Here is a 57,671-nt window from a genome sequence, read left to right on the forward strand (position 1 = left end):
AGAACAAAAATCAAAAGCAGCAGAAGAAATGTTAAAATTACAAAAAAGAATAGAAAAGGAATCAGCTACAGAATCTATGATTGAAGCAAAAGGTTTTACAGAAGTATATGTAAGGATTAGTGATGATAGAGTAGATGTAGTAATTAATAAAGAAAAATTAACTGAACAAGAACTTGCTCAAATAGAAAGTATAGTTAGAGGAGCAACAGGATTTGATGTGGATAAAATTCAAATTATTCCTTTAAAATCAAAATAAAAGTAATTTGCAAATCAAAATAAATCTGTTATAATATTTTTAAAGTGTACATATATAGGAGGAATATGAATGGACGAAAGAAATGCTTATACAATGGATAATATAAATCAAATAGGGCAAATTCAGATTGCTGATGAAGTAATCGCTATTATTGCTGGATTATCTGCAACTGAAGTTGAAGGAGTTGCAGGAATGTCTGGGAATTTTGCAGGAGGAATTGCTGAAATTCTCGGTAAAAAAAATTTGACAAAAGGAGTTAAAGTTGAGGTCGGAGAAAGTGAAGTATCTATTGATTTATCTTTAGTAATTAAATTTGGATTTAAAATTCCTGAAGTTGCTGCTGCTGTTCAAAGTAAAGTAAAAAATGCTGTTAAAACGATGACTGGACTTTCGGTTATAGAAATTAACTTGCATATTACAGGAGTTTATTTCGATAAAAACAAATCTAATAATGTAAATGGAGAAAATGAAGTTTTAAATCATAATTAAAAAATTAACCCTTAAATATAGTACACTATATTTAAGGGTTAATTTAAGTATTTAAGTTATTTATATAATATTTATAAACTTTAAATTTAAATATGTTTTACAAAAGAATCCGAGGAGGAATGAAATGAGTCGTAGAAAAATAAGAGAACATATATTTACATTGTTATTTCAAAAAGAATTTGCAAGAAGTAGTGAAGAACAAGAGAGAATAGATTTATATTTTGAACAGCATCCAAATATTAAAGAAGAAGATAAAGAATTTATTATAAACGAATTTAAAAATATTACTCAAAAATTGAGTGAAATTGATGATTTATTATCTCAATATTCTATAGGGTGGAAGATCGAGAGAATGTCGAGAGTAGATTTATCTATTTTTAGAGTTGCTATATATGAAATGTATTATGATGAAGATGTTCCTAAAAGTGTTGCAATAAATGAAGCTGTTGAATTAGCAAAAAAATATAGTAGTGATGAAGCTCCTGCATTTATAAATGGAGTACTTGGGAAAATAGCTTCTTCTGTAAAAGAGGTAGATTATGAAAAATAAAAAAGTTTTTACTGTATCAGATATTAATAAATACATAAAAGCATTAATTAATATGGATTATATTTTAAATAATATTTGTGTTAAGGGAGAAATATCTAATTTTAAAAAACATACATCTGGACATATATATTTTACGTTAAAAGATGAATATAGTGCTATTTCTTGTGTAATGTTTAGAAGTAGTGCTGCCTCTCTTACATTTCAACCTGAAAATGGGATGCAAATAATAGTAAAAGGATCTGTTTCAGTATATGAAAAAACAGGACAATATCAAATATATGTAAATAAAATAGAAAAAGAAGGAAGAGGAGCACTTTATGAGGCTTTTGAAAAGCTTAAACAAAGATTAGAAAAAGAAGGACTATTTTCTAAAGAAAATAAAAAACCTATTCCTTCTTTTCCTAAATGTATAGGTATTATTACTTCTCCAACTGGAGCAGCTGTTAGAGATATAATTCATGTTTCTAAAAGAAGAAATCCAAGTATTTCCTTAGTAATTTATCCTACAATCGTTCAAGGTAAGGAAGCTCCAGATAGCATAGCCAATGCGATATATGATATGAATAAATGGGGGAAAGCAGATGTATTAATTGTAGGAAGAGGAGGAGGTTCTATTGAAGATCTTTGGGCTTTTAATGAAGAAGTTGTAGCAAGGGCTATTTATGATTCTAAAATTCCTATTATTTCTGCAGTAGGACATGAAATCGATTTTACAATAGCAGATTTTGTAGCAGATTTAAGAGCTCCAACGCCTTCAGCAGGAGCTGAAATAGCTGTTCCTTTGAGAGATGAATATATATCGAAAATTTCGAATCTTAAAAAAATTTTAAATCAATCTATAGAGTATAAAATTAATGAAAGTGTAAATACCCTTATGGAGATTCAAAATAGGTTACCTTTTAGAAGACCATTAGATTTTATTTATAAAAGACAGCAAGAATTAGATAATCTTGAAAAATTTTTACATAAAAATATAAATGATAAATTAAAAAATTATAAGAATCAATTCCTTCATAAAATAAAAACTTTAGAAACTTTATCTCCTTTAAATATATTAATGAGAGGTTATTCTATTACAACTAATGAAAAAGGGAATACTATATCCTCTATTAATGATATACAAGTTAATGAAAATATTAATGTTCGTGTGAAAGATGGAATTATTTACGGATATGTTAAAGGAACTCAAAAAGAAGAGGAGAGATAAAATGCCAAGGAAAAAACGTTTAAATTTTGAAGAAAGCTTAAAACGTTTAGAAGAAATAGTAGAATTATTGGAAAAAGAAGATATTACTTTAGAGGATTCCTTAAAATATTACAAAGAAGGAATAGAGTTATCTTCTTTTTGTTCTAAAGAATTAGAAGAAGCAGAAAAGCAAGTAATGATATTACAAAAAAATACAGAAGGGAAATTCGTTAAAAAAACTTTTGATATGCAGGAGGAGAATGATGAATTTTAAAAATGAATTAAAACAAAAAGTTGATATTATTAATAAACATCTTGATAAAATATTAATAGAGGAAAAAAATTCTCCTGCTAAAATTATATATGAATCTATAAAATATAGTACTTTTGCAGGTGGGAAAAGACTTAGACCTATTTTAATGTTATCGGCATTTGAAACTGTAGGGGGAACAGGAGAAATAATTTATCCATTTGCTTGTGCTATAGAAATGATTCATACATATTCTTTAATTCATGATGATCTTCCAGCTATGGATAATGATGATTATAGGAGAGGAAAGTTAACAAATCATAAAGTATATGGAGAGGGTATAGCTATTTTAACAGGAGATGCTCTTTTAAATTTAGCTTTTGAAACGATGATAAAAACCACTAAAGATTATTTTTCAAAGGAAGCTATTGATGCCATGGAAATTATTGCAAAGGCAGCAGGAATAGATGGCATGATAGGAGGACAAGTTGTAGATTTAATTTCTGAAAATAAAAAAGTAGATATGGATACAATAAATTTTATATATAAAAATAAAACAACAGCTATTATTCAGGCATCTTTAAAAGCAGGGGGAATATTAGGAAAGGGAAACGAAAAACAAATAAATGCCTTAGAAAAATTCGGATATTGTATTGGAATGGCTTTTCAAATTCAAGATGATATATTAGATATAATAAGTACTCAAGAAAAATTAGGGAAACCTATTAAAAGTGATGAAAGAAATGGAAAGGCTACTTTTGTTTCTTTAAAGGGATTAGATGTTTCTAAAAAATATGTAGAAGAACTTTCTAAAAAAGCTATAGACAATTTAGGAGAATTTAAAGAAAATGCACAGTTTTTATGTTGGCTATCAGAATATTTAATGTCTCGCACTTATTAAGGAGGATTTATTTTGCAAGAAATTGAAGCAATTTTTCGTAATGATATTCTAAAAGTATCGATTTTAGCTTGGTTTATAGCACAGATGTTGAAAATGATAATAGTATTAATACAAAGTAAAAAAATAGATTTTTCAAGATTAATTGGAGCAGGAGGAATGCCAAGTTCTCATTCAGCTTTTGTTATGTCTATGTGTATAGCAGTTGGAGAAAAGGTAGGATATGAAAGTCCGCTTTTTGGAGTAAGTTTAGTTATTGGATTAATTGTTATGTATGATGCAGCGGGAGTTAGACGAGCTGCAGGAAAACAAGCAGCCGTTTTAAATAAAATCATAAGAGAAATTGAACATTCGGAATTTCATTTTGAAGAAAGATTAAAAGAACTTTTAGGACATACTCCTATAGAAGTATTAGCAGGAGCTTTATTGGGAATTATAATTGCATTGATCTATACATAGTAAGGCGAACGTTGTTCGCCTTTAATATTTAGATTATAAACTTGAAAAAAAGTATAAAAAGAAGTTACAATAATATAGAATAAAATAAATACGGTTTTTTAAGAAAGAAGGTATTATATTGAAAAAACTTCTTGATAGTATTATTTCACCAAAAGATTTAAAGAAATTAAGTATAGATAAATTAAATATTCTTGCAAAAGAAATAAGAACTTTTTTAATAAATAGTCTTTCTAAAACTGGAGGACATTTAGCGTCTAATCTTGGAGTAGTGGAATTAACCATAGCTTTACATTACTGTTTTAATTCTCCTAAAGATAAAATTATTTGGGATGTAGGGCATCAAAGTTATGTTCATAAAATATTAACTGGGAGAAAAGAAAAATTTAATACATTAAGACAAAAAGGAGGATTAAGTGGTTTCCCAAAGAGAGAAGAAAGTATTCACGATATATTTGAAACAGGACATAGTTCTACCTCTATTTCTGCTGCTTTAGGAATAGCAGCGGCTAGAGATTTAAATAATGAAAAATTTTCTGTTGTTTCTATTATAGGAGATGGTTCGTTAACTGGAGGAATGGCTTTTGAAGCCTTAAATGATGCAGGAAGAACTAATACTAATCTTATTGTAATTTTAAATGATAATCAAATGTCTATTTCACCAAATGTTGGAGGATTATCTAAATATTTAAGTACTATTCGCACAGGACCTATATATTTAGAAGTAAAAGAAGATATTGATCATATATTAAAAAAAATTCCAGGGATAGGGAAAAGCGTCGCTAAAACTGTTAGAAAAACAAAAGAAAGTATAAGATATTTATTAGTTCCAGGAACTTTATTTGAAGAATTAGGTTTTACTTATGTAGGTCCAATTAATGGACATAATATAGGAGAATTAATAAAGGTATTAAACAGAGTTAAAAGAATGAAGGGTCCTATTTTGCTTCATGTAAAAACTGTTAAAGGGAAAGGATATAAATATGCAGAAAAATTCCCATGTAATTATCATGGGGTATCACCCTTTAATATAGAGTCAGGTAAATCTATTAAAAAGAAGATTAAAGAAACTTATTCAGAAGTATTTGGGAATACATTAATTAATTTAGCTAATATTAATAAAAAGATTGTTGCAATTACAGCAGCAATGCCTGAAGGGACGGGCTTAAAAAAATTTGAAGAAAAATTTCCTAAAAGATTTTTCGATGTAGGTATTGCAGAACAGCATGCAGTTACCTTTGCTGCAGGATTAGCTGTTAGTGGTTTTCATCCTGTATTTGCAGTATATTCTTCTTTTCTTCAAAGAGCTTATGATCAAATTATTCATGATGTATGTCTTCAAAAATTACCAGTTATTTTTGCAATTGATAGAGCTGGTATTGTAGGTCCAGATGGAGAGACTCATCAAGGAATATTTGATTTATCTTATTTATCTCATATGCCTAATATGACTATTATGGCACCAAAAGATAAATTTGAGTTAGAAGAAATGTTAAAATATGCTTTTACTATTAAAGGACCTGTGGCTATTCGTTATCCAAAGGGAGAAGCACCCGTTTTATCTGAATTTAATACAAATCCAATAAAATATAATAAAAGTGAACTTCTTTATGAAGGTAAGGATGGAGCAATTATTGCAGTGGGTAAAATGGTAGAAATTGCTAAAAAAGCAGTAGAAGAACTAAAAAATAAAAATATAGAAATTTCTTTAATTAATGCTAGATTTATTAAGCCTATAGATGAAGAAATGATTATTAATATTGCTAAAAAATATAAAGTTTTATTTACTATAGAAGATAATATTATTAATGGAGGATATGGAAGCAACGTATTACAAATTTTATCAAAAAATAAAATTAAAAATATTAATGTAAATATACTTGGTTTCCCAGATAAATTTATAAATCACGGAACACCAGATGAAATATATAAAGAATATGGATTAGATAAAAATGGTATAATGCAAAAAGTAGAAGAAGTATTAAAAAAAGGATGATAGATAAATGACTAAAAAAGAACGTCTAGATATATTATTAGTTAAAAAAGGGCTTTTTCCTTCTAGAGAAAAAGCAAAATCCAGTATTATGGCTGGATTAGTATTGGTAAATGGAATAAAAGAAGACAAACCCGGAACTCGAGTTGAAGAAAGTTCTGATATAAAAATAAAAGAACAGATGAAATATGTTAGCAGAGGGGGATATAAATTAGAAAAAGCTATAAAAACTTTTAATATTAATTTAAAGAATAAAATAACTTTAGATGTGGGAGCTTCCACAGGAGGATTTACTGATTGTATGCTTCAAAATGGAGCAAAAAAAGTGTATGCAATTGATGTAGGTTATGGACAATTTGCGTGGAAATTAAGGCAAAATGAGAAAGTCATATGCATGGAAAAAACAAATATTAGATATGTTAAACCAGAGGATTTAGATGAATTAGGAAATTTTGCTTCTATAGATGTTTCTTTTATATCCCTTACAAAAGTTTTAGTTCCTGTTAAAAATTTATTGAGAGAAGAGGGAGAAATTGTAGCTTTAATAAAACCTCAATTTGAAGCAGGAAGAGAAAAAGTAGGTAAAAAAGGAGTAGTCAGAGACCCAAAAGTCCATGAAGAAGTCATCTATAATGTAGTAAATTATGCAAAAGAACAAAATTTATATTTATATGATATTTCTTATTCACCTATTAAAGGGCCAGAGGGGAATATAGAATATTTAGTATATCTTAAAAAAAATAACAAAGATAATTTAGAAATAAAAGACATATCAATATGTATTAAAAATACAGTAAATAAAGCTCACAGCGAATTAAATTAAATGTGGTGATAATATGAAAACTATAGGATTAATCTCTAATACTAAAAAAGATATAAAACTTAAAAATACTTCTATGATTATCGATTGGCTACTTAAAAAAAATTGTAATATTTATATTCCAGAAAATATTTCTAATATTCTTAATGCCCCTAATTTAGAAAAAGAAGAAAATAAAATTTATAAAGAATCTGATTTTATAATTGTTTTAGGAGGAGATGGAACTTTTCTTAGGGCTGCAAGAGAAGCTTCTTTATATAATACTCCTATTTTAGGAATAAATTTAGGAACTTTAGGATTTTTAACAGAAGTTGATAAAAATTCTTCCTTTACAGTTCTTGAAAAAGTATTAAATGGAGAATATTATATTGAAACTAGAATGATGTTAGAAACTAATGTTAATAATAATAAAAATCATTTAATATCTTTAAATGATGTTGTAATATCTAGGAGTTCATTATCTAGAATTATTGATTTTAAAATATATATTAATGATAAATTTGTAGATAATTATACTGCTGATGGAGTAATTATATCTAGCCCAACGGGGTCTACTGCATATAATTTATCAGCAGGGGGCCCTATATTAGAGCCAAGTACTAATATGATGGGAATTACTCCTATTTGTCCTCATAGTTTATACGCAAGGTCTATTGTTGTGTCTAGTGAAGATATAATAACAATTGAAATAGGAGAAAATTTGTATTTCGATATTATTCTTACAATAGATGGACAAATGGGATATCGATTAAAGAATAATGATATTGTTAGTATAAAGAAATCGCATTACAAAACACATTTAATACGTACTAAAGAATACAATTTTTATGATGTACTAAGAAAAAAATTGCTAGGATAGGAAGGAGGAATTTTATGAAAATTAAACGACAATCCAAAATTTTGGAACTTATTAATAATAATTCAATTGAAACTCAAGAAGAATTAGCTGAAAAATTAAGAGAAGCAGGATTTGAAGTGACTCAAGCGACTATTTCAAGAGATATAAGAGAATTAAAATTAACCAAAATACCTACAGAACATGGTACTCAAAAATATGCAACACTTATTCAAAATGAACAACATATATCTGAAAAATTTATTCGTGTGTTTAAAGAAGGATTTGTAAGTATGGATAAAGCACAAAATATTTTAGTTATAAAGACTCTTACAGGAATGGCAATGGCAGTAGCTGCAGCAATGGATGCATTTCATTATGAAGAAATAGTAGGAACTATTGCGGGAGATGATACTATTTTTTGTGCTATAAAATCTGAAGAAGATACTATTAGGTTAATGGAGAAATTAAAAGGCATTTTGAACTCGAAATAGTAGGAGGAGTTTTATGCTGGTAAACATTCATATTAAAAATATGTTTTTAATAGAAGAGATTAATATTGATTTCGGAGAATATTTAAATATCTTAACAGGAGAAACAGGAGCAGGGAAATCTATTTTAATAGATTCTATTAATTTTGCTTTAGGAGAAAGGACTTCTAAAGAAATAATTAGGAGCGGAGAAAAAAGTGGTATTGTAGAATTGCTTTTTTATTTAAAAACCAATGAAATAACTGAATTATTAAAAACAATGGGAATTAATATAGAAGAGGACGGATATCTTCTTATATCTAGATCTATAAACAAATCGGGAAGAAGTCTATGTCGTGTAAATGGACAAACTGTAACTTTAGGAATGTTAAAACAAATATCATCTATGCTTATAGATGTTCATGGACAACATCAGCATCAATCATTATTAGATGTAGGGAAACATATTCAATTATTAGATCAATTTTGTCAAGATGAACTTAGAGAGTATAAAAAACAAATTTTTACATATTATAAGGAGTATAAAAATATTGAAAAACAAATAGATAGTTTATTAGGTGATGATAAAGAAAGAGAAAGAAAAATTGATCTTTTAAAATTTCAAATTGATGAAATTTCAGATGCAAAATTAAAAAAAGATGAAGAAGAGCATCTTAAAGAGCAATTAAAAATATTGTCAAATTCAGAGAGATTAATAAATGGAATAGAAGAGATTAATTCCCTTTTATATGATAATGATTATAAAGGTATAGGGATATATGAGAATATCGGAAGAGTAACAAAACTTTTTATGGATTTATCAAATATAGATAAAGAATTAATTCCTTTATATGAAAGTATAGAGAATATACAAATTCAATTACAAGATATGTCTAGAGATATAAGAAATTATAAAGAAACAATAGAACATGATCCAGATGAATTACAAAGGGTAGAAAATCGTTTAAATCTAATTTATAATTTGAAAAGAAAATATGGTAATACAATAGAGGAAATCCTAAATTATAAAGAAAAAATTGAAAAAGAACTTAATTTTATAATAAATAGTGAGGAGACAAGAAAAAAATTACAAAATGAATATATTGAAATAGAAAAAAAGATTAAAAATATATGCGAAAAAATGTCTGAAATAAGAAAGAAAAAAGCAAAAAAAATAGAAGGGAAAATAGAAAAAGTTTTACATGAATTAGAAATGAAAGAAGCTAAATTTCATATATCATTTTCTAAAAAAGAAAATTTTAATGAAAATGGATGGGATATGGTTGAGTTTTTAATTTCAACAAATAAAGGTGAAAAATTAAAACCACTTTCTAAAATTGCTTCTGGAGGAGAAATGTCTAGAATAATGCTTGCATTAAAAACTGTATTAGCAGATATTGATAAAATAGATACGTTGATTTTTGATGAAATAGATACTGGTATTAGTGGAAGAACTGCACAAAAGGTAGCAGAAAAATTAGGATTCATTTCTAGAAAACATCAAGTTATTTGTATTACTCATTTACCTCAAATAGCTTCTATGGGAGATAATCATTACAAAATTGAAAAAATGATGGAAAAGGATAAAACTACATCTTATGTAAGAGTTTTAGATAAAAAAGATATAATAGATGAAATAGCTAGATTAATAAGTGGAGCAGTTATTACTAATATAACCTTAAAAAATGCAGAAGAAATGAAAAAAATGGCCGAAGATTTTAAAAGCAGTTTATAACTGCTTTTTTTGTTTACACCTTTTTTTGTAGTTTTTAACTGGTATAAGAATAATTTAAAAAGGTTAATTTATGTTTATAAACTTTAGAAAAATATATTTGTTTTTTAAATTTATTTTTATGGGGTGTAAACAATGAAAAATAAAAAATCATTTAAATTAGGAATTTTATTTATATTAATAGTTGCTATTATAAGTCCTTTTATAGCGTCTTATTTATATATTCCAGAAGAAATTAAAATTATTTCTGGTAGAGAAAATAATTTTAATTTCTATCTTCCGATAAAAGCTAATATATCTTTAAAAAATCAAAAAGTTATAAAAATTAATAATAAACAAATAGATGAAGACAATATTGATATTAATTTAAATAAAAGTTTTTCTATCGAGCCTTTAGGTAGTGAAACTTTAGATGTAAAATTAAAGTTATTGGGTATATTACCTCTTAAAACAGTTAAAATGGATATAATTCCTCCTATGGAAGTTGTTCCTTGCGGTATGACAGTAGGGGTAAATGTAGAGACTGATGGAATTATGGTTTTAGGAACAGGAGATGTAAATGGTATAGATGGAAAGACATACCAACCGAGTAAAGGAATTTTACAGTCTGGAGATTTGATATTATCAATAAATGGAAAAGATTTGAATAATAAAGAAGAATTAATTGAATGTATAAGAAATAGTAATGAAAAAGAATTAAAATTAAAAATAAAAAGACAGAATGAAATAATTGAAACAAGTATAAAACCAGTAAAAAGTAAAGAAGATAAGGAATATAAAATAGGAGCTTGGGTAAGAGATCAAACTCAAGGGATAGGAACATTAACTTATTACAACCCTGATACTAAAATATTTGGAGCTTTGGGACATGGGATAACAGATATTGATACCAAAAAACTTATGCCTATAAAAGAAGGAAAGGTTATGAAAGCAGAAGTAACATCTATAAAAAAAGGACAAAAAGGAGTTCCTGGAGAATTAACAGGAGCTATTTTTGACACTGAAGAATCAAAGATAGGAACTGTAAAAATTAACACTTCGCATGGGATTTTTGGAAAAATAGATGCTAATAAAGAAAGTATATTTTCAAATAAAACATATCCTATAGCTCTGCATCATGAAGTACATGAGGGTGAAGCAGTAATTCTTTGCAATATATCAAAGGACAAAGTAGAAGAATTTGAAATTTATATAGAAAAAGTATCTAAGTTTAATCAAGATGATTCAAAGGGTATGGTAATAAAAATTACAGACCCTAGATTATTAGAAAAAACAAATGGAATTGTACAGGGAATGAGTGGTAGTCCTATTTTACAAGATGGGAAATTAATAGGTGCCGTTACTCATGTATTTGTACAAAATCCAACTAAAGGGTACGGGATATTTATTGAAAATATGATAAAAAAAGAAGAAAATATAAAATAAATTGATAAATAAACTATTTTTTGTTAATAAAGAATCTTGATTTTATTCTATTTATTCATTATAATGAGAATAGATTGTATATTTATTTAAAAAAAGGATAAATAGACTGATGAACTAAGGGGGAATTTTATTTGATAAGTACTAGAAATAATAAGATAGAAATTGTTTTAGCAGATGACAATAAGGATTTTTGTAAAATTTTAGAAGAATTTCTAAACAAACAAAATGATATGGAAGTTATTGGAATAGCTCATAATGGTCTGGAAGCATGTGAAATAATTATAGATAAATTACCAGATGTAGTTATATTAGATGTAATTATGCCTCATTTAGATGGTATTGGGGTTCTTGAAAGACTTAATTCTATTCCTATGAAAAAAACACCTGTATATATTATGTTATCAGCAGTAGGGCAAGATAAAATTACAGAGAAAGCATTAAATTTAGGAGCAGAATATTATATTATAAAACCCTTTGATATGGAAACACTTATTGCACGTATAAGGCAATTAAAAGGGACTCATGAAATTATTAAAAAGAATAGGTCTACTTTATCTAAGAGTAATTATAATAATTTTTCATTTTGTGATTTAGAAACAGAAGTTACTAATATTATTCATGAAATAGGAATTCCAGCTCATATAAAAGGATATCAATATCTTAGGGATGCTATTATTATGTCTGTTAATAATATGGATATTTTAAATTCAATAACGAAACAACTATATCCTTCTATAGCTAAAAATCATAATACAACTCCAAGTAGAGTAGAGAGGGCTATTCGTCATGCTATAGAAGTAGCTTGGAGTAGAGGAAAAACAGATACTATTGATAAATTATTTGGATATACTATAAATAATGGTAAAGGTAAACCTACTAATAGTGAATTTATAGCTTTAATTGCAGATAGATTGAGATTAGAATTACAAGTAGGATAAGCTTATTAAATTTAATAATACTTATTTTTAAGTCCTTATCTTAAATTAAGATGAGGACTTATTTTATATTTATTTGCTAAAAAATTTGACCTAAATAATAAGATAATGTAACATCAAATTGATTAGATTATGACAAATAGATTTAATAATTTAATATTTATTATTAATATTAGGAGTGATTTTATATGGTTTATTTTTTAACAGCTCTATATTATGAAGCTAAGGAAATAATTAAACATTATAAAATGAAAAAAGTTATAGAAGCAAAGAAATTTCAAATTTTCAAAAATGATAAATATTATCTTATTATTACTGGGACAGGAGGAATAAAAGCTGCAGTTGGAGCTACTTATTTGCTAAGTAATTTTGGTTATAATGAAAATGATATATTTATAAATATAGGTATTTGTGGAGCTAATAAAGAAAAAGCTCATATTGGAGAAATATTTTTATGTAATAAATTAATTAATAAATATACTAAAAAATCCTATTATCCAGATATGTTATTTTCTCATTCTTTTAGAGAAGGGTCATTAGAATCTTTTTTAGAAATAGTAGATAAAGATATGATTAAAAATGTAAAAGCTGATATAGTGGATCAAGAAGGAGCTTTTTTATACGAAGCAGTATCGATATTCTTAAAACCAGAAAATATTTATATAATTAAAATAGTATCAGATTTTTTAGAAGCAGATAGTGTTACGCCTGTATTAATAGAAAATTTGATGGCGTCCAATTTGCCAAAGGTATATGAATGGATAGATAAAAGATTGAATATAGAAGATTACAAAAATGATATAATGAATAAAGAAGAAAATGATATGATAAATATTTTATGTAAAAATATGAAATTAAGCTCAGCTATGGAATATGAATTTAAAAAATTATCTAAACAATATAAAATAAGAAATGGACAAATCCTTGATTTATTAATAAAATATAAAGATGTTAAATGTAATATAAAAGCTGAAGGGAAAAAAGTTTATGGAGAGCTTAAGCAAAAACTTATGGAATTATAAATTTTCGCATATTTATGTAGAAAAAGATGCATTAAATTATGATATTTCCCATGATATAATATCTCGGTTTAAAAAAAGTATACTTATTGAGATAGAACATTATAAAGATGTATTTTGCAGGAAAAATCAAAATTTTATTTTACAGAAAAAAATACCTAAACTTATATTAGCAGTAAAGAAAGATAATTTTATATATCCTGGATCTAAGATGTGTGATGATTTTGGTAATGATAATTTTTATTATACATCTTTAGTTATGAATTGTATTTATGATTGTGAATATTGTTATCTTCAAGGAATGTATCCATCAGGAAATATTGTTATATTTGTAAACATTGAAGACACGATAGAAAAAGTAAAACAAATTTTAAAAAATAAATCAATATATCTTTGTGTTTCCTATGACACAGATTTAATGGCAATTGAAAACATTACAGGATTTTTACATAAGTGGATTGAAACTGCAAATAAATATAAAAATTTAAAGATAGAAATAAGAACAAAGAGTGCTGATTTTGAGTATATTAAAGATATTCAGAGTTTGGATAATGTAATTTTAGCATGGACCTTATCTCCAGATAAAATTATAAAAGAATTTGAAAAAAATACGCCATCTTTAAATAAAAGACTAAAAAGTATATGTGATGCTATAGATAAGGGATGGAAAGTTAGAATATGTTTTGACCCTATTCTTTATGTTAAAGATTGGGAAGTTTTATACAAACAATGTATAGAAAAAACTTTTGAGATTATTGGAAAAAGAAAAGTATATCAAGTAAGTAGTGGAGTTTTTAGAATATCAAAAGATTATCTAAAGATAATGAATAAATTAAGAGAAGATTCAAAGATATTGGCCTATCCTTTTCAATGTAATAATGGAGTTTGTAGTTATAATACGAAACATATTAATAAAATGATGAATTTTATTAAGAATGAAGTAAAAAAATATGTGCCTTTAAAAGATATATATTTACAATAAGGAGTTGAACAAATGAAATCAGCAATAGTAACAGGAGCTTCTTCTGGAATAGGTCTTGAAATAACAAAAATGCTTATAAGGAATAATTATAAAGTTTATGGTTTTGCGAGAGATTTTTCTAAAACAAATTTTGAACATATAAATTTTATAAAAGAAAATTGTGATATAACTAAAACTAATTCGTTGGAAGAAAAAATTAAAAATATAAAGAAGATGGACAAAAAAATATATATATTAGTTAATAATGCAGGAGTGGGATATTATGGTCCTCATGAAGAAATAAATATAAAAAATCTTAAAAATATGATAGCAACTAATTTAGAAGCTCCCATTATTTTAAGCCATTTACTTTTAAGAGATTTAAAGAAAAATAAAGGATATATAATAAATATATCTTCTGTCACAGCTAAAAAAGCAAGTCCTATAGGATGTGCATATTCTGCTACTAAGGCAGGACTTACTCATTTTAGTGAAAGTTTATTTGAGGAAACTAGAAAATCAGGAGTTAAAGTTGTTACAATACATCCAGATATGACAAAAACTAATTTTTATAATAATGCTTATTTTAGAGAAGGAGATTTACCAGAGTCATATATTACAGGAGAATGTGTGGCACAAGCTGTAAAGATGATATTAAATCAAAGAGAAGGAACTATATTAACAGATATCACTATAAAACCACAAAAACACATGATTACTAAGAAGAATACGATTAAAAATAAATATAAAGAAACTAAAAAAATAAAGGATAACCGTGTTTAATGTTATCCTTTATTTTAAAATATAGCTTCTTAGGTCGTGACTAGAAGGTTTTTGGAATATTTTTAATTCAAATATATCAGCAATGGCAAATATATGCTCAAATATATCAGATTGTATGTTTTCATAATTAATCCAATTAGTATCATTTACAAAAAAGTAAAGTTCTAAAGGTAATCCACATTCTCCAGAAGGAAGTTGTCTTACCATATGAATCATTTTTTTGTGAACCTTAGGATGATTTTTTAAATAATTTTCTATATATATCCTGAATATTCCTAAATTAGTGATATTAGTATTATTAATTAATAATTCATTATCAACTTTATTACTTTCATCATAGAGTTGTATTTCTTTTTCTTTTTCCATAATATAATTTGTTAAATAATTTATTTTTTTAAATTTTTCAAGCATTTGAGGTGAACATAATTTAATACTATTTATATCTATATATATAGAACGTTTAATACGACGGCCTCCAGCTTCTTGCATTCCTCTCCAGTTTTTAAAAGAATCTGAAATAAGAGCATATGAAGGGATTGTAACTATAGTTTTATCAAAATTTTGCACTTTGACAGTATTTAAAGATATATCTATTACATCTCCATCCGCTCCATATTTAGGCATTTCAATCCAATCTCCAATTCTAAGCATATCATTAGCAGATAATTGTATTCCTGCTACCAATCCAAGAATAGAATCTTTAAATACTAAAGAGAATACTGCGGTAAGAGCCCCTATACTACTTAAAAGCACTATAGGATCTTTATCAATTAGATATGCGATAATTATAATTCCCATAATTATGTAGAAAATAATTTTAAATACTTGTATAATCCCTTTTATAGGTCGTTGTTTTGATACAGGATAAGTCTGATAAATATCGTGAAGAGCATCTATACCAGAGTTTACAACAAGAATACTAATTGATAAAATATATATTATAGCAATTTTTTCAATTAGAGTTTGAAAAGGCCCAAATAATGGAGAAATTAAATAAGTAATTATACCGGGAATAATTTTGGCTAATCTCCTAAAAAATTTTCTTTTTAATAAATAATCGTCCCATTTAATTTTAGTTTGTTTTACAAATTTTGATAATAGAGACAATAATACTCTTGTTGTTATAAAATTTGCAATTATATAAATTAAGATTATTGCTAAAATTAATATGATCATAGAAGAAATTTTAAAATTGTCATTATTTAAATTATATGTTGATAATAGTTCTTCTATACTTTTCATTAAATTTAATACCTCCTTACTTTGTAAATTTTAATTTAAAAATATTTTCAGATGTAAATTATAACATTAATATATATTTGGTACAAGAAAGGGTGCTATAACTTATATAAAAACATAATATTGGAATTATAAAGTATTAAAATAATTTTAGGAGGAAAGAAATGAGTTATATAATATCGAAAGAAACAAAGAAAACTATTTTAAAACTTCAACAAAGCGAAGTAACAGAACAAGCTATTTATTTTAACTTAGCAAGGAGAGTAAAAAATAAGTCAGAAAGAGAGATATTACAAAGAATAGGAAGGGAAGAAGGAGTACATAGTGAAATTTGGAGTAAATATACTAATAAAAAATTAACTCCTAATAGATTTAAAGTATTTTTATTTACTTTACTGAGTATTATCTTTGGATATACTTTTACTATTAAAATTATGGAAAAAGGTGAGCATAATGCTCAAGGAATATATACAAAATTATCATCAGAAATCCCAGAAGCAAAAAAAATACAAGAAGAAGAAGAAAAGCATGAACATGATTTAATTAGTTTATTAGATGAAGAAAGATTGCAGTATGTTGGTTCCATGGTATTAGGTTTAAATGATGCTTTAGTAGAATTAACTGGAACTTTAGCAGGAATAAGCTTTGCATTGCAAAATACTAAACTTGTAGCTCTTTCGGGGTTAATTACAGGAATTTCAGCAACATTATCCATGGCTTCTTCAGAATATTTATCAGCTCGTTCTGAAGGAAATACAAATGCTTTAAAAGCATCTATATATATAGGACTTATGTATATATTTGCTGTAATTTTATTAGTTCTTCCATATTTAATATTACCCAATGATCAATTCATTTCTGCTCTTATTATTATGTTGTTTACAGTTATAATTATTATATTTGCTTTTACATATTATATTTCTGTGGCTAAAGATCTTACTTTTAAAAAGAGATTTATAGAGATGGCTACTATTAGTTTATCAGTAGCAGCTCTTTCGTTTATAGTTGGAATTTTAGTAAAACAATTTTTAGGGATAGATGTATAGAATCTTAATATAAAAAATTAAACAACTAAGAGGGATTAGCTTATGAAAAAAACTATAGGAATTCTTGCCCATGTTGATGCAGGGAAAACAACTTTTTCAGAACAATTATTATATTATACAGGAAGTATTAGAACTCTTGGGAGAGTGGACCATAAGACGTCTCATATGGACACTAATGAAATAGAACAAACAAAAGGTATAACTATATTTGCTGATCAATGTAGTTTTACTTATAAAGAAGATACATATTATCTTATAGACACTCCTGGTCATGTGGATTTTTCTACGGAGACAGAGCGTATTATTAAAGTTTTAGATTATGCTATTTTACTTATAAGTGGTACTTCGGGAGTTCAGGCTCATACTAACACTTTATTTAAGTTATTAAAATCTTATAAAATTCCTACTTTTATATTTATTAATAAATCGGATGTACAAAGTTTTAGTTTAGAAGGTATATTAAAAGATATAAAAAATAAATTAACAAAGGATATTTTATATATTAATTCTTATAAAGATATTATTGAGTTAAATGTAGAACTTGTAGAATTTGCAGCAGAAAGAGATGAAGAATTTCTAGAGATTTACTTAAATGATAATTATTCTGTGGATAATTTAAAAAAAGTTTTAAAAGATTTAATTAAAAGACAATCATGTTTTCCAGTTATGAAAGGTTCTGCTTTAAAAGGAAAAGGAATAGAGAATTTTTGGAAATTTTTTCAATGCTTTCAGAAACTTATTATAAAGAATCAGAGAAAGATTCTTTTATAGGAAAGGTTTATAAAATAAGGTACGATGATAAAGGCAATAGATTGACATTTATAAAGGCATTATCTGGGAAAATACAGATTAAAGATGAATTTAACTTTAAACAAAATAATAAAAGTTTTATAGAAAAAGTCAATGAAATTAGAGTATATGATGGTAAGAAATACAAAAGTAAGCAGATTGCTTTTGCTGGAGAAATATTTGCTGTAACAGGATTAAAAACTCCTAAATGTGGATATACTTTAAAAAAAGAAGAAATTGTTAATGTACAAGAAAAATATCATTTAATTCCTGCACTTCAGTCTAAGATTAATATTTTAGATGGAACAGATATAAATATATGCATGGAAAAATTAAAAATATTAGAAGAAGAAGACCCTATGTTATCTGTATCTTATTTAAAAGATACAAAAGAAATAATAATTAGTGTAATGGGTAAAATCCAGTTAGAAGTTTTAGAACAAATAATGTTATCAAGATTTAATATAGCAATTTCTTTTGAAAAACCTAAAGTACAATATAGAGAAACTATTGCCTCGCCGGTAGTTGGATATGGACATTTCGAACCCCTTAGACACTATGCAGAAGTACAGTTAAGATTAGAGCCTAATTTTCGTGGGAGTGGTATTACTTTTGAAAATGAGTGTTCAGTAGATGATTTACCACTAAATTATCAAAGAGCAGTAGAGACTCATGTTTTTGAAAAAATACATAAAGGGGTATTAACCGGTTCTCCTATAACAGATATAAAAGTTATTTTACAAAATGGACGGGCTCACATAAAACATACAGATGGAGGAGATTTTAGAGAAGCTACTTATAGAGCAATAAGACAAGGACTTGAAAAGGCAGAGTCTGTATTATTAGAACCATTTTACGTTTTTGAAATTTATATAGAAGAAAAATTTTTAGGAAGAGTACTTTCTGATATACAAAGATTAAGAGGAACTTGTAATCCTCCTGTACAAACTGGCGAAAATGTATATATTAAAGGGAGAGGGCCAGTTGAAACTTTTATGGAATATGCATCTGAATTTGCTTCTTTTACAAAAGGAAAAGGAAGTATTAGTTTATTATTTGATGGATATGATATATGTGAAATTGCAGAAGAAGTTATTAAAAAAATTGGGTATGATAAAGATAAAGATTTAGAAAATACATCTTCATCAATTTTTTGTTCTAAAGGAACTTCATTTATAGTTCCTTGGTATGAAGCAGAAAAATATATGCATACTATTTAAAAAATAAAAAATCTTAATTACGGATTATAAATTTATATTACTTTAATCCGTAATTAAGATTTTTATTATATATCATGATTAAATAAATTTTGTTTTTCATATATAATTCCAGATATTATTAAATCTTTTTTTGATATATTAGGGCTATTTAATTTAATTTCTTCTAATGCAGAAGATATGTCAATTGCTAAATCCATTATAGCTCCAGAACATGCAAGATAAATTCCAGCTTGAAAAATATTGGTTAAGTTAAGATTTATAAATCCAGCATATAATAAAGCCTCTGACCATTGCATAACAGCTCCATGAATATTAAATATTTTGCCAAAGACAATAGCAAGTAAACAAGTGATTAAAGAACAAGCCATTGAGCTAATAATAGCAGCAAAAGCTTTTTTAGTAAATCCTGCAACTATTAATAGAGTACATAATTATTTAAAATATGAGTTAATGTAACAGATAGGGGATTATAATTTCCATATAAATTTTAAAATTTTTAATATTATATTAAAGTATTTTATTGACATAATATTTAAGAATTCATACAATATACTTAATAATATTATTTAGAAAATTATAAATATATTTTAATAATAATTGTAAATAAATACTATATAAAAAATAAATAATTTGGGGGAATTATGCGTAAATGTAGTTTTTTTACTATAGGTTTGTTTATAATTTTATTTCATTTTTTTTTATTTAATAATATTCAAGCCGTAGTTTGGGATTCTAATATCGAATTAACAGATAATGAAATAAAATTTATTAATGAAAATCCTGTAATACGTGTAGGTATTGACCCAAAGTTTGTACCTTTTGAATTTATTGATAAAGATGGAAGGTATAAAGGAATAGCATCAGATTATTTAAATATGATTAGTAAAAAAACTGGATTAAAATTTAAAGTTATGGAAGGATTAACTTGGGTAGAAGCTTATGAAGAAGCTCTTGAGGGTAATATTGATGTTCTTGCTGCTATTTCAAAAACGGAAGAAAGAGAAAACCATTTTCTTTTTTCGAAACCTTATTATAATTTTAAAAGGGTAATTGTGGTAAGAGATACAAAAAGAATTAGTGGAATTCAAGATTTACAGGGGAAAACAGTTGCAGTACAAAAAAATAGTTCCCATCATAGTTATCTTTTATCATATCCCAAAATTAATCTTAGTTTATATAATTCTGTAGAAGAAGCATTAACTGCAGTAGCTAGTGGAACGGAAGATTTTTTTGTAGGAAATTTAGCTACAACTAATTATATTATACGTTCAAATGCTTTAACAAATTTAAAATTTGTTGCTTTTGAACAAGAAGAAGAACAGGGTATTCATATTGCAGTACGTAAGGATTGGCCAGAATTAATTAGTATTATAAATAAGGCAATAGATGCTATAACAGAAGAAGAAAAAATATCTATTATTAATAAATGGATAGATTTAAATACAGAAAATAATTATAAAGAAATAATAAAGGCAATACTTATTATAGGAGGAATTGTAGTAATAGCATTAATAATCTCCTCTTATTGGATAATTCGTTTAAAAAAAGAAATAGAAAAGAGAAAAAAAATACAAGAAGATTTAGAAATAGCGAAAAAAGAAGCAGAAAAGGCAAATCAATTTAAATCTAGTTTTCTAGCAAGGATGTCTCATGAAATAAGAACTCCGCTTAATGCCATTATTGGTATGACATATTTGTTAAAGAAGACAAAGATAAATCTTACTCAAAAAATGTATATAGATAGAATTATTCAATCTTCATCTAATATGTTATCTATAGTTAATGATATTCTTGATTTTTCTAAGATTGAAGCTGGAAAAGTCGAATTAGAATATATATCTTTTGATTTAGATAAATTAATTTATGATGTAATTAATATTGTTTCTTATAAGATTGATGAAAAAAAAATAGGGTTAAATTTATCAAAAGATCCTTTAATTCCTAATTGGTTTATAGGAGATGAAAAAAGAATAGAACAAATTCTTTTAAACTTATTAAATAATGCGATTAAATTTACAGAAAAAGGAGAAGTTTCATTAGAGATAAGATTAATTGCTAAAGAAGGTAGTAAATATCATCTTTCATTTATTATAAAAGATACGGGAATAGGAATGACACAGGAACAAATAAATAAACTATTTACCCCATTTACTCAAGCAGATGTTAGTATTAGTAGAAAATTTGGAGGAACTGGTTTAGGATTGTCCATTGTAAAAAATTTTGTTGATATGATGAATGGAGAAATTAAAGTTTATAGTACAGAAGGAGAAGGCTCTACTTTTATTGTTAGATTATCTTTAAATTTAGACGAAAAAAAAGAATTAGAATATAAAGCATCCATATCTAAAGAGCATTTTAAAAATATTAAAATACTTATATTAGAAAAAAATACTTCTAATATGAACATAATAGCTAATTATTTAAGAACATTTGGAATAGAATGTGAGCTTACAACATCAGAGACAAGTGCACTTAGTATGCTAGAATCTACTACGGGAAAATTTTCCAAACCTTTTGATTTAGTAATTATTGATTATGAAACTCCTATAGGAGGAGGATTTAGATTTGTTGATTGCATTAAAAAGAATAAAAATATTCCTAAATTGCCTAAAATTATTATGATGCTTCCAATAATGCGAGAAGACCTTTTTGATAGATTGGAAAAGCATGAAATAGATTTTGGGATAGGGAAGCCAGTTATTCCTTCCATATTATTTAATGCAATATTAGAAATATTTAAGTTAAAAGTTGTAGCAGCAAATCAAAGTTATAGAATGATTGAAAAAAATAATAAACCACTAGATGGGTCTTATACAGTTTTATTAGTTGAAGATAATCAGACTAATCAACTAATAGCAAGTTCACTTCTTGAACAAATGGGAATAAATGTAATAATTGCAAATGATGGAGAACAAGGTATTAAGCTTTTTAAAGAATATTATAATACAATAGATTTGATTTTAATGGATTTACATATGCCAGTTATGAATGGATATGAGGCATCAAAAGCAATTAGAAAATTATCAAAGACAGTACCTATTGTGGCTATGACTGCTGATGTGGTTAATGGAGTTAAAGAAGAATGTGAAAAAAATGGGATTTATAATTATATAAGTAAACCTTTTGATCCCGAATATTTTATACAAAAAATCAAAAGTATACTCAATCAAAATCATTTTAATAAACATATTCTTGATGAAATATCAGGAATAAAAAATTTAGGGAATAATATAGAACTTTATAATAAAGTGTTAGATGAATATTATAAAGAAAATATTAATGTTATAGAAAAGTTGGAAAAGACTATAAATAACAATAATTATTTTGAAGCAGAACAAATTATTCATAAAATAAAAAGTAGTTCAGCTAGTATTGGGGCAAAGAAGGTACATGAACTTTGTGTTAAATTTCAAAAAGCATTAAAAGAAAATGACAAAGAAAATATAAATTTATTTTATAGAGAATTTAAAGAAACATTTTCTAAATTACTTGAAGAAATTTTAGAAAGAAGGAGTAAATAAAGCAATGGTTGGAAGTAAAAATATTAAAGGAGGGTAGGTATGAATACTAAGATTTTAATTGTAGATGATTCTAGTACAGATCTTATAATTATTAATGACATATTAAAAGAATATGATACTGTGACAGCTAAAAATGGTAAAGAAGCTTTAAAAATACTAGAAGAACATTCAGATATTGACTTAATTATTCTTGATTTAAATATGCCTGTATTAGATGGATTTAAATTATTAGAAGTATTAAAATCTGACAAAAGATTTAAGAATATAAGAATTATTATTTTAACTAACTATGATGAAACAGATAAAGAAATAAAAGGATTAAAATTAGGGGCAATAGATTATATAAGGAAACCTGTTCATTTAGAAGCTTTAAAAACTAGAATAAGTATTCATGTTAAATTGTTAAAAGCAGAAAAAATTTTAGCAGAAAAATTAAATGAAAGTAATTTAACTTTAGATACTTTATTAGACCAAGTTCCGCTTGGAATAGCTATATTTTCAGAAAATAGATTTAATTTAAATGATGACTCTAATATATTAATGATGAATTCAAAATTTGAACAAATTATGGGAAGAAAAAAAGAAGAGCTAATTAAGTATGGATGGGAAAAAATTATTCATCCTAAAGATTTACAAGAAGATATTAAAAAGTATAATGAATTTTTACAAAAAAAAATAAATGGTTATTCCATGCAACAAAGATATATTAAACCTGATGGAAGTATTACTTGGGTAGATATGACAATTTCTCCAATCAAATTCGGTAAAAATAAAGATTTTAATCATATTTGTATTATTCAAGATATTACTATAAAAAAAGAACAGGAGATAAAACTTAAACATATAAATGAGATAGATTTTCTTACTAATTTGTATAATCGAAGATATCTTGAAAATATAATAAAAAGAGATTTAAAAACAAAAGAGAATAAAGCCATTGTTCTTCTTAATTTAAAAAAAATAAACAATATTAATTTAACTTATGGATATAATTTATGCGAATCAATAATTAAAGAACTTACTATAAAATTGTCTAAGCTAGTTACAGAACATTGTAATTTATATCAGATATCTTTTGAAAGATTAGCTTTCTATATTATTAAATATAATGATAGTAAAGAATTAGTAGATTTTTGTGAAAAAATCATAGAAATAATAAGTTCCGATCAAATTTTAAATATTGTAGGTGTAGGAATTGGAATTATAGAGATTAATAAATTTAATTATGATGCAGAAAATATTATAAAACATGTGTCAACTGTTGCAGAACGAATTGATGAAAATAAAATCTTTGGATATAGATTTTTTGATAAGGACCTAGAATTAGAAATTACTAGAGAAAAAGAAATAAAAGAATCTCTAATGAATTTATTAAAACCAAATTCAAAAGACTATTTTTATTTACAATATCAACCTATTATTAATTTAAAAAATAATAAAATAGAAAGTCTTGAAGCTTTGGTACGTTTAAATAGTCATAAACTAGGATATGTATCTCCAATGGAATTTATTCCCATAGCTGAAGAAACTCAGTTAATTATTCCTCTAGGTAAAAAAATTATTTATAATATATGTATATTTTTAAAAAAAACTTGAATCATTAGGATTTAATGATGTAAAAATTTTTGCTAATGTGTCAGGTCTTCAGTTAATTAGAGATGAATTTATTAATGAAATAATTGATATTTTAGAAGATACCAAAATTAACCCATCTAATTTTGGTATCGAAATAACAGAAACCATTTTTGCTGGTAATTATAATGTTATAAATAAAAAGCTAAAAAAACTTAAAAAATTAGGAATAAAGATTACCATTGATGATTTTGGGACAGGATATTCTTCTTTTGCTTACGAAAGTGAATTACAAGTAAATTGTTTAAAAATTGATAAATATTTTATTAATAAATTATTATATACTGATAATGATAAATCTGTTATAGGCGATATTATTTCTATGGCTCATAGATTAGGACATTATGTTATAGCAGAAGGAGTTGAATATGAAGAACAGAAAAAATATTTAATTGCACATAATTGTGATATGGTACAAGGATATTTATTTAGTAAGCCTCTTGACGAAGATGATGTAATAGATTTATTAAAACAATATAAATGTGGTTAAAATAAAAATATAAAATATTAATTTAGAAAAGGATGATAAATATGTTAAATAAAAATATAGTAAATTTATTAAATGAACAGTTAAATAGGGAGTTATATTCTGCATACTTATATTTAGATATGGCAAATTATTATGCTGAAAATAATTTAAATGGTTTTGAAAATTGGTTTTATATTCAAACTCAAGAGGAAAGAGATCATGCCATGTTATATAGGCAATATTTATTAAATAATGGAGAGTCCATTGTTTTGAAAAAAGTTGATGCGCCTAATATAAAATATAATAATTTTAGAGAACCTTTAGTAAATTCCTTAGAACATGAACAGCAAATAACAAGCTTTATAAATAATATATATGATGAAGCATATAAGATTAAAGATTATCGTACAATGCAATTTCTAGATTGGTTTATAAAAGAACAAGGAGAAGAAGAAAAAAATGCAGATGATAATTTAAAAAAATATGATTTATTTGCAGGAGATTCTAAAGGACTATATATGTTAGATAATGAAATGAAATCGAGAATATATACAGCTCCTTCTTTAGTATTATAAGTAATAATTACAAAAAATCCCGTACTCATATACGGGATTTTTTGTGTTTTTGTAGTAAGAATATTATATTTTTTGTCTAAAAATGTTGAAAAATATCTAAAAAAGAGATAACATATATTAAATATAGGTCTTATGTATCAAAACAATAGTTCTTTTATACTATTTATTAATACTATTTGATATTTATAATAGGAGGACTGGATATGGAGCTTACAAAGGATAAATTATTTAAAGAAACTAAAGAAAAATCATTGAAAGCATTAGAAATTAAAAATGAAAAAGAAGATATAAATAAAAAAAATGATATATATAAAATTCTTATAAAAGAAACAAATGATATTTTAGAAATAATAGATTTAGATGGAAATATAAAATATATAAATGGAATATCTGAAAAAGTTATGGGATATAAGCCAGAAGATTTGATAGGTAAAAATATATATGATTTTCATAGAGGATATCATTTAAGTATATTAAAAAAAATGATAAAAGATGCTATACAATTTCCTAATAAAGTAATTCAAGAACTTATTTCTTTTAATAATAACTTAGGGAAAAAGATTTATTTAGATGTAAGAATCAAAAATTTAATTAATGAGCCTACTATAGAAGGAATTGTAATTAATTTTAGAGATATTACAAATTCAATAAAAAAAGAAGAGCAAAAAAATTATATTTTTACATATGATAGACCAACAGGGCTTCCAGACCATAATTATTTAAATAAGCAATTAGAAATTGAATGTAAATTAAGTAATAAAGAAAATACTACATTTGCTCTTATAGTCGTAGATATTGACAATATAAAAAATATTAGTTATTCCTTAGGAGATATAATAGCTAACAAATTGATTTTAAAAATGTCAAAACAATTAGTAGATTTTTCAAAATTACATGAAGAAATATTTGTTAGTAGAATTGCGTATGATCAATTTGGTCTTATAATAAAGGGATTAAAAAAACATGAAGATTATAGAAAAATTGCTGAAGAGTTAATTTTATTATTTTCAAGCCCTTATAGTATAGAAAAGTATGAATTAGATGTAACAGTAAATATAGGAGCATGTATATATCCGGATGATGTAAAATATGTACATTCTATGAGAAAGAAAATAAACTCAATTTTAATTAGAGCTAAAAAGGAAGGTAAAAATAAAATAAAGTTTTATTCTCCAGACTTAGACATACAAAATTATAAAGAGTATTTAATTAGAACACATTTGCGTCATGCAGTGAGAAAAAAAGAACTAAAACTTTATTATCAACCCATAGTAAATCTTAAAAATCATAAAATATTAGCAGGAGAAGCATTAATTAGATGGGAACATCCAGATTGGGGGATTGTATCACCCAATGATTTTATTCCTTTAGCAGAAGAGACAGGAGTAATTGTAGATATTGGAGAGTGGGTATTAAGAGAAGTATGCTATAATTATAAACAATGGATAAAAAAAGGTCTTCCTGAAATAAAAGTATCTATAAATGTTTCAAGTGTACAATTTTTAGAAAGCAATTTTGTAGAGCATATAAAAACTATTATTAATGAATTTGAATTAGATCCTCATTTTTTAATAATAGAAATTACAGAAAATACAATTATAAAACAAACTAATAAAATAATTTCTGATATTAAAAAGCTTAGAGAGTTGGGAATAGAAATAGCTATTGATGATTTTGGGACAGGATTTTCTTCTCTGTCATATTTGAATTTATTTGATATTGATATTTTAAAAATAGATAAATCTTTTATAAAAAATTGTGTATTAGATAAAACAAGCAATATAATTACTAGTACCATTATTAATATGGTTAAAAAACTTAAAATTAAGTCAGCTGCTAAAGGAATAGAAACATGGGAACAATTAAATTATTTAAGAGAATTAAATTGTATTGTAGGACAAGGATTTTTATATAGTAAACCAGTTGATGTAGAAACATTTGAAAAACTTCTATATAAAGGGAAATGCAACCCTGTAATAGTTAATAATTTAAAAATAACTTCTCGTACAGAAAGAAGAAGATTTTTTAGAGTTAAATTTTTCAAATTATTAGAAGCAAACTTAACTATTAAAGAAATAAAAGGTAAAAAAGTAAAAGTAGGAAATACTAAAGTATTAGTACAAAATATTGGACCAGGAGGATTATGTTTTATATCAAATATAAAATTACCTGTTGAAAAATATTTTATTATACAATTTACAACAGAACTAATAGAAAAAACAATTAAAGTAAATGGACAACTTGCTTGGTTAGAGGAAATAGATGACAATTTATATAAATATGGAGTAGAATTTATTATAGATGAAAAAGAAAGATATGATTTAATAAAAATATTAAATAAAGTCCAAATTAAAATAAAAAAAGATATATTATTTTCTGATGGAAGTTTTACTAATGATTCTCCTAAAAAGTATTTTAATTCAATTATAAAATAATATAAATTAAAGCATTTACTCTCCCAAAGGAAAGCAAATGCTTTAATTAAATTAATAGCAATGAGTTTTTTCATCTGCTTCAGCTTCAGCCTTAGTTTTATGGATTGTTCCCCAAGGATGTTCTGGAGGTGCATAGATGGAATATAATTTCATAGGAATATTGCCAGTATTTATTATATTATGCCATTTGCCGGCAGGAATAACTAATGCATAATCATCAAAAAGTTTTTCTTGAAAATTTAAATTGTATTTCGTATTACCCATTTTAACAATTCCTTCTCCTTGTTCAATTCTTATAAATTGGTCAATATTAGGATGTATTTCTAAACCTATATCTTCTCCAGGGTTGATACTCATTAATGTAATTTGTAGATGTTCTCCTGTCCATAAAGTAGTACGAAAGTTATTATTTTGTTTAGTGGCTTCATTAATATTAATCACAAAAGGTTCTGGACCATAGTCTTTGATTTGAATAGAGTATTTAGGATGATTATAATTATACATTGAAGGATAGTAGGGATAAGGATAGGGCTTATACATGTTATAAGGATAATTATGTTGTGGAATATTAGAATATCCAGGATATTGACCATGAAAATTATACATATTCCTAACTCCTTTCATAATGTTATATCATTATAGTATGTTTTTAATTTATAGGATGTGTAAAATAAAAAAGTTTAAAAATAAAATAAATTTATTTCATAGATTGTGATATAATTTTAAATAAACATAAGGTATTGAACATAATTTTTTATAATTGATTAATAAAAGAAGGAGGAGCTTATGTTTTTTATAGGAATATTTGGAATTGAACAAAAACAAAAAGAAATATCGATTAAAAAAAATACAATTTGTCCTGTTTGTGAAGCTTTAGGTAATTATAGACTTATAAAATCATATAATTATTTTCATATATTTTTTATACCTATATTTAAATGGAATATTCAATATTATATAACAACATCGTGTTGTAAAAAAATGGTTGAAATAAATGAAGAAGTAGCAAGGAAAATTGAAAATGGAGAAAATGTAGAAATTGATAATAAAGATGTTAAAATGTTATATAATAATGTTCAGAAATTCTGCCCTAATTGTGGTTTGGAACTTAACACAGATTTTAAATTCTGTCCTTATTGTGGGCATCCTATATTATAATATATTTATATTGAAATATAAGTTATAGATTGAGTATTTAATAAAAAAAAGTATAAAATATATTATAAGTTTAAAAATTTATTTGTTAAGATATAAACAATAGAATAATTTTTATAGAATAGATAAGTTTATAATAATTGGATATTATATTTATGTAAATTTAAAACGTGACTTTTAAAAATTATAAAAATAATTGTATAATAAAATTATAAGTATGTATTAGAAAGGAGATAATTATGCAAAGGTCAAAATCAGGATTTATTATTTTAGGGGTTGTTGTATTATTTATATTTATAATAGGATTTGGAATTGTTACAAGTTATAATAATTTAGTTGTATTAAATGAAGATATAGATGGAAAATGGAGTCAAGTAGAAAATAATCTTCAAAGAAGAGCAGATTTAATTCCTAATCTAGTAGAAACTGTAAAAGGTTATGCTGCTCAAGAACAAGAAATTTTTACTGCAATTGCCGAAGCAAGGTCTAAACTTATAGGAGCAACTGGAGTAGATGAAGCGGCTAGAGCAAATGATGAATTATCTAGTGCTTTGAGTAGATTATTAGCTTTAAGTGAATCTTATCCTACGTTAAAATCAAATGAAAATTTTATTGCGTTACAAGATGAATTAGCAGGAACAGAAAATCGAATTGCAGTAGCAAGAAAAGATTATAATGATGCAGTACAAGTTTATAATACTAAAATAAAAAGATTTCCGACTAATATTATTGCAAATTTATTTGGATATAATGAAAGAGAATATTTCCAAGCTGATGAAAGTAGTAAAGAGGTCCCAAAAGTTGAATTTTAATAGTTATAGTAAATTTGAAAACAGGACGGGATAATATGAAAAAAATTAATATTTTATTGCTTGGAATTATAATATGGGTATTGGGTGGAATAAATTTAATTAATGCAGATATAACACTTCCTACGCCAACAAAAAATTATGTTAATGACTTTGTGGGAGTTGTAAATACCGATACAGTACAAAAAATACAAAAGCTAGGAGAAGAATTAGAAGAAAAAACAGGAGCACAAATATTAGTAGTTATTATTGATAGTCTTCAGGAAGTATCCATTGAAGAATATTCTCTTAAATTATTTAGAGAATGGGGAATAGGACAAGAAAATCAAAATAATGGAGTTTTATTATTAATATCTACAAATGAAAGAGAATCAAAAATTGAAGTTGGATATGGATTGGAAGGAGCTTTGCCAGATGGTAAAACGGGAAGAATACAAGATAATTATCTTATTCCATATTTATCAGAAGAAGAGTATGATAAAGGAATTTTAGCAACATATCAAGCTTTGGTTATAGAAGTTGCTAAAGAATATGGAGTAGAAATTACATCGAATTTAGAAGATATAGAAAATTTAGAAGACGAAGCATCAGACAGTACAAGAATTGTAATTTTTATAATTATTGTCATAATATTGGATTTAATATTTTTTAAAGGAAGGTTTACTAATTTCTTTTTTGAAATATTTTTGTGGAGTTCTATATTTAATAATCGCCGAGGTGGCCGAGGAGGAGGTTCCTCTGGTGGAGGATTTATGGGTGGAGGAGGTTCCTCTGGTGGAGGAGGAAGCAGTCGAAGTTGGTAAAAGACTGTATTATCTTATTTTATTATAATTACAGTTTTCCATGTAAAATTCCATATTTACTTAAAAATGTTTTGAAAAATTATATAAAAATTTGTTATAAATAAAGAGGGATAAGATGTATAATGTTTTTTATTATGATACATTAGTTGGAAAAATAACAATCGTAGAAAATGGGAATTCTATTACACATCTTAAATTTGGAGAATATATTCCTGATTTACATTTTAAAATAAATGAAACGAGATTATTAAAAATATGTAGAAAGCAGTTGGAAGAATATTTTAAAAGAAAAAGAAAAAATTTTGATTTGCCTTTAAGCTTAGAAGGAACAGAATTTCAACTAAAAGTTTGGAAAGCTTTGCAAGAAATTCCTTATGGTCAAACTTGTAGTTATAAAGATATAGCTAAAAAGATAAATAATCCTAAAGCTTCAAGAGCGGTAGGTATGGCAAATAATAAAAATCCAATATCTATAATTATACCTTGTCATAGAGTTATTGGATCAAAAGGTAATTTAGTAGGATATAGAGGAGGATTAGATATAAAAGAAAAACTTTTATATTTGGAAAAGTCTCGGCGATTATATTAGGGTATAAATTTCCTTATAGATAATATCTATAGGGAATTTTTATTTAAAAGATATTTTGTAATAACTTGAAATTTAAATATAATGTTAACATAATAGTAATTTAAATTTAAATGGAGGAAAATATGTTAAAAAAATATCATATTTACAGAAAATATTCAGATTATTTAAAAGAAAAATATGGTGAAAAAGTTTATAAACTTCCTATTAATTTGCCTGTTTCTTGTCCTAATAGAGATGGAGTCATTGGATATGGAGGATGTACTTTTTGTGGTGAAGAAGGAACAGGATTTGAAAATTTATCTAATTTAATTACTGTTTCTGAACAAATAAAAAGAAATAAAAAATATATAGGTGAAAAATACAAAGCAAAAAAATTTATAGCTTATTTTCAAAATTTTACTAATACTTATATGTCTTTATCCATTTTTAAAACATTTATAAAAGAAGCTATAGAAGAGGATATAGTTCAAATTGCTATTTCAACTAGACCAGATTGTATAAGGAAAGAATATCTTGAATTTTTGAATGAAATAAAATCTAAATATAATATAGATATTTTAATAGAATTAGGACTTCAAACAGTTAATTATCATTCTCTTTTAAAAATTAATAGAGGACATACTTTAGGAGAATTTATTGATGCAGTACTTATGATAAAAAAATATAATTTTGAAATATGTATTCATTTAATTTTGAATCTTCCGTGGGATACTTATGATGATGTAATAGAAAATGCAAAAATATTATCAGCACTTTCTATAGATCAAGTTAAGCTACATTCTCTTTATATTGTTAATAATACAGAAATGGGAAATCAATTTAAAAATAATGAGTTTGATATGATATCAGTAGAAGAATATAAAAATAGAGTAATAGCTTTTTTAGAACATCTTGACCCTAATATTATAGTACAAAGGCTTATAGGAAGGGCTCCTAAGGAAAATACTTTATTTGTTAATTGGAATATGAGTTGGTGGAAAATTAGAGATGAAATAGAAGAAGAGATGAAAAAAAATAATCAATATCAAGGAAGATTATTTAATTATTTAAATGGAAAAGCAGTAAAGCATTTTTTTAACGATTAAAATATAAAATATTAGAACAAAAGAGGCGAAAATTATGACAGAAAAAATTAAAATATCATTATTTGAATTAATGATTACTTTGTCTAATGTAATAGATGTTACAAGTTCTAAAATGCATAATCATCATTTAAGAGTTGCATATATATCCTTTCGTATAGGACAAAATATGGGATTAACAGAAGAACAACTAATTGATATGATTTTAGCATCTATAGTTCATGATATAGGGGCTCTTTCATTACAGGAAAGAATAGATACTTTAAATTTTGAGATTGCAGACGCTAAACAACATACGAAAGTAGGATATAAACTTTTAAAACAATTTCCTCCCTTTAAAAAAATTGCTGAAATTATAAGATATCATCATGAAAATTGGATTTCATGTAATAAAACTGAAGAAAATATACCTATAGAAAGTTATATTGTAAGTTTAGCAGATAGATTAGAGATACTGGTAAGAAAGAATGAAGAAATATTGTCTCAATCAAATAAAATTATTTCTAGAATTTTAAATCAAAAAAATATTATCTTTATGCCTGAAGCATTAGAAAGTTTAAAAGAACTTTCTAATAAAGAGTATTTTTGGTTAGAATTAACATCAGACTTTATTAAAGAAATTTTATCTGAAGAAATAAATTTTCCTACTATTGAACTTAGTACTGATGACCTTAGTAATATGGGGAAATTATTTGGGCATATTATTGATTTCCGTAGTCGTTTTACAGCGACTCATTCTAGTGGAGTGGCTATAACTGCACAAGTTTTAGGAGAATTACTTGGGCTTAAAGAAGAAACATGTAAATTTTTAAATATTGCAGGATATCTTCATGATATAGGTAAGTTAGGAGTTCCTATAGAGATATTAGAAAAAGCAGGAAGTTTATCAAAAGAAGAATTTAATATAATAAAAAGACATTCTTTTTATACATATTATATTTTAGATACTTTTAAAAGTTTAAAAAATGTTAGAGATTGGGCTGCATTTCATCATGAAAGGTTAGATGGGTCAGGATATCCTTTTCATTTAAAAGAAGATAGACTTTCTTTTGAATGTAGAATAATGGCAGTAGCTGATATTTTTACTGCATTAACAGAAGATAGACCTTATAGAAAAGGTATGACTAAAAAAAATGTTATATCTATATTAAAAAATATGGTAGAAGAAAAAAAGTTAGATAAAAAAATAGTTTTATGTCTGATAAATAATTATGATGTAATTAATGAAAAAAGAATTATTGCTCAAAATAAAGCATTAGAAGAATACAAAGAATTTTTGTATAATGATAATAAATTAGAAAAAATTATTAAAGTTAATTGATTTATTTTTGAATTATTATTTAGTAAATGTAAAAAAAGAGGTGCTATATGGCTATTTATGCAATAGGAGATTTACATTTAAGTGGATTCGTTAATAAGCCCATGGACAAATTTGGACCTATTTGGGAAAATCATCAAGAAGAAATTAAAAAGAATTGGTTAGAAATAATTAAGGAAGAAGATACTGTATTAATTCCTGGGGATATTTCTTGGGGAATGACTTTAGAAGAAGCTTATGTAGATTTAGAATATATAAATAATTTACCGGGTAAAAAAATATTGGTTAAAGGTAATCATGATTATTGGTGGAAATCTGTATCCAAATTAAATAGCCTTTATGAAAATATGTATTTTTTACAAAATAATTTTATACCAGTAGAAAGTTATGCTATTTGCGGTTCAAGAGGATGGATTTGTCCTAATGATATTAAATTTAGCCTTCATGATAAAAAAATATATGAAAGAGAAGAAAAACGTTTAAGATTATCTATTGAATTAGCTAATAAAAATAAATATAATAAAATAATTGTTATAATGCATTTCCCTCCTACTAATGATAAATTAGAAGGTTCTTTATTTACAAACTTGTTTGAAGAATATAAAGTAGAAAAAGTTATTTACGGTCATCTTCATGGCGAAGATTCTTTCAAATTAGGATTAAAAGGATATAAAAATGGAATAGAGTATAAATTAGTTTCTTCAGATTATATTAAATTTAAACCGATTTTAATTGTTTAAGGTAATAATATTAGAAAATTATGTAGATTTTAATATAATTTTAATTATAAAAAATATTGTACTTATATGGAAATTATTGTACAATAGTAAATATAAATATTAATTATAGGGGCGTGAAACCATGAGTTTTGTAGAAAAAAGAAGGTTTTTACGTTTTGTTGATGAATCAGAAGTTAAGATTAAATTTAAAGATACTATTAATACATATCAAATGAAAAATTTTTCAGCAGGAGGATTTATGATTGTTTATGCAGAAGGATTTGAAATAGGAGATATTGTAGATGTTATGATTGATTTTGGTTATGGAGAATTTGCTACTAAAGCCAAAGTAAAATGGCAAAAAAAAGATGTAGGTATAGGATTTGAATTTTTAGATACTCAACTATTTTCTTAAATAAAAAGGGCTTAAATAGCTCTTTTTTTATAGTTAATAAAAAGTATAAAAGGAGATATATAATGCAATTACCTATAGAGTTTGAAAAAAAAATGAAAAATATTTTAAAAGATGAATTTAATGAGTATATAAAATCTTTTAAAAAAGAAAGAAGTTATGGACTTAGAACAAATACTTTAAAAATAACTCCAGAAGAATTAAAGAAGAAGGTGAATTTTAAATTAATACCAGTTCCTTGGTGTAAGGAAGGATTTTATTATAAAGAAGAAGATAAGCCAGCAAAACATCCATATTATCATGCAGGATTGTATTATATTCAAGAGCCTAGCGCTATGTCTCCCGGAGCAGTTTTAGATGTTAGACCAGGAGATAAAGTATTAGATTTATGTGCTGCTCCAGGAGGGAAAAGTACCCAATTAGGAGCAAAATTAAAACAAAAAGGAGTTTTATTTGCTAATGATATAAGTGCAACTAGAGTTAAAGCATTGATAAAAAATATAGAATTAGCTGGAATTAGAAACGTAATCATTACAAATGAATCTCCAGAAAAGTTATCTCAACGATTAGAAGGATATTTTGATAAAATATTAATTGATGCTCCGTGTTCTGGAGAAGGAATGTTTAGAAAAACTCCAGAAATAATTAAAAATTGGGAGAGCAAAGGGCCAGAATTTTATTGTTCTATACAAAGAGATATTCTTATTCAAGGAGCAAAAATGTTAAAACCTGGAGGATATATTTTATATTCTACTTGTACTTTTTCACCAGAAGAAAATGAAGGAATTATAGAGGAATTTTTAAGTAAACATACTAATTTTGAAGTAGTTCCAATTTCTCATAAAAATGGTTTTAGTCAAGGACGGCCTGATTTAGTAGAAGCTAGAGAAACATTAAAAGGAGCGGCAAGATTATGGCCTCATAAAATAAAAGGAGAAGGACATTTTTTAGTTCTTTTAAGGAAGAAAGTAGAAGATATAAAATATCAATTTTCTATACCTAAAAGAACATTATCAAGAGATATATTAAATAATTTCAATAATTTTATAAAAGAAAATTTTCATGATGAGATAAAGGGAGAATTCGAAATACATGGAGATGGATTGTATTTATTACCAGAAGGTATCCCAGACCTTAGAGGATTAAGAGTTGTGCGTTCTGGATGGATGTTAGGGAAGTTAAAAAAGAATCGTTTTGAACCTTCCCAAAGTTTTGCTATGGGATTAAATAAAGAGATGGTTAAAAATATAATAAACTTTTCATTAGAGGATTCTAATGTAATTAAATATTTAAAAGGAGAAACTCTTTCTATAGAAGGAAATAAAGGATGGAATCTTATTTGTGTAGACGGATATCCTTTAGGATGGGGGAAAATTCAAAATAATATGTTAAAAAATAAATATTCTCCTGCATGGAGATGGATTTAAGTGTATATCAATATATAAAAAGGGCAAAAGCCCTTTTTACATATTGATAAATTTTTCTATATCTTTTTCAATTAATTTAAGAGAATTTCTCCAGAAATCTAAAGAATGAAGGTCTATATTCATTTTCTTTGCCACATCTACTAAATTATTTTTACCAGTAGAAGCTAGTAAATTATTAAATTCAGGTACAAAATCCTTTCCTTTTTCTAAATAGATTGCATAAAGTCCTTTAGAGAATAAAAGTCCAAAGGCATAAGGGAAATTATAGTAATTATAATCAGCAGAATAATAATGAGGTTTACATATCCACATATAAGGATGAAGATAGTTTTTATCAAGTCCATCTCCATAAGCTTTGATTTGGGAATCTAACATTAATTGATTTAATTCATCAACTGATAAAGAATGATTTTCTCTTCTTTTAAAAACTTCATCTTCAAATAAAAAACGACTATATATATCTACAATAACTTGAGTAGAACTCATTAAATCACTTTCAAGTATGGCAAAGGCTTCTTCTTGACTAGCTTCTTTAAGTGCTGCGTTTATTATAATTGTTTCTGCAAAAATAGAAGCAGTTTCTGCAATAGGCATAGGATAATCGCTATTTAAATATGTTTCATTTTTCAAACATTCTCCGTGGTAGCCATGACCTAATTCATGGGCAAGAGTAGTGACATCATTAAACATACCTGTGAAATTGCTAAGTATTCTACTTTCTTTTATGGAATGAATATTAGAACAAAAGGCTCCACCTCTTTTGCCTTCTCTAGGTTCAGCATCAATCCATTGTTTTTCAAAAGCATTTTTAGCAAAATTACCTAAAGAAGGACTAAATTTACTAAAATTTTTTACTATAAAATTCTGTGCTTCTTCATAAGTGAATTTCATTTCTATTTCTCCTAGAGGAGCAAATAAATCAAAAAATGGCAAACCATTTTTGTGCCCTAAAATTTCTGCTTTTTTTCTAAGATATTTTCTAAAAGAAGGAAGACTTTCTTTTATAGCTGTAAACATGGCATCTAAAGTTTCTTGATCCATTCGAGAATGAATTAAAGTCATTTCTAAAGGAGAAGAATATCCTCTTATTTTTGATTCTGTAATAACTTCTCCTTTGATTCCATTTAAAGCGGCAGCAGAAGATTCTGCTATTTTATCATAAGCTTTTAATTCGGCTTCATAAGCTTTTTTTCTGATAGAAGCATCTTTTTCATAAGCCATATTTCTAACTATAGAAAGGGGTAATTTTTTTTCTTCTCCATCAATATTAATATCCACAAGCAAAGTAGAAGAAAGAAGTTCTTGAAGTTTTTCCCAAGCTTTTGAACCAGTATTTTTCATTTTAGCTATTAAAACTTCTTCTTTTTCATTTAATAAATATTTAGTTTCTGCAATAAATTCATTTAAATAAAATGTGTGTTCTTTTAAAAGGTCTGAACAAGAGATCAATGTATCTAAATTTTCAAATTTACTTAACCATTTTTTGAATTTTACTAAAGGTTCAGCTAAATCGGTTGATTTATTTTCTAATAACTCAATTATTTGAAGAGCCTGTTCATTTTTTGCGTCTACACTTAAGGTAAGAAAAGCAAATTCGTATAAACGGCTATATATATTACCAAATTCAATTTGCATTTTAAGGAAAGTTTCTATTTTATATACAGATCCTTCAACTGTATCTAAATTAAACTTTACCCAATCGTTAATTTTAGTGATTAATTCAAAACATTTTTTCATATCATTTTTAAATAAATCTGAATCAAAAGAAGGATATAGTTCTTTTAAACTCCAACGCATATTCATAGTATATTATTCCTCCTATAAAATATTTCTTTTATAATAATACCCTTATTTTAAACAAAGTACAATGTTTTATAAAATAATTGTTTAAGTATTAAAAATAAATCATTTTTATAAATAATGAATATAATTAATAATTTTTATATTTATGTTATAATAAATATTAATTATAATTAAACAATTAATGGTATTTAAATTTAAAAATAAGAGGTTGAATCAAATATGAAAAAATTAAATAGAGATTTTTATGAAAGAGATACTTTAATTGTTGCAAAAGAATTATTAGGGAAATATATAGTACATAATGTTGAAGGAGAACAGTTAATAGGAAAAATTGTAGAAACAGAAGCTTATAAAGGAGCTATGGATAAAGCTGCACATAGTTATAAAAATAGAAGAACTCCTAGAACAGAAGTTATGTTTGGACCAGCAGGATATGCTTATATTTTTTTAATTTATGGCATGTATTCATGTATGAATATAGTAACTGAAGAAGAAAATAATCCTTGTGCAGTGCTAATTAGAGCAGTGGAGCCAATTAAAGGATTTAACAATATGGCAAAAAGAAGATTTAATAAAAATTATAATGAATTAACTAACACACAGAAATTAAATATAAGTAATGGACCGGGAAAACTTTGTCAAGCGTTAAATATTACCATGCAGGACTATGGTACAGACCTTTGTAAAGACAAACTTTATATATGTGAAGATAATAAAAAAGAAAAAATTATTATAAAACAAGATAAAAGAATTAATATTAGTTATGCAGAAGAGGCAGCAGAATATCCTTGGAGATTTTATATAAAAGATAATCCTTATGTGTCAGTAAAATAAAAGTCAAAATAAGTTAAAAAATTGTTGTTTGTTTAACTTATATATTTTTAGATATAAGCAAATACTATTAATGATTATTTTAAAGGAGGATTATTATGCAAAGTTTAGGAGAATTATTACAAACAGGAGATTGGAAAGGAGAAAAGCATGTTCCTGTAATTCATATTCCTCAAACTATTAAAAAAGGAGAAACTTTTCAACTTAAAGTATCAATAGGAGATGAAATTAAACATCCTAATGAATTAGAGCATCATATTAAATGGATTAAATTATATTATTTCAAAGAAGATGGGAAATTTCCTGTAGAAATTGCCACATTTAATTTTAGTTCTCATGGGGAAGCGGGGGTAATAAGTGAGCCAGTAGGATGTGTGGATGTTAAACTTAATTCTTCAGGCTTTATTTATGCTATGGCTTATTGTAATATTCATGGTTTATGGGAAAATAAAGTAGAAATAAAACTAATATAATAAAAAGCACTTATGAATAAATCAATTTTTTATAGATTTATTCCATAAGTGCTTTTTATTATTAGAAATATTGAAATATATAATTTTAACTATGCATTTTAATATTTATTATGAAATCAAAAAATACTGATATGAATTTAATTATGTATTATAGTATAAAATATTAATTAAAAAATTTTTATTCTATAAGAGTTTTAGTTATATTTATTTCAAAATTATGCATACTAAATAAAGATAGAAAATAAGTGGGTGGAAAATATGAATATAGTTGGAGTTGCTAAAGTAGATTATAAAACAAAAAATTTAATTCCAAGAATTACATCAAAAGATATAGCAATTATAGACCATGAAGACTTAGATTATGCCTGTGCCTATGGTTTAGCATCTAAAAAAGTGAGAGCAGTTATAAATACATCTAGTTTTATATCAGGGAAATATCCTAATAGAGGACCTAAAATACTTCTTAATGCAAATATTCCTATTTATGAAAATGTAGATAAAAATATATTTAAATATATTAAAGAAAATGATACAGTTAAAATTCAAGGAAATATTTTAATTAAAAATAATTTAAAAGTTTTTTTAAAGCCATTTACTAGAAAACAATATTATATATCTCAAAAAATATCTAAAAAAAACATACAAAATCAGATGAATAATTTTATAGATAATACATTATATTATATGAGGAAAGAAAAACAACAATTATTTTTATCTAGAAAAACACCTACTTTAAATATAAAAATTTTTAATAGACCAGTTTTAATTGTCATTAGAGGAGAGCATTATATAGAAGATTTAATTAGGTTAAAAAAGTTTATAAATAAAAATAATCCAGTTTTAATTGGAGTAGATGGAGGAGCCGATGCATTTAATTATATAGAAATTATTCCAGATATTATTTTTGGAGATATGGATAGTGTGTCAGATTATACTTTAAAAAATACTAAAAATATAATCGTGCATGGTTATCCTAATGGGATATGTCCAGGGGAAAAGAGATTAAAAAAGCTTAAATTAAACTATAAAAAATATTTCTGTTTTGGAACTAGTGAAGATGCAGCTATATTAATGTCGTACTTTATGGGAGCATCTATTATTATAACAGTAGGAAGTCATAATAATATGATTGACTTTTTAGAAAAAAATAGAAGAGGAATGTCAAGTACCATTTTAACTCGTATGCTAACAGGATATAAATTAATTGATGCGAAAGGATTTTTTAAGTTATTTTAATAAGTCAGGTGATTATATTGGATGAAAAGGTATCAGTAATAATTCCTGTTTATAATGAAGAAAAAAGAATAGAAAAAACTATTAAAGGACTTATAAATATTAAAGAAATAGGAGAAATTATTATTGTAGATGATGGTTCAAAAGATAATACAAAGGAAGTGGTTTATAAAATTAAAAATAAAAAAATATTATATTACAGATTTAAAAAAAATTTAGGTAAAGGTGCTGCTTTAAGAAAAGGAGTAGAAATTTCTAAATATCCCATAATAGCGTTTTTAGATGGAGATTTAGGAAATACTTCTAAAGAAATAATTAAATTAATAAAACCAATTTTACAAAATAAAGCAGATGTTACTATTGCTTGTTTTCCGAAGCCTAGTATTAAAGGTGGTTTTGGAATTGTAAAAAAAGTTTCTAAAATAGGCGTTAAATTTTTAACAGGAAAAGAAATTAAAAATCCTATTTGCGGTCAAAGAGTTATGAAAAAAGATATTCTTTTGAATATAGAAATACCTAATAGATTTGCAGTTGAAGTAGGGATGATTATTGATATATTAAATCAAAATTTTAAAATAAAAGAAATTCCAGTTATGATGAAACATAGAGAAACAAAAAGAGATCTTAAAGGATTTCTTCATAGAGGAAAAGAATTAAAAGATATAATATATATTTTAATAAAAAAATACTATAAATTAAAAAAATATAAAACTATATTAGATAATGGTGAAGTATGATTTTATATTTATTAGGAGGAATAATATCTTTTGGTATATCATTTTTTTGGAAAACTTTAATTCTTGAATTTCTTTTAAATCATAATATAAAAGCTTTAAATTATAAGAAAAAAGAAATCCCTGTAGGTACTGGAATATTAATATTATTATCTACTATAATTTCAAGTTTTTTTCTTCTTTTTATTACTAATGAGCCTATTATGTATTTTATATATTTATTTGGATTTTCTTTAATAGGATTTGCTGGAATATTAGATGATTTAGTAGGAGAAAATAATATAAAGGGATTAAAAGGACATTTCGGAAAAATGTTTAAAGGAGAGTTAACCTCTGGAGGATTAAAAGCATTAATAGGAGGCATATCCTCATTGTTTGTTGCATTTTCTTTTTCAATGGATGTATTTGATTTATTTATAAATACTTTATTAATTTCACTTTTTATTAATGCAATGAATTTATTTGACGTTAGACCTGGAAGGACAATTAAAGTTTTTATTATGATTAGTATTATTATTTGGATATTATCAAAAAATCCAGATAGATTTCTTACTATTTTATTAATAGGAAGTATTATACCTGTTATAAAAGGAGAATTAAGAGAAGAATATATGCTAGGAGATGTTGGGTCGAATATATTAGGTTATACTCTTGGATTTACTAGTGCAATATCTTTAAATTTATATACAAAAATTTTTTTCGTTATGATTTTGATATTAATTCATATTTTAGGAGAAATTACATCTATAACTTTTTTAATTAATAAAAATCCATTACTTCGATATATAGATAAATTAGGACAAAAAAATAACGGATAACATCATCCGTTATTTTTGATACATTTTTTAGGTATTAATTCTTTTTTTAGATTTGCATATCTAGGAAGTCCATGTTCTATTGGGAGAGCTACTTCTCCTTGGATAAGAGGATATATGTAATCTATGCATTCTTGAGTTACATAATTACCTTCTTTATTAATCCAACTTAATGGAACTTTCTTTTCTAAATTGGCTACTTTTTTAATTTCAACTAGTTTTGTATCGTATTTATAAGGATTATTACTTATTCTTTTTATTCCTACTAAAAATCCTGAGTTTCCTTCTAAAGCATATTGTACTGCTTTTTTTCCTACATAATATGCTTCTTCAATATCAGTTTTAGAAGCAAAATGCATTGCAGAACGCTGTAAAATATTAAGCTGTACTACTTTTACTCTTTTTGTTGATATATTATTTTTTAAGAAGTCACCTAAAATATGTCCTACTCCTCCTAATTGAGAATGTCCAAAAGAATCATATTCAGGAGAATCCATATGTTCTATATAATTGCCATTTTCATCTTTAATACCTTCAGAAACGACAATCATTACTTTTCCTTTTTTATGGTATACATTTAAAACATCTTTTTTAAATTTTTCAAAACTAAAAGGAACTTCAGGTAAATAAATTAAGTCTGGAGTATCAAATTTAGTATTGTTAGCTAAAGCAGAAGCTGCAGCTAACCAACCAGCATTTCTTCCCATAACTTCAATAATTGTAATAGTATTAGCATCATATACAAGAGAATCTAAAGTACATTCTAAGGTGCTAGTTATAATATATTTTGCTGCACTGCCAAATCCGGGACAATGGTCAGTTCCTTCTAAGTCATTATCAATAGTTTTAGGGATTCCTAATATTTTAATATCATAATTTATTTTTTTTGCATAATTATTTAATTTTGCTACAGTGTCCATTGAGTCATTTCCACCAATATAGAAAAAATATCTGATATTATGAGCTTTAAAAACTTCAAATATGCGAATATAATCTGAGTTATCTTCATCAAGATTAGGCAATTTATATCTACAAGACCCTAATCCTGATGAAGGTGTAGTTTTTAAATATTCTAATTCTTTTTTATCTTCTTTTCTTAAATCAAAAAGTTCTTCTCGAATTACTCCTAAAATTCCATGTTTTGCTCCATAGATATTTTCAATATTTTTATTAGAAAGAGCTTCAGAAATAACTCCATAAGCACTAGAGTTAATAACTGAAGTAGGACCACCAGATTGAGCAACAATACAATTACCTTTTAACATTTTTTATTTCCTTTCTTTATTTAAATTTTTAATTGTTGTATTTTTAATTCATCGGGAGTAACATAAATAGTTTTTTGATTATCATATATAACCATTCCTGGTTTAGCTCCATTAGGTTTTCTAACATGCTTTTTAAAAGTATAGTCAACTGGGACATTACTAGAATTTTTTGCTTTACTGTGAAGCGCAGCAAGATTTGCTGCTAAAATAAGAGTGTTTTTAGGTACTTCTTTATTTTTAGTTTTTATTATAACATGAGAACCAGGAATATCTTTAGTATGAAGCCATAAATCTGTAGGATTTGCAAAACGAAGAGTAAGTTCATCATTTTGACGATTATTTTTTCCTACATAAATATCAAAGCCTTCTTTAGAAACAAAATGTAAAGGTTTTGATTTTTCAATTTCTTTAATTTTATTTCGTTTTTTATTTTTTATATAACCCTGTTCTTTTAATTCTTGTCGTATATCATTTATGTCATTTTCATCTGTGCTAGATTGGATAGCACTTAATAAAGATTCTAAGTAAATAATTTCTTCTTCTGTTTGTTTAAGTTGCTTATTAAGAGCAGTATATGTTCTTTTAGCTTTGTTATATTGTTTAAAATATTTTTGAGCATTTTCAGCAGGAGTAAGCAAAGGGTCTAAGGGAATAGTGATTTCTGGTTGATTTTCATCATAAAAATTTATAGTATGAAAAGAATTCATACCTTTTGAAATGGAATAAATATTGGCTGTAATTAATTCTCCGTATATCCGCAATTCCTCCCTATTAGATATATCTTTTAGTTGTTTTAATTGTAAATCCTTTTTTTTGTAACAACGTTCTAAATTATTTTGTATAATTTTATGAATATCACTAGATTTTTGTTTGATTCTCGACATACGGTCTTTTTCACTATAATATGTTTCTATCACATAAGAGATAGAATCAAACTCTTGTTTTTTATACCCTATAAATTGAGTTATGTCAATAGAAGAAAATTCAATAGGGTTATTATTAGCCGGATCAAATATTATTTGAGGGGTAAATAGATTATTTTTAATTATAGAAAAAATATTGTTCATGACTTTAGAAATAGTTTTTTTATTTTCATAAGTTAATTTCTCTAAAGGAAGAGATGGGTCTAAATTAGATCTATGACATATTTCTGATGCAATAATAGGACTAATTCCTGAAAAAGATTGATAAATGGATTTTTGAAGTTTTGTTCCTTTTAAACCTTTTAAATAATCTCCATAATTATCAATTAGCAATGGATTAAGTTTATTTTGGGAAGGAGGTTTTATATATTTTTTCCCGGGTAGCACCTCTCTTACAGAACTTTTATCTTTGGATACATGAACAATACTATCAAGAATTTTATTATTATCATCTACTAATATTATATTACTATGTCGTCCCATTATTTCAACTATAAGTTTTTTAGTACATAAATCTCCCATTTCATTTAAAGTTTCTATGTGAAATTCTATAATACGTTCAAAATCTGGCTGTATTACATTAATTAACCTTCCACCCAATATATGCTTTCTAAGAATCATACAAAACATAGGTGGGGTACTTGGATTTTTCTTTTTTTGATTAGTAATATGAAGTCTAGGATAATTATTATGAGATGTAAGAAGTAATTTATAATTATTTTTTTCACTTCTTATTGATAAAACTATTTCGTCAGTTTCTGGTTGATATATTTTATCTATTCTTCCATACAACATAAATTTTTTAATTTCATAAACAATATTGGAAATGACAATTCCATCTAATGCCATATATATGCCTCCTTTATTAGTCATAAAATAGTATACCATTAAATATTTTACTTTAAAAGACTATTTTATATTATAAATAAACCAATTTATTGACTTAAACAAATTGGTGCGATATAATACAAAAATAAAGCAATAAAAGTATTAAAAAAGTGAGTTGAAAAAAATGATTCGTAGTATGACAGGATATGGTCGTGGAGAATCTATTTTAGATGATAAAAAATTTATAGTTGAGTTACGCTCTTTAAATCATAGATATAGCGATATAAATATTAGAATTCCTAGAAATATAAATTTTTTAGAAGAAAAGGTAAGAAATTTTTTAAAGTGTAAAATTTCTAGAGGGAAAATAGATGTTTTTATATCTTTTGAAAGTAATTTACAAGATAATGTGGAAATATCATTAAATGAAACTTTAGTAGATGCTTATATTAATGAACTTAATAAGATAAAATTAAAAAGTGGTGTGATTGATGATATATCTGTATCTCTTATTGCAAAATTTCCAGATGTAATTATGGTGACTCAAAAGGAAGAAGATGAAGATTTTTTGTGGAATTTGTTAAAGCAAGCTTTAGATAAAGCTTTAGATGCTTTTATTTTTATGCGTGAAAAAGAAGGAGAAAAATTAAAACAAGATTTATTATATAAAATTTCAGAATGTGAAAAATATCTAGAAAATATAAAAAAAAGAAGTCCGTATGTAGTCAAAGAATATAGAGAAAAATTAGAAAAGAGAATAGAAGAAATACTTCCTAATAATTCTTTAGATCAGAATAGAATTATGGAAGAAGTGGTTTTATTTGCAGAAAAATGTAGTATAGATGAAGAGGTTATTCGTTTGGGTAGCCATATAGATCAATTTAGAGAAATTTTAAATACTGAAGATGTTGTAGGGCGAAAATTAGATTTTTTAGTTCAAGAAATGAATCGAGAAGTTAATACAATTGGAACTAAAGCAAATGACCTTAGTATTACTCGTTTTGTTATAGAATTAAAAAGTGAAATAGAAAAAATAAGAGAACAAATTCAAAATATTGAGTAATAGAAAAAGGAGGCAGGGCATGAGTATAAAATTAATTAATATCGGCTTTGGAAATATTGTATCTGCAAATAGATTAGTAGCCATTGTTAGTCCAGAATCAGCTCCAATTAAAAGAATAATACAAGAAGCTAGAGAACGGGGAATGTTAATAGATGCTACATATGGAAGAAGAACAAGAGCAGTTATTATTACGGATAGTGGTCATATTATTTTATCAGCAGTACAACCAGAAACTGTAGCTCATAGATTGTCTTTTAAAGGACAGAATAATGTTAATGATGAATTTGATAGTAATAAAGGGGATTAGAGATGAATAATTCTAAAGGAATTACTATAGTTATTTCTGGACCATCTGGTTCAGGAAAAGGAACTATTATAAAGCAACTTGTTAAAAATGAAAGATATGCTCTTTCAATTTCTGCGACTACTAGAAGTCCTAGAGCAGGAGAAGAAGAAGGAGTTCACTATTTTTTCAAAACTAAAGAAGAGTTTGAAGAAATGATAAAAAATGAAGATTTAATTGAATGGGCAGAATTTTGTGGCAATTATTATGGTACTCCAAAATCTTATGTGGAAGAGAAAAAGAAAGAAGGAAAAGATGTAATTTTAGAAATAGAAGTTCAAGGAGCACTTCAAATAAAAAAGTTATATAAAGATGCAGTTCTTATTTTTATAATTCCTCCTAGTCTATCTGAATTAAAAAATAGATTACTGGGCCGAGGTACGGAAAAAGAAGATATAATTGAAAAACGTTTAAAAAGAGCTATAGAAGAATTAGAACTTATTAAAGAATATGATTATTTAATAATTAATGACTCTATAAATGAAGCAGTAGAAAATATTAATACAGTTATAGAAGCAGAACATATGAAAACTATAAGAAATTTTGATTTAATAAATAAGATTAAAAAGGGGAGATTTTAATGCTTCAACCATCTTATACAGAATTAATGGAAAAATTAAATAATAATAGCACAGATGAGGATACACCTATTATAGTAAGTAGATATTCAATTGTTATTGCAGCAGCAAAAAGAGCTCGCCAAATTGTTGAAGGGGAAAACCCTTTAGTAGATGTTAAGGTAAATAAACCAGTGTCTATTGCAGTGGAAGAACTATATCAAGGTAAAATTATTATTAAAAATAAGAAAGATAAGAATAATAAATAATTATAAAAAAGATTAAGAGATAATTAACAATAGTAAATGATAAATAATAAAATCGCCCTTTCGGGCGATTTTATTATAGAATATTGGGAGGTTGTTATGAATAAAAAAACAGTTATATTAGGAGTTACTGGTGGAATAGCTGCTTATAAATCTTGTGAAATTATAAGTAAGCTTATAAAATTAGGATTTAATGTACAAGTTATAATGACAAAATCGGCTCAAGAATTTGTTAAACCTTTAGTTTTTCAATCTTTAACAAATCAGCCAGTTATAACCGATATGTTTGAAAAACCCTCTGTTTGGGAAATAGAACATATTTCTTTAGCTAAAAAGGCAGATTTGTTTTTAGTAGCTCCAGCTACAGCAAATATTATAGGAAAAGTAGCAAGTGGCATAGCAGATGATATGCTTTCTACTACTATAATGGCTACAAAAGCTCCAGTAATATTTGCTCCAGCCATGAATACAGTTATGTACCAAAATAAAATTGTTCAAAAAAACATATCTAAATTATTAGAATTAGGTTATAATTTTATATCTCCATCTAAAGGGCGATTAGCTTGTGGAGATGTTGGAATAGGAAAATTAGCAGATGTAGATATAATCATTGAAAATGTATTAAAAATAATTAATCCGGTGTCAAAAGATTATGAAGGTAAGAATATAATGGTAACAGCAGGCCCAACTATAGAAGCCATTGACCCTGTTAGATATATAACTAATCATAGTAGTGGAAAAATGGGATATGCAATTGCTGAGGCTGCAATAAAAAGAGGAGCTAATGTAACATTAATTTCTGGACCAACTAATTTAACTCCTCCTAGAGATTGTAAATTTATAAAGGTTACTACAACAGAAGAAATGTATAATACAGTTTTGGATAATTTTGATAATTGTGATATAGTTATAAAAGCAGCAGCTCCTAGTGATTATAAAGTTAAAGAAGTTTTTTCTTCAAAGATAAAAAAGAAAGATAAAAAAATTTCTATTGAATTAGTACCTAATCCCGATATCTTAAAAGAGTTAGGAAGCAGAAAAAATAAACAAATATTAGTAGGTTTTGCAGCTGAAAGTGATGATGAATTAAAAAATGGAAAAGAAAAATTAGAAAAAAAGAATTTGGATATGATTTGTATTAATAATATATTAAAAGAAAATGTTGGATTTGGATATGATACAAATATGATTACAATTATAAAAAGATCAGGTGAAAAAAATAAATTACCTCTTATGTCAAAAATAGAATTAGCTGATAAAATTTTAGACGAGATATTGGATATAATTAAAAGTTCATAAAGGGGTTTTTATTAACAAAGGGTGAAAAAAATGATTGCAGAAGTTATTATAGAAATTTCACACCAAAATATTGATAAAGTTTTTCATTATATTGTCCCTAAAAATCTAGAATCAAAAGTTAAAATAGGATTAAGAGTAAAAGTACCTTTTGGGAAAGGAAATAAAAAAATACGAGGATATATTGTGGGATTTTCTAATAATAGTTCTATAGAATATGAAAAATTAAAGTCTATAAATAATATAGAAGATTTGTATCCAGTATTTGATGAACATATGTTAGAATTGGCAAAATGGATGAAAGATTATTATGGAGCTAGAATGATTGATTGTTTAAAATGTATGATGCCACCTTTTATGAAAATTACATCAGAAAAATATATATCAATTAACAGACAAATACCTCTAGAAAAATTAAAAAATATAATAAAAGAATATAAAAATAAAAAAAAATATAAAGCTCAAGCTAGAATATTATCATTTCTTATGGATAACAATGAAATACCTTTAAGTGAAATAAAAAAGATTTTACAAATTTCAAATTCTTCTATAAAATCATTAATAAATAAAAACCTTATACAAATTAAAGAAGTAGATTTAGATAAAGACCCATATAGTCATATTGATTTTAAAAAAACAAAACCCCTTATTCCTACTCATGAACAAAAAAATGTGATAGAATATATAATTAATAAGTTAAATAATGCAAAGGGAGAGGAAATTCTTCTTCATGGAATAACAGGTAGTGGGAAAACAGAAATATATTTACAGATAATAGATGAAGTTATAAAATTAGGAGGGCAAGCTATTGTATTAGTCCCAGAAATATCTTTAACACCTCAAACTGTTGAAAGATTTAAAAACAGATTTGGAGAAAAGGTGGCTTTTACTCATAGTAAGCTTTCATATGGAGAAAGATTTGTACAGTGGAAAAAGGCTAAAGAAGGGAAAATATCAGTAATGATTGGACCTAGATCTGCAGTATTTACTCCTTTTCCATCCTTAAAGCTTATTATATTAGATGAAGAACATGAAACAACATATAAATCAGAAATATCACCTAAATATCATGCAAAAGAAGTAGCAAAAAAACGTTGTGATATGGTGGGAGGATTGTGTTTAAGGTCATCAGCTACTCCTTCTTTAGATTCCTATTATGAAGCTAAACAAGGACAAATAAGTCTATTAACTATAAATAATAGAGTTAATAATAGTGCACTGCCTAAAGTAGATATTATTGATATGAGAAAAGAATTAGAAGCAGGAAATCGTTCTATTTTTAGTATTAAACTTAAAGAAGAAATCCAAAAAAATCTTGATAAAAAAGAACAAGTTATTTTATTTTTAAATAGAAGAGGATTTTCTAATTTTGTATCATGTAGAAAATGCGGATATGTATTAAAGTGTAAAAACTGTAATATTTCTTATACTTATCATGCTTATAATAATTCTCTTCAATGTCATTATTGTGGGGATAAAGCGACTGTACCATCTGTTTGCCCTCAATGCGGGTCTTCTCATATTAAATATTTTGGAGTAGGGACAGAAAAGGTAGAAGAAAAAGTAAAAGAAGAATTTCCAGAGGCACGGGTTTTAAGAATGGATTTAGATACAGCAAAAGGTAAATATGGGCATGAGAAAATATTAAATAAATTTAAATCTATGGAAGCAGATATTTTAATAGGAACTCAAATGATTGCTAAAGGTCATGATTTTCCAAATGTAACTTTAGTTGGAATATTAGCAGCAGATTTAACTTTGCATATACAAGATTTTCGTTCGGCAGAAAAAACTTTTCAGCTTCTTACACAAGTTAGTGGAAGAGCTGGTAGAGGGAATTTACCTGGGAGAGTACTAATTCAAACTTATACTCCAGATCATTATAGTATACAGACTGCAAAAAATCATGACTATTTATCTTTTTATAATAAAGAAATTAATTTACGACAACGATTAAATTACCCACCATTTACTCATATTTTTAGTATTCTTATTACTGGAGAAAATGAAAAAAATGTAATTTCTAGTACTTATGGATTGATGGAAATAATGAAATTTTTCAATAAAAAGAAAAAATTTGAGTTATATGGGCCAGCGCCTGCAATAATTTCAAAAATAAAAAATAGATATAGATGGAGAATACTTATAAAATGTAAAGATAGAGATCTACTAATGCAATATAGTTTTTATTGTATTAATAAATTTAATCAAATTAATCAGACTAAAGGTAAGTTAGATATAAATATTCAAACAGATATTGATCCATTAATAATGGTATAGTAATAATTAAAAAGGAGGAAGTATTTTGGCATTACGAGAAATTAGAAAAAATGGAGATGAAATATTAAGAAAAAAATGTAAAGAAGTAAAAGAAATTAATAAATCTATATTGATTTTATTAGACGATATGACAGAAACTATGTATGAAGCTGGAGGAGTAGGTCTTGCCGCTCCTCAAGTAGGAGTTTTAAAAAGAGTTGTGGTTATTGATATAGGAGAAGGAATAATTGAATTAATAAATCCAGAAATTATTGAAGAAGATGGAGAACAAATTGGACCTGAAGGCTGTTTAAGTGTTCCAGGGATAACAGGAGAAGTTAAAAGACCCAATAAAGTAAAAGTAAAAGCATTAAATAGAAATGGAGAAGAATTTGTATTAGAAGGTGAAGGACTTCTTGCAAGAGCATTTTGTCATGAGATAGACCATTTAAACGGAATACTGTTTACTGATAATGTGATTAGATATTTAGATGAATAAGAAAAGAGGGGAAAAAATGAAAGTAGTATTTATGGGAACACCAGATTTTGCTGTTCCATCATTACAAAAATTAATAGATGAAAAATATGATATAGCAGCTGTTATAACTCAGCCAGATAGGCCAAAAGGAAGAGGGAAAAAAATGATGCCTCCTCCAGTAAAAGTATTGGCTTTAAAATATAATATTCCTGTATTTCAACCGGAAAAAGTTAAAAATCCTGAATTCATTGAAAAACTTCGTTCTATAGCACCAGATTTAATAATAGTTATTGCATTTGGACAAATTCTTCCTAAAGAAATTTTAGACATGCCTAAATTTGGATGTATAAATGTGCATGGTTCTTTACTACCTAAATATCGTGGAGCAGCTCCTATTCAATGGGCTATTATTAATGGAGAAAAAGTAACAGGAGTTACAACTATGTTTATGGATGAAGGAATGGATACTGGTGATATAATTTTAAAAAGAGAACTTCCCATAGAAGAAGATGACACAGCAGGAGATATTCATGATAAAATGTCCATATTAGGAGCTGAACTTTTAAAAGAAACCTTAGATAACTTAATAAGAGGAAACATAAGAAGAGAAAAACAAAACGATAAAGAAGCAACCTATGCTCCTATGTTAAAGAAAGAAATGGGATTGATAAATTGGGGAGAAACTTCTGAAAAAATTATTAATTTAGTAAGAGGTTTATCTCCATGGCCTAGTGCTTATACATTTTATAAAGATCAAATGATAAAAATATGGAAAGTACAAAATTATAATAAAAATTATAAAGATAATTCCATAGGAGAAATAGTAGAAGTCATAAAAAATAAAGGAATAGTAGTAAAAACAGGAGATGGAAGTGTACTAATAACGGAAATACAAGCTCAAAATGGAAGGAGGATGACAGTTGAAGAATATTTAAGAGGACATGATATGAAAAAAAATACTATTTTAGGATAATATTTTAGGAGGATTTTGTGGATATAAGAATAAAGCAATTTACAAAAATAGTTGTTATAAATACTATAGTTTTTTTAGTTATATTTATAGTATTATGGGTAGCTAATATTTATATTCCGGTATATTTTTATAAAAACGTATTTATTATTTTGGCTATTCTATTTCTTGCTTTAGGATTGCTTTTTATTATATTTTCTACTGTTTTAATTATCATATATAAAAAGAAAAAAGTTTTAATATTTCCTCCTAAAGTATTGGCCAAAATTTTTAAAATAATATATCCTTTAATTTTAAGTATAACAAATTTTTTTCACTATGATAAAAAAATTATTAATCAATTTTTTATATACATAAATAATATTTTTGTTGAATCTATGAATTTAAAAGGAAATTTTAAGGATATACTAATTTTAGCACCTCATTGCATACAAAATTCTAGTTGTAATATAAAAATTACTTCAAATTCTCAAGTGTGCATAGGATGTGGAAAATGTAAAATTTATAATTTAAATAATTTACAAAAAAAATATAAAATAAAATTGGCTATTGCAACAGGAGGAACTTTAGCTAGAAAAGTGATAAAAGAATGTAAACCTAAATATATTATTGCTATTGCTTGTGAAAGAGATTTAATAAGTGGTATTTTAGATGTAGATGGGATTGCAGTTTATGGGGTTTTAAATAAATGCCCCAATGGACCTTGTAAAAATACAACAGTAGATATTAAGAAGGTTGAAGATGCTATTAAAAATTATATTTTAAAATAAGGAGTTGATAATATGCCAGGATTATATTATTTTGATCCATTATATATTATACTTGTTTTTCCTGCTATAATATTAACGATGTATGCACAATCTAAAGTAAATTCTACTTTTAATAAATATCTTAAGGTTAGAAGTATAAGAGGATATACAGGTGCAGAAACTGCAAAAGCACTTCTTCAGTATGCAGGAATTTATGATGTAAAAATAGAAATGATACCAGGGCAGTTAACAGATCATTATGATCCAAGAAGTAAAACTCTTAGATTATCAAGTGCCGTATATAATGGCCAAAGTATTGCTTCCTTAGGAGTAGCAGCTCATGAAGTTGGGCATGCAATTCAACATCATAGAGGCTATGTATTTTTAGTATTAAGAAATTCTATTGTTCCAATAGTAAATATAGGATCGAGAATGGCAATGCCTTTAATTATGCTAGGTTTATTATTTTCATATACATTAATAGAAGTAGGGATATTGCTTTTTGCAGGAGTTGTTCTTTTTCAAATAATAACTTTACCAGTTGAATTAAATGCTTCTGGTAGAGCAATAAAAATATTAGAGGCGCAAGGATTTTTAGCAGATAATGAGATTGGTTCAGCTAAAAAAGTTCTTAATGCAGCTGCCTTAACTTATGTAGCCTCAGCTGCTGTTGCAGTAGCCAATTTATTGCATTTGTTATTAAGGTTTGGAGGTAGAGATGACTAAGGCGTTACTAAGTAACGCTTTTTTTCATTAAATAATTTAAAATATTTTACAAAGTGAATATTTTATAAAAGGAAGGATTTTATGACTCAATTAACTCCAAGAGAAATTGCCATAAATATTATATTAGAAATAGATAAAGAAAAAGCTTATAGTAATATTTCGTTTCAAGAATATTTTCGAGTGTATGATTATTTAACTTCTTTAGATAAAGCTTTTATTACTGAAATAGTTAATGGTACTCTTAGATATATAAAAAATATTGATTATGTTATAAATCAATTTTCTAAAATTAAAACTAATAAAATGAAACCTTTTATTTTAAATGTTTTAAGAATTGGAGTTTATCAAATTTTATTTATGGATAAAGTTCCGATTTCAGCAGCTTGTAATGAGTGTGTAAAAATAACAAAGAAAAGAGGTTTAAAAGGCTTATCTGGTTTTGTTAATGGAATTTTAAGAAATATAGCAAGAAATATAGATAAAATTTCTTATCCAGATAAAAATAAAAATATAGTAGAATATCTATCCATAAAATATTCCTATCCTCAATGGATGATTAAGTACTGGTTAACGAGTTATTCAAAAGAATTTGTAGAAGAACTATGTGAAGCTTCTAATAAAGCTCCTCAAATAACTATTCGTTGTAATAGATTGAAAATAGATAGAAGTTCTTTAATAAATATTTTAGTAAAAGAAAATATACAAGTACATTCTGGATTATATACAAAAGAAGCCATTAATATAAAAAAGACATCTGCAATAAATCAATTAGATTCCTTTAAAAAAGGATTATTTCAAGTACAAGATGAAAGTTCTATATTAGTTGGATATGTTCTTAATCCTAATTCAGGAGAAAATATTCTTGACGTATGTGCAGCACCTGGTGGGAAAGCGACTCACTGTGCAGAATTAATGAATAATGATGGAGAAATTATTGCTAGAGATATTCATGAACATAAACTTAATTTAATAAGATCTTCTGCTAAAAGATTAGGGATTGACATTATAAAGACAGAACAATACGATGCGACTATATTAGATGAAAGTAAATTAGAAACAATGGATAAAGTTATTATAGATGCTCCTTGTTCGGGGTTAGGGATAATTCGTAAAAAACCAGATATAAAGTGGAAAAAATCTATTGAAGATTTAGATAAATTAGTAGAAGTTCAAAGAAAAATATTATCAGTATGTTCTCAATATGTTAAAAAAGGAGGAGTGCTAGTATATAGTACTTGTACCATTTCAGAAAAAGAAAATATAGAAAATATAAAATGGTTTATAAATAATTTTGATTTTGTTTTAGAAAATATTAATCCATATATTCCTAAAAAACTTCAATGTAATACAACAAAAAAAGGATATATTCAATTATATCCTCATATTCATAAAACTGATGGTTTTTTTATTGCTAGGCTAAAACGAAAGAGGTAAAAATAAATGAGAAAAATAGATATTGCTTCGTTAACTATTGAAGAATTAAAAGATTTAATGAAAAGTTTAGGAGAAAAAGGTTTTAGAGGAGAACAAATTTTTCAATGGATACATGAAAAAAAGATTAGAAATATTGATGACATGACAAATATTCCAAAAAAATTAAGGGAAAAATTAAAAAATATATGTGAAATAAATACTTTAACGATTGAACAAAAGTATGTATCTAAAATTGATAAAACTACAAAATACTTGTTTGCATTAAAAGATAATAATATAATAGAAAGTGTTTTGATGTACTATGATTATGGAAATACTGTATGTATTTCGTCACAAGTAGGATGTAAAATGGGATGTGCTTTTTGTGCTTCTACTTTAGGAGGATTAGTTAGAAATTTAACTGTTTCAGAAATGACAGGACAAATTTATAAAATCAAAGAAGATTCTAAAGAAAAAATATCCAATATTGTAATAATGGGAAGTGGAGAACCCCTAGATAATTTAGACAATATACTTTCGTTTATCGATATAATTAATAGCCCTAAAGGAGAAAATATAGGACAAAGACATATAACTATTTCTACTTGTGGTTTAATAGATAAGATTTATTTTTTAGCTAATAAAAAATTACAAATTACATTAGCAGTATCTCTTCATGCTTCAAATGATGAAATAAGAAAAAAAATTATGCCTATTGCAAATAAATATTCTATGGAAGAACTTTTTAAAGCTTGTCATTATTATATTGAAAAAACTAATAGAAGAATTACATTTGAATATGCTTTAATAAATAATGTTAATGATAAAAAAGAATATGCCCATGAATTAGGGAAAAAATTAAAAGGAATGTTGTGTCATGTTAATTTAATTCCAATAAATCAAATCAAAGAGTCAAATCTTAAAGAAAGTGAATCTAAAACAATAAAAGATTTTTTTAATATATTGAAGTCATATGGTATTTCTACTACTATAAGAAGAAAATTAGGAAGTGATATTGATGCTGCTTGTGGTCAACTTAGAAGAAGATATTTAGAAAAGAAATGAGGTGAAATAATGATTTCGGCTGGGAAATGTCATGTAGGAAAACATAGAGAAAACAATGAGGATGCTATTTTTATTTCTGATAGTAGTTTTGGATGTCTTCCTAATATTTATATAGTTGCAGATGGAATGGGAGGACATAAAGCAGGAGAATATGCCAGTTTTTTAGCCATACAAAGTTTTTGTAATTATGTTAAAGACCATAGCTCTAATGAAATTTCTCATGAGAATATTAAGACATTTTTGTTAGAAGCTATAGCTTATACTAACAATGTAATTTATCAAAAAGCAATGGAAAATGAGCTTTTAAAAGGAATGGGAACAACTTTTTTAGTGTCCGTTTTTATAGATGAAGATATATATATTGCACATGTAGGAGATAGTAGATTATATATTATTCAAAATGATATTATAAAACAGTTAACCATAGACCATTCTTTTGTAGAAGAAATGGTTAGACAAGGGACTATTTCTGAAAAAGAGGCAAGGAATCATCCAAATCGTAATGCCATTACTAGAGCAGTAGGAACTAATCCGAAGGTAGAAGTAGATATTTATAATTCAAAAATTGAAGAGAATTCTTTTGTTCTTATGTGCTCTGATGGATTATCTAATATGTTAAAGGAAGAAGAAATTATACATATTTTTAAAAATAATGGTGATTTAGAAAATATTGCTCAATCTTTAGTAGATAGAGCTAATGAAAACGGAGGATTGGATAATATTTCAGTAATTATTATTAGGGGGCTAAAAGGAAGGTGAAAAAATGTTACAGCGTGGAACTATATTAAATAACCGTTATGAAATTGTTGAAAAAATTGGTGCGGGCGGAATGTCTATTGTTTATAAAGCTAAATGTCATAAATTGCAAAGATATGTAGCAATCAAAGTATTAAGAGAAGAATTTGCCTCGGATGAAGAATTTTTATCTAGATTTAAAGTTGAAGCTCAATCAGCAGCTAGTTTATCACATCCTAATATAGTTAGTATATATGACGTAGGCAATGAAAATAATATACATTATATTGTAATGGAATATATACATGGTAAAACTTTAAAGAAGATTATTGAAGAAGAAGCACCTTTTACTTCTCTTAAAATTCTTGAAGTAGCTAAAGATATTGCCTTTGCTCTTCAACATGCTCATAGGAAAAATATTATTCATAGGGATATAAAACCTCAGAATATATTAATAACTGATGAAGGAGTATTAAAGGTTGCAGATTTTGGTATTGCAAGAGCAGTAGATTCTTCTACGGTTGTTACAACAGGAAATGCTATTGGTT

The 57,671-nt window shown here is 25.7% G+C and carries 58 protein-coding genes and 1 pseudogene (2 of these 59 only partly in view); 53 read left to right on the top strand and 6 right to left on the bottom strand.

Annotated features, from left to right (window positions below):
* The 17 genes from OM90_RS02310 to OM90_RS02390 form a co-directional block, all read left to right on the top strand.
* Positions 1–256, top strand: partial view of a SpoIIIAH-like family protein gene (locus OM90_RS02310; RefSeq protein ID WP_058485264.1) — the end only. It extends 482 nt beyond the left edge of the window; only the last 256 of its 738 coding nucleotides appear in the window; its start codon lies beyond the left edge, outside the window; it ends in the stop codon at positions 254–256.
* Between the two features lie 69 nt (positions 257–325).
* A complete protein-coding gene (locus OM90_RS02315; protein WP_058485265.1) occupies positions 326–745 on the top strand; it encodes an Asp23/Gls24 family envelope stress response protein in 420 nt (139 codons plus the stop codon).
* A 124-nt stretch (positions 746–869) separates the two neighbouring features.
* Entirely contained in the window at positions 870–1,295 is a 426-nt protein-coding gene (nusB, locus tag OM90_RS02320) for a transcription antitermination factor NusB (RefSeq protein ID WP_058485266.1), read from the top strand.
* Positions 1,285–2,502 (top strand): exodeoxyribonuclease VII large subunit, encoded by a 1,218-nt coding sequence (gene xseA / locus OM90_RS02325; protein ID WP_058485267.1) that lies wholly within the window; start codon positions 1,285–1,287, stop codon positions 2,500–2,502. The genes nusB and xseA overlap by 11 nt, the downstream gene beginning before the upstream one ends.
* Before the next feature lies 1 nt (position 2,503).
* Positions 2,504–2,755 (top strand): exodeoxyribonuclease VII small subunit, encoded by a 252-nt coding sequence (locus OM90_RS02330; protein ID WP_058485268.1) that lies wholly within the window; start codon positions 2,504–2,506, stop codon positions 2,753–2,755.
* On the top strand, positions 2,745–3,632 hold the full coding sequence (locus OM90_RS02335) for a polyprenyl synthetase family protein (protein ID WP_058485269.1): 888 nt from the start codon (positions 2,745–2,747) through the stop codon (positions 3,630–3,632). Before OM90_RS02330 ends, OM90_RS02335 begins: the two co-directional genes overlap by 11 nt.
* Before the next feature lie 12 nt (positions 3,633–3,644).
* The gene (locus tag OM90_RS02340) at positions 3,645–4,088 is read left to right on the top strand and encodes a divergent PAP2 family protein (RefSeq protein WP_058485270.1); all 444 of its coding nucleotides are present in this window, start codon (positions 3,645–3,647) and stop codon (positions 4,086–4,088) included.
* Between the two features lie 118 nt (positions 4,089–4,206).
* Positions 4,207–6,081, top strand: coding sequence for a 1-deoxy-D-xylulose-5-phosphate synthase (dxs, locus tag OM90_RS02345; protein ID WP_058485271.1), 1,875 nt, complete (start codon positions 4,207–4,209; stop codon positions 6,079–6,081).
* Positions 6,082–6,088: 7 nt separating this feature from the next.
* Positions 6,089–6,901: a TlyA family RNA methyltransferase gene (locus OM90_RS02350; protein ID WP_058485272.1), complete on the top strand. Its 813-nt coding sequence runs from the start codon at positions 6,089–6,091 to the stop codon at positions 6,899–6,901.
* A gap of 13 nt (positions 6,902–6,914) precedes the next feature.
* The gene (locus tag OM90_RS02355) at positions 6,915–7,757 is read left to right on the top strand and encodes an NAD(+)/NADH kinase (protein ID WP_058485273.1); all 843 of its coding nucleotides are present in this window, start codon (positions 6,915–6,917) and stop codon (positions 7,755–7,757) included.
* 14 nt (positions 7,758–7,771) lie between these two features.
* Positions 7,772–8,227 (top strand): arginine repressor, encoded by a 456-nt coding sequence (locus OM90_RS02360; protein ID WP_058485274.1) that lies wholly within the window; start codon positions 7,772–7,774, stop codon positions 8,225–8,227.
* A 13-nt stretch (positions 8,228–8,240) separates the two neighbouring features.
* Positions 8,241–9,938, top strand: a complete 1,698-nt coding sequence (gene recN, locus OM90_RS02365) for a DNA repair protein RecN (RefSeq protein ID WP_058485275.1) — start codon at positions 8,241–8,243, stop codon at positions 9,936–9,938.
* Between the two features lie 132 nt (positions 9,939–10,070).
* The gene (gene spoIVB / locus OM90_RS02370; protein WP_058485276.1) at positions 10,071–11,360 is read left to right on the top strand and encodes a SpoIVB peptidase; all 1,290 of its coding nucleotides are present in this window, start codon (positions 10,071–10,073) and stop codon (positions 11,358–11,360) included.
* A 131-nt stretch (positions 11,361–11,491) separates the two neighbouring features.
* Positions 11,492–12,298, top strand: coding sequence for a sporulation transcription factor Spo0A (spo0A, locus tag OM90_RS02375; protein WP_242860845.1), 807 nt, complete (start codon positions 11,492–11,494; stop codon positions 12,296–12,298).
* Between the two features lie 185 nt (positions 12,299–12,483).
* Positions 12,484–13,317, top strand: a complete 834-nt coding sequence (locus tag OM90_RS02380; RefSeq protein ID WP_058485277.1) for a nucleoside phosphorylase-I family protein — start codon at positions 12,484–12,486, stop codon at positions 13,315–13,317.
* Entirely contained in the window at positions 13,283–14,296 is a 1,014-nt protein-coding gene (locus tag OM90_RS02385) for an SPL family radical SAM protein (protein WP_058485278.1), read from the top strand. The genes OM90_RS02380 and OM90_RS02385 overlap by 35 nt, the downstream gene beginning before the upstream one ends.
* A gap of 12 nt (positions 14,297–14,308) precedes the next feature.
* Positions 14,309–15,058, top strand: coding sequence for an SDR family NAD(P)-dependent oxidoreductase (locus tag OM90_RS02390; protein WP_058485279.1), 750 nt, complete (start codon positions 14,309–14,311; stop codon positions 15,056–15,058).
* Between the two features lie 9 nt (positions 15,059–15,067).
* Here the strand turns inward: OM90_RS02390 and OM90_RS02395 are convergent, their stop codons facing one another.
* Positions 15,068–16,300, bottom strand: a complete 1,233-nt coding sequence (locus tag OM90_RS02395; protein ID WP_058485280.1) for a mechanosensitive ion channel family protein — start codon at positions 16,298–16,300, stop codon at positions 15,068–15,070.
* 161 nt (positions 16,301–16,461) lie between these two features.
* On the opposite strand from OM90_RS02395, the gene OM90_RS02400 reads away from it, so the two are divergent.
* From OM90_RS02400 to OM90_RS02405, 3 genes are read left to right on the top strand one after another with little or no spacing between them, the layout of a single operon-like run.
* Entirely contained in the window at positions 16,462–17,343 is an 882-nt protein-coding gene (locus tag OM90_RS02400) for a VIT1/CCC1 transporter family protein (protein WP_058485281.1), read from the top strand.
* A 42-nt stretch (positions 17,344–17,385) separates the two neighbouring features.
* Complete coding sequence (locus OM90_RS13345) at positions 17,386–18,114, top strand: GTP-binding protein (RefSeq protein WP_330381810.1); 729 nt, start codon at positions 17,386–17,388, stop codon at positions 18,112–18,114.
* On the top strand, positions 18,066–19,352 hold the full coding sequence (locus tag OM90_RS02405; protein ID WP_330381811.1) for a translation factor GTPase family protein: 1,287 nt from the start codon (positions 18,066–18,068) through the stop codon (positions 19,350–19,352). Before OM90_RS13345 ends, OM90_RS02405 begins: the two co-directional genes overlap by 49 nt.
* Positions 19,353–19,417: 65 nt before the next feature.
* Here the strand turns inward: OM90_RS02405 and OM90_RS02410 are convergent, their stop codons facing one another.
* On the bottom strand, positions 19,418–19,720 hold the full coding sequence (locus tag OM90_RS02410) for a YibE/F family protein (RefSeq protein WP_058485282.1): 303 nt from the start codon (positions 19,718–19,720) through the stop codon (positions 19,418–19,420).
* A 273-nt stretch (positions 19,721–19,993) separates the two neighbouring features.
* On the opposite strand from OM90_RS02410, the gene OM90_RS02415 reads away from it, so the two are divergent.
* The 5 genes and pseudogenes from OM90_RS02415 to OM90_RS02435 all read left to right on the top strand — a co-directional run bounded on the left by OM90_RS02415 (position 19,994) and on the right by OM90_RS02435 (position 27,984).
* The gene (locus tag OM90_RS02415; protein ID WP_058485283.1) at positions 19,994–22,873 is read left to right on the top strand and encodes a response regulator; all 2,880 of its coding nucleotides are present in this window, start codon (positions 19,994–19,996) and stop codon (positions 22,871–22,873) included.
* Positions 22,874–22,912: 39 nt separating this feature from the next.
* Positions 22,913–24,469, top strand: a complete 1,557-nt coding sequence (locus tag OM90_RS02420) for a response regulator (RefSeq protein ID WP_058485284.1) — start codon at positions 22,913–22,915, stop codon at positions 24,467–24,469.
* 19 nt (positions 24,470–24,488) lie between these two features.
* Positions 24,489–24,995 (top strand): annotated as a pseudogene (locus tag OM90_RS13310) (EAL domain-containing protein); the annotation flags it as partial.
* A gap of 41 nt (positions 24,996–25,036) precedes the next feature.
* Positions 25,037–25,549 carry a ferritin gene (locus OM90_RS02430; protein WP_058485286.1) on the top strand — a complete coding sequence of 171 codons (513 nt, stop codon included), beginning with the start codon at positions 25,037–25,039 and terminating at the stop codon, positions 25,547–25,549.
* A 203-nt stretch (positions 25,550–25,752) separates the two neighbouring features.
* Positions 25,753–27,984, top strand: coding sequence for a GGDEF domain-containing phosphodiesterase (locus OM90_RS02435; protein WP_058485287.1), 2,232 nt, complete (start codon positions 25,753–25,755; stop codon positions 27,982–27,984).
* 51 nt (positions 27,985–28,035) lie between these two features.
* Here OM90_RS02435 and OM90_RS02440 read toward each other — a convergent pair whose 3' ends face one another.
* Positions 28,036–28,590 (bottom strand): cupin domain-containing protein, encoded by a 555-nt coding sequence (locus OM90_RS02440; RefSeq protein WP_058485288.1) that lies wholly within the window; start codon positions 28,588–28,590, stop codon positions 28,036–28,038.
* A gap of 180 nt (positions 28,591–28,770) precedes the next feature.
* Between OM90_RS02440 and OM90_RS02445 the strand changes: the two genes are divergently transcribed.
* The 9 genes from OM90_RS02445 to OM90_RS02485 all read left to right on the top strand — a co-directional run bounded on the left by OM90_RS02445 (position 28,771) and on the right by OM90_RS02485 (position 36,298).
* Positions 28,771–29,142, top strand: coding sequence for a zinc ribbon domain-containing protein (locus OM90_RS02445; RefSeq protein ID WP_058485289.1), 372 nt, complete (start codon positions 28,771–28,773; stop codon positions 29,140–29,142).
* Positions 29,143–29,378: 236 nt separating this feature from the next.
* Positions 29,379–29,951 (top strand): LemA family protein, encoded by a 573-nt coding sequence (locus OM90_RS02450; RefSeq protein ID WP_058485290.1) that lies wholly within the window; start codon positions 29,379–29,381, stop codon positions 29,949–29,951.
* A 35-nt stretch (positions 29,952–29,986) separates the two neighbouring features.
* Positions 29,987–30,751: a TPM domain-containing protein gene (locus OM90_RS02455; RefSeq protein WP_058485291.1), complete on the top strand. Its 765-nt coding sequence runs from the start codon at positions 29,987–29,989 to the stop codon at positions 30,749–30,751.
* 115 nt (positions 30,752–30,866) lie between these two features.
* Positions 30,867–31,340 carry a methylated-DNA--[protein]-cysteine S-methyltransferase gene (locus tag OM90_RS02460; RefSeq protein ID WP_058485292.1) on the top strand — a complete coding sequence of 158 codons (474 nt, stop codon included), beginning with the start codon at positions 30,867–30,869 and terminating at the stop codon, positions 31,338–31,340.
* 122 nt (positions 31,341–31,462) lie between these two features.
* Positions 31,463–32,425: a TIGR01212 family radical SAM protein gene (locus tag OM90_RS02465; RefSeq protein ID WP_058485293.1), complete on the top strand. Its 963-nt coding sequence runs from the start codon at positions 31,463–31,465 to the stop codon at positions 32,423–32,425.
* Positions 32,426–32,459: 34 nt separating this feature from the next.
* The gene (locus OM90_RS02470) at positions 32,460–33,743 is read left to right on the top strand and encodes an HD-GYP domain-containing protein (RefSeq protein WP_058485294.1); all 1,284 of its coding nucleotides are present in this window, start codon (positions 32,460–32,462) and stop codon (positions 33,741–33,743) included.
* A gap of 47 nt (positions 33,744–33,790) precedes the next feature.
* Positions 33,791–34,480: a metallophosphoesterase gene (locus OM90_RS02475; RefSeq protein ID WP_058485295.1), complete on the top strand. Its 690-nt coding sequence runs from the start codon at positions 33,791–33,793 to the stop codon at positions 34,478–34,480.
* 121 nt (positions 34,481–34,601) lie between these two features.
* A complete protein-coding gene (locus tag OM90_RS02480) occupies positions 34,602–34,874 on the top strand; it encodes a PilZ domain-containing protein (protein ID WP_058485296.1) in 273 nt (90 codons plus the stop codon).
* Positions 34,875–34,936: 62 nt separating this feature from the next.
* Positions 34,937–36,298 (top strand): RsmF rRNA methyltransferase first C-terminal domain-containing protein, encoded by a 1,362-nt coding sequence (locus tag OM90_RS02485; protein ID WP_058485297.1) that lies wholly within the window; start codon positions 34,937–34,939, stop codon positions 36,296–36,298.
* Positions 36,299–36,334: 36 nt separating this feature from the next.
* On the opposite strand, the gene OM90_RS02490 is transcribed toward OM90_RS02485, so the two are convergent.
* Positions 36,335–38,101: a M3 family oligoendopeptidase gene (locus OM90_RS02490; RefSeq protein WP_202813779.1), complete on the bottom strand. Its 1,767-nt coding sequence runs from the start codon at positions 38,099–38,101 to the stop codon at positions 36,335–36,337.
* A gap of 219 nt (positions 38,102–38,320) precedes the next feature.
* Between OM90_RS02490 and OM90_RS02495 the strand changes: the two genes are divergently transcribed.
* The 5 genes from OM90_RS02495 (at position 38,321) to OM90_RS02515 (ending at position 42,190) form a co-directional block, all read left to right on the top strand.
* Positions 38,321–38,935, top strand: coding sequence for a DNA-3-methyladenine glycosylase (locus OM90_RS02495; protein ID WP_058485298.1), 615 nt, complete (start codon positions 38,321–38,323; stop codon positions 38,933–38,935).
* Between the two features lie 95 nt (positions 38,936–39,030).
* Positions 39,031–39,405 (top strand): class II SORL domain-containing protein, encoded by a 375-nt coding sequence (locus OM90_RS02500; protein WP_058485299.1) that lies wholly within the window; start codon positions 39,031–39,033, stop codon positions 39,403–39,405.
* A gap of 258 nt (positions 39,406–39,663) precedes the next feature.
* Positions 39,664–40,641: a putative cytokinetic ring protein SteA gene (steA, locus tag OM90_RS02505; RefSeq protein ID WP_058485300.1), complete on the top strand. Its 978-nt coding sequence runs from the start codon at positions 39,664–39,666 to the stop codon at positions 40,639–40,641.
* 17 nt (positions 40,642–40,658) lie between these two features.
* The gene (locus tag OM90_RS02510; protein ID WP_058485301.1) at positions 40,659–41,375 is read left to right on the top strand and encodes a glycosyltransferase family 2 protein; all 717 of its coding nucleotides are present in this window, start codon (positions 40,659–40,661) and stop codon (positions 41,373–41,375) included.
* Positions 41,372–42,190: an MraY family glycosyltransferase gene (locus OM90_RS02515; protein WP_058485302.1), complete on the top strand. Its 819-nt coding sequence runs from the start codon at positions 41,372–41,374 to the stop codon at positions 42,188–42,190. The genes OM90_RS02510 and OM90_RS02515 overlap by 4 nt, the downstream gene beginning before the upstream one ends.
* Positions 42,191–42,192: 2 nt before the next feature.
* On the opposite strand, the gene OM90_RS02520 is transcribed toward OM90_RS02515, so the two are convergent.
* The gene (locus OM90_RS02520; RefSeq protein WP_058485303.1) at positions 42,193–43,452 is read right to left on the bottom strand and encodes a 6-phosphofructokinase; all 1,260 of its coding nucleotides are present in this window, start codon (positions 43,450–43,452) and stop codon (positions 42,193–42,195) included.
* Between the two features lie 20 nt (positions 43,453–43,472).
* Positions 43,473–45,224, bottom strand: coding sequence for an Rqc2 family fibronectin-binding protein (locus OM90_RS02525; protein WP_058485304.1), 1,752 nt, complete (start codon positions 45,222–45,224; stop codon positions 43,473–43,475).
* A gap of 163 nt (positions 45,225–45,387) precedes the next feature.
* Between OM90_RS02525 and OM90_RS02530 the strand changes: the two genes are divergently transcribed.
* The 14 genes from OM90_RS02530 to pknB all read left to right on the top strand — a co-directional run.
* Complete coding sequence (locus OM90_RS02530; protein ID WP_058485305.1) at positions 45,388–46,266, top strand: YicC/YloC family endoribonuclease; 879 nt, start codon at positions 45,388–45,390, stop codon at positions 46,264–46,266.
* 19 nt (positions 46,267–46,285) lie between these two features.
* A complete protein-coding gene (gene remA, locus OM90_RS02535) occupies positions 46,286–46,573 on the top strand; it encodes an extracellular matrix/biofilm regulator RemA (protein WP_058485306.1) in 288 nt (95 codons plus the stop codon).
* Between the two features lie 2 nt (positions 46,574–46,575).
* A complete protein-coding gene (gene gmk, locus OM90_RS02540) occupies positions 46,576–47,190 on the top strand; it encodes a guanylate kinase (RefSeq protein WP_058485307.1) in 615 nt (204 codons plus the stop codon).
* The gene (gene rpoZ, locus OM90_RS02545) at positions 47,190–47,435 is read left to right on the top strand and encodes a DNA-directed RNA polymerase subunit omega (RefSeq protein ID WP_058485308.1); all 246 of its coding nucleotides are present in this window, start codon (positions 47,190–47,192) and stop codon (positions 47,433–47,435) included. Before gmk ends, rpoZ begins: the two co-directional genes overlap by 1 nt.
* 96 nt (positions 47,436–47,531) lie before the next feature.
* Entirely contained in the window at positions 47,532–48,731 is a 1,200-nt protein-coding gene (coaBC, locus tag OM90_RS02550) for a bifunctional phosphopantothenoylcysteine decarboxylase/phosphopantothenate--cysteine ligase CoaBC (RefSeq protein ID WP_058485309.1), read from the top strand.
* 30 nt (positions 48,732–48,761) lie between these two features.
* Positions 48,762–51,008 carry a primosomal protein N' gene (priA, locus tag OM90_RS02555; protein ID WP_058485310.1) on the top strand — a complete coding sequence of 749 codons (2,247 nt, stop codon included), beginning with the start codon at positions 48,762–48,764 and terminating at the stop codon, positions 51,006–51,008.
* A 25-nt stretch (positions 51,009–51,033) separates the two neighbouring features.
* Positions 51,034–51,486 (top strand): peptide deformylase, encoded by a 453-nt coding sequence (gene def / locus OM90_RS02560; RefSeq protein WP_058485311.1) that lies wholly within the window; start codon positions 51,034–51,036, stop codon positions 51,484–51,486.
* 16 nt (positions 51,487–51,502) lie between these two features.
* On the top strand, positions 51,503–52,438 hold the full coding sequence (fmt, locus tag OM90_RS02565; protein WP_058485312.1) for a methionyl-tRNA formyltransferase: 936 nt from the start codon (positions 51,503–51,505) through the stop codon (positions 52,436–52,438).
* Between the two features lie 17 nt (positions 52,439–52,455).
* Positions 52,456–53,205 (top strand): DUF116 domain-containing protein, encoded by a 750-nt coding sequence (locus tag OM90_RS02570; RefSeq protein ID WP_058485313.1) that lies wholly within the window; start codon positions 52,456–52,458, stop codon positions 53,203–53,205.
* A gap of 12 nt (positions 53,206–53,217) precedes the next feature.
* The gene (locus OM90_RS02575; RefSeq protein ID WP_058485314.1) at positions 53,218–53,910 is read left to right on the top strand and encodes a zinc metallopeptidase; all 693 of its coding nucleotides are present in this window, start codon (positions 53,218–53,220) and stop codon (positions 53,908–53,910) included.
* 81 nt (positions 53,911–53,991) lie between these two features.
* A complete protein-coding gene (rsmB, locus tag OM90_RS02580; protein ID WP_058485315.1) occupies positions 53,992–55,344 on the top strand; it encodes a 16S rRNA (cytosine(967)-C(5))-methyltransferase RsmB in 1,353 nt (450 codons plus the stop codon).
* A 6-nt stretch (positions 55,345–55,350) separates the two neighbouring features.
* Positions 55,351–56,388: a 23S rRNA (adenine(2503)-C(2))-methyltransferase RlmN gene (gene rlmN, locus OM90_RS02585; RefSeq protein ID WP_058485316.1), complete on the top strand. Its 1,038-nt coding sequence runs from the start codon at positions 55,351–55,353 to the stop codon at positions 56,386–56,388.
* 9 nt (positions 56,389–56,397) lie between these two features.
* Entirely contained in the window at positions 56,398–57,147 is a 750-nt protein-coding gene (locus OM90_RS02590; protein WP_058485317.1) for a Stp1/IreP family PP2C-type Ser/Thr phosphatase, read from the top strand.
* Positions 57,148–57,151: 4 nt separating this feature from the next.
* Positions 57,152–57,671 carry the start of a Stk1 family PASTA domain-containing Ser/Thr kinase gene (pknB, locus tag OM90_RS02595; RefSeq protein WP_058485318.1) on the top strand. 1,445 nt of this gene lie beyond the right edge of the window, so the window shows 520 of its 1,965 coding nt (coding positions 1–520); the start codon lies at positions 57,152–57,154; its stop codon lies beyond the right edge, outside the window.

This window comes from Defluviitalea phaphyphila, assembly GCF_001466305.1.
Classification (GTDB): Bacteria; Bacillota; Clostridia; order Lachnospirales; family Defluviitaleaceae; genus Defluviitalea_A; species Defluviitalea_A phaphyphila.

Coding starts and splice junctions, on each gene's coding strand:
- OM90_RS02315 (WP_058485265.1), top strand. CDS start 326: ATGGACGAAAGAAATGCTTATACAATGGATAATATAAATCAAATAGGG.
- nusB (WP_058485266.1), top strand. CDS start 870: ATGAGTCGTAGAAAAATAAGAGAACATATATTTACATTGTTATTTCAA.
- xseA (WP_058485267.1), top strand. CDS start 1,285: ATGAAAAATAAAAAAGTTTTTACTGTATCAGATATTAATAAATACATA.
- OM90_RS02330 (WP_058485268.1), top strand. CDS start 2,504: ATGCCAAGGAAAAAACGTTTAAATTTTGAAGAAAGCTTAAAACGTTTA.
- OM90_RS02335 (WP_058485269.1), top strand. CDS start 2,745: ATGAATTTTAAAAATGAATTAAAACAAAAAGTTGATATTATTAATAAA.
- OM90_RS02350 (WP_058485272.1), top strand. CDS start 6,089: ATGACTAAAAAAGAACGTCTAGATATATTATTAGTTAAAAAAGGGCTT.
- OM90_RS02355 (WP_058485273.1), top strand. CDS start 6,915: ATGAAAACTATAGGATTAATCTCTAATACTAAAAAAGATATAAAACTT.
- OM90_RS02360 (WP_058485274.1), top strand. CDS start 7,772: ATGAAAATTAAACGACAATCCAAAATTTTGGAACTTATTAATAATAAT.
- recN (WP_058485275.1), top strand. CDS start 8,241: ATGCTGGTAAACATTCATATTAAAAATATGTTTTTAATAGAAGAGATT.
- spoIVB (WP_058485276.1), top strand. CDS start 10,071: ATGAAAAATAAAAAATCATTTAAATTAGGAATTTTATTTATATTAATA.
- OM90_RS02380 (WP_058485277.1), top strand. CDS start 12,484: ATGGTTTATTTTTTAACAGCTCTATATTATGAAGCTAAGGAAATAATT.
- OM90_RS02385 (WP_058485278.1), top strand. CDS start 13,283: ATGGAGAGCTTAAGCAAAAACTTATGGAATTATAAATTTTCGCATATT.
- OM90_RS02390 (WP_058485279.1), top strand. CDS start 14,309: ATGAAATCAGCAATAGTAACAGGAGCTTCTTCTGGAATAGGTCTTGAA.
- OM90_RS02395 (WP_058485280.1), bottom strand. CDS start 16,300: ATGAAAAGTATAGAAGAACTATTATCAACATATAATTTAAATAATGAC.
- OM90_RS02400 (WP_058485281.1), top strand. CDS start 16,462: ATGAGTTATATAATATCGAAAGAAACAAAGAAAACTATTTTAAAACTT.
- OM90_RS13345 (WP_330381810.1), top strand. CDS start 17,386: ATGAAAAAAACTATAGGAATTCTTGCCCATGTTGATGCAGGGAAAACA.
- OM90_RS02405 (WP_330381811.1), top strand. CDS start 18,066: ATGCTTTCAGAAACTTATTATAAAGAATCAGAGAAAGATTCTTTTATA.
- OM90_RS02410 (WP_058485282.1), bottom strand. CDS start 19,720: ATGGCTTGTTCTTTAATCACTTGTTTACTTGCTATTGTCTTTGGCAAA.
- OM90_RS02415 (WP_058485283.1), top strand. CDS start 19,994: ATGCGTAAATGTAGTTTTTTTACTATAGGTTTGTTTATAATTTTATTT.
- OM90_RS02420 (WP_058485284.1), top strand. CDS start 22,913: ATGAATACTAAGATTTTAATTGTAGATGATTCTAGTACAGATCTTATA.
- OM90_RS02430 (WP_058485286.1), top strand. CDS start 25,037: ATGTTAAATAAAAATATAGTAAATTTATTAAATGAACAGTTAAATAGG.
- OM90_RS02435 (WP_058485287.1), top strand. CDS start 25,753: ATGGAGCTTACAAAGGATAAATTATTTAAAGAAACTAAAGAAAAATCA.
- OM90_RS02440 (WP_058485288.1), bottom strand. CDS start 28,590: ATGTATAATTTTCATGGTCAATATCCTGGATATTCTAATATTCCACAA.
- OM90_RS02445 (WP_058485289.1), top strand. CDS start 28,771: ATGTTTTTTATAGGAATATTTGGAATTGAACAAAAACAAAAAGAAATA.
- OM90_RS02450 (WP_058485290.1), top strand. CDS start 29,379: ATGCAAAGGTCAAAATCAGGATTTATTATTTTAGGGGTTGTTGTATTA.
- OM90_RS02455 (WP_058485291.1), top strand. CDS start 29,987: ATGAAAAAAATTAATATTTTATTGCTTGGAATTATAATATGGGTATTG.
- OM90_RS02460 (WP_058485292.1), top strand. CDS start 30,867: ATGTATAATGTTTTTTATTATGATACATTAGTTGGAAAAATAACAATC.
- OM90_RS02465 (WP_058485293.1), top strand. CDS start 31,463: ATGTTAAAAAAATATCATATTTACAGAAAATATTCAGATTATTTAAAA.
- OM90_RS02470 (WP_058485294.1), top strand. CDS start 32,460: ATGACAGAAAAAATTAAAATATCATTATTTGAATTAATGATTACTTTG.
- OM90_RS02475 (WP_058485295.1), top strand. CDS start 33,791: ATGGCTATTTATGCAATAGGAGATTTACATTTAAGTGGATTCGTTAAT.
- OM90_RS02480 (WP_058485296.1), top strand. CDS start 34,602: ATGAGTTTTGTAGAAAAAAGAAGGTTTTTACGTTTTGTTGATGAATCA.
- OM90_RS02485 (WP_058485297.1), top strand. CDS start 34,937: ATGCAATTACCTATAGAGTTTGAAAAAAAAATGAAAAATATTTTAAAA.
- OM90_RS02490 (WP_202813779.1), bottom strand. CDS start 38,101: ATGAATATGCGTTGGAGTTTAAAAGAACTATATCCTTCTTTTGATTCA.
- OM90_RS02495 (WP_058485298.1), top strand. CDS start 38,321: ATGAAAAAATTAAATAGAGATTTTTATGAAAGAGATACTTTAATTGTT.
- OM90_RS02500 (WP_058485299.1), top strand. CDS start 39,031: ATGCAAAGTTTAGGAGAATTATTACAAACAGGAGATTGGAAAGGAGAA.
- steA (WP_058485300.1), top strand. CDS start 39,664: ATGAATATAGTTGGAGTTGCTAAAGTAGATTATAAAACAAAAAATTTA.
- OM90_RS02515 (WP_058485302.1), top strand. CDS start 41,372: ATGATTTTATATTTATTAGGAGGAATAATATCTTTTGGTATATCATTT.
- OM90_RS02520 (WP_058485303.1), bottom strand. CDS start 43,452: ATGTTAAAAGGTAATTGTATTGTTGCTCAATCTGGTGGTCCTACTTCA.
- OM90_RS02525 (WP_058485304.1), bottom strand. CDS start 45,224: ATGGCATTAGATGGAATTGTCATTTCCAATATTGTTTATGAAATTAAA.
- OM90_RS02530 (WP_058485305.1), top strand. CDS start 45,388: ATGATTCGTAGTATGACAGGATATGGTCGTGGAGAATCTATTTTAGAT.
- remA (WP_058485306.1), top strand. CDS start 46,286: ATGAGTATAAAATTAATTAATATCGGCTTTGGAAATATTGTATCTGCA.
- gmk (WP_058485307.1), top strand. CDS start 46,576: ATGAATAATTCTAAAGGAATTACTATAGTTATTTCTGGACCATCTGGT.
- rpoZ (WP_058485308.1), top strand. CDS start 47,190: ATGCTTCAACCATCTTATACAGAATTAATGGAAAAATTAAATAATAAT.
- coaBC (WP_058485309.1), top strand. CDS start 47,532: ATGAATAAAAAAACAGTTATATTAGGAGTTACTGGTGGAATAGCTGCT.
- priA (WP_058485310.1), top strand. CDS start 48,762: ATGATTGCAGAAGTTATTATAGAAATTTCACACCAAAATATTGATAAA.
- fmt (WP_058485312.1), top strand. CDS start 51,503: ATGAAAGTAGTATTTATGGGAACACCAGATTTTGCTGTTCCATCATTA.
- OM90_RS02575 (WP_058485314.1), top strand. CDS start 53,218: ATGCCAGGATTATATTATTTTGATCCATTATATATTATACTTGTTTTT.
- rsmB (WP_058485315.1), top strand. CDS start 53,992: ATGACTCAATTAACTCCAAGAGAAATTGCCATAAATATTATATTAGAA.
- rlmN (WP_058485316.1), top strand. CDS start 55,351: ATGAGAAAAATAGATATTGCTTCGTTAACTATTGAAGAATTAAAAGAT.
- OM90_RS02590 (WP_058485317.1), top strand. CDS start 56,398: ATGATTTCGGCTGGGAAATGTCATGTAGGAAAACATAGAGAAAACAAT.